The sequence below is a fragment of the Halomicrococcus pelagicus genome, from assembly GCF_050954125.1.
In genome coordinates, this window is sequence record NZ_JBPBWC010000018.1 from 1 (window position 1) to 57,671 (window position 57,671).

37 protein-coding genes and 6 pseudogenes are annotated in these 57,671 nt (G+C 55.4%); 28 read left to right on the top strand and 15 right to left on the bottom strand.

The window, feature by feature from the left end; translation table 11 throughout:
* Positions 1 to 339, top strand: a 339-nt coding sequence (locus ACRYA2_RS21630; protein WP_433632969.1) for a DUF7344 domain-containing protein, incomplete at its 5' end; no start/stop codon positions are given.
* A gap of 173 nt (positions 340 to 512) precedes the next feature.
* On the opposite strand, the gene ACRYA2_RS21635 is transcribed toward ACRYA2_RS21630, so the two are convergent.
* The gene (locus tag ACRYA2_RS21635; protein ID WP_433632971.1) at positions 513 to 887 is read right to left on the bottom strand and encodes a CBS domain-containing protein; all 375 of its coding nucleotides are present in this window, start codon (positions 885 to 887) and stop codon (positions 513 to 515) included.
* 257 nt (positions 888 to 1,144) lie between these two features.
* Between ACRYA2_RS21635 and ACRYA2_RS21640 the strand changes: the two genes are divergently transcribed.
* Positions 1,145 to 2,002, top strand: a complete 858-nt coding sequence (locus tag ACRYA2_RS21640) for a universal stress protein (protein WP_433632973.1) — start codon at positions 1,145 to 1,147, stop codon at positions 2,000 to 2,002.
* Positions 2,003 to 2,436: 434 nt separating this feature from the next.
* On the opposite strand, the gene ACRYA2_RS21645 is transcribed toward ACRYA2_RS21640, so the two are convergent.
* On the bottom strand, positions 2,437 to 2,901 hold the full coding sequence (locus tag ACRYA2_RS21645; protein ID WP_433632975.1) for an ester cyclase: 465 nt from the start codon (positions 2,899 to 2,901) through the stop codon (positions 2,437 to 2,439).
* A gap of 1,160 nt (positions 2,902 to 4,061) precedes the next feature.
* Here ACRYA2_RS21645 and ACRYA2_RS21650 point away from each other — a divergent pair.
* From ACRYA2_RS21650 to ACRYA2_RS21675, 6 genes are all read left to right on the top strand, one after another.
* Positions 4,062 to 7,805 (top strand): MMPL family transporter, encoded by a 3,744-nt coding sequence (locus ACRYA2_RS21650; RefSeq protein ID WP_433632977.1) that lies wholly within the window; start codon positions 4,062 to 4,064, stop codon positions 7,803 to 7,805.
* Positions 7,798 to 8,571, top strand: coding sequence for a TrmB family transcriptional regulator (locus tag ACRYA2_RS21655; protein ID WP_433632979.1), 774 nt, complete (start codon positions 7,798 to 7,800; stop codon positions 8,569 to 8,571). The genes ACRYA2_RS21650 and ACRYA2_RS21655 overlap by 8 nt, the downstream gene beginning before the upstream one ends.
* A 558-nt stretch (positions 8,572 to 9,129) precedes the next feature.
* Positions 9,130 to 9,369: an antitoxin VapB family protein gene (locus ACRYA2_RS21660; protein WP_433632981.1), complete on the top strand. Its 240-nt coding sequence runs from the start codon at positions 9,130 to 9,132 to the stop codon at positions 9,367 to 9,369.
* Complete coding sequence (locus ACRYA2_RS21665; protein ID WP_433632983.1) at positions 9,366 to 9,740, top strand: PIN domain-containing protein; 375 nt, start codon at positions 9,366 to 9,368, stop codon at positions 9,738 to 9,740. Before ACRYA2_RS21660 ends, ACRYA2_RS21665 begins: the two co-directional genes overlap by 4 nt.
* A 301-nt stretch (positions 9,741 to 10,041) precedes the next feature.
* Entirely contained in the window at positions 10,042 to 11,352 is a 1,311-nt protein-coding gene (locus ACRYA2_RS21670) for an RNA-guided endonuclease InsQ/TnpB family protein (protein ID WP_433632985.1), read from the top strand.
* Between the two features lie 928 nt (positions 11,353 to 12,280).
* Complete coding sequence (locus ACRYA2_RS21675; protein WP_433632987.1) at positions 12,281 to 13,351, top strand: ROK family protein; 1,071 nt, start codon at positions 12,281 to 12,283, stop codon at positions 13,349 to 13,351.
* A gap of 147 nt (positions 13,352 to 13,498) precedes the next feature.
* Here the strand turns inward: ACRYA2_RS21675 and ACRYA2_RS21680 are convergent.
* A pseudogene (locus tag ACRYA2_RS21680) lies at positions 13,499 to 13,730 on the bottom strand (antitoxin VapB family protein).
* 167 nt (positions 13,731 to 13,897) lie between these two features.
* On the opposite strand from ACRYA2_RS21680, the gene ACRYA2_RS21685 reads away from it, so the two are divergent.
* The 4 genes from ACRYA2_RS21685 to ACRYA2_RS21700 all read left to right on the top strand — a co-directional run bounded on the left by ACRYA2_RS21685 (position 13,898) and on the right by ACRYA2_RS21700 (position 19,126).
* On the top strand, positions 13,898 to 14,233 hold the full coding sequence (locus ACRYA2_RS21685; protein ID WP_433632989.1) for a hypothetical protein: 336 nt from the start codon (positions 13,898 to 13,900) through the stop codon (positions 14,231 to 14,233).
* 63 nt (positions 14,234 to 14,296) lie between these two features.
* Positions 14,297 to 16,135 carry a hypothetical protein gene (locus tag ACRYA2_RS21690; RefSeq protein WP_433632991.1) on the top strand — a complete coding sequence of 613 codons (1,839 nt, stop codon included), beginning with the start codon at positions 14,297 to 14,299 and terminating at the stop codon, positions 16,133 to 16,135.
* A gap of 25 nt (positions 16,136 to 16,160) precedes the next feature.
* Complete coding sequence (locus ACRYA2_RS21695) at positions 16,161 to 17,693, top strand: TrbL/VirB6 family protein (RefSeq protein ID WP_433632993.1); 1,533 nt, start codon at positions 16,161 to 16,163, stop codon at positions 17,691 to 17,693.
* A 188-nt stretch (positions 17,694 to 17,881) separates the two neighbouring features.
* A complete protein-coding gene (locus ACRYA2_RS21700) occupies positions 17,882 to 19,126 on the top strand; it encodes an ATP-binding protein (protein WP_433632995.1) in 1,245 nt (414 codons plus the stop codon).
* Positions 19,127 to 19,729: 603 nt separating this feature from the next.
* Here the strand turns inward: ACRYA2_RS21700 and ACRYA2_RS21705 are convergent.
* Both ACRYA2_RS21705 and ACRYA2_RS21710 read right to left on the bottom strand, forming a co-directional pair.
* On the bottom strand, positions 19,730 to 21,004 hold the full coding sequence (locus ACRYA2_RS21705; protein ID WP_433632997.1) for an LVIVD repeat-containing protein: 1,275 nt from the start codon (positions 21,002 to 21,004) through the stop codon (positions 19,730 to 19,732).
* 615 nt (positions 21,005 to 21,619) lie between these two features.
* The gene (locus ACRYA2_RS21710; RefSeq protein ID WP_433632999.1) at positions 21,620 to 23,344 is read right to left on the bottom strand and encodes a multicopper oxidase family protein; all 1,725 of its coding nucleotides are present in this window, start codon (positions 23,342 to 23,344) and stop codon (positions 21,620 to 21,622) included.
* Positions 23,345 to 23,890: 546 nt separating this feature from the next.
* Here ACRYA2_RS21710 and ACRYA2_RS21715 point away from each other — a divergent pair.
* Positions 23,891 to 25,225: an ABC transporter substrate-binding protein gene (locus ACRYA2_RS21715; RefSeq protein WP_433633001.1), complete on the top strand. Its 1,335-nt coding sequence runs from the start codon at positions 23,891 to 23,893 to the stop codon at positions 25,223 to 25,225.
* A gap of 224 nt (positions 25,226 to 25,449) precedes the next feature.
* On the opposite strand, the pseudogene ACRYA2_RS21720 reads toward ACRYA2_RS21715, so the two are convergent.
* The 5 genes and pseudogenes from ACRYA2_RS21720 to ACRYA2_RS21740 all read right to left on the bottom strand — a co-directional run.
* Positions 25,450 to 26,151, bottom strand: a pseudogene (locus ACRYA2_RS21720) (ABC transporter ATP-binding protein); the annotation flags it as partial.
* A gap of 2 nt (positions 26,152 to 26,153) precedes the next feature.
* On the bottom strand, positions 26,154 to 27,122 hold the full coding sequence (locus ACRYA2_RS21725) for an ABC transporter ATP-binding protein (RefSeq protein WP_433633003.1): 969 nt from the start codon (positions 27,120 to 27,122) through the stop codon (positions 26,154 to 26,156).
* Entirely contained in the window at positions 27,119 to 28,846 is a 1,728-nt protein-coding gene (locus ACRYA2_RS21730; RefSeq protein WP_433633005.1) for a branched-chain amino acid ABC transporter permease, read from the bottom strand. The genes ACRYA2_RS21725 and ACRYA2_RS21730 overlap by 4 nt, the downstream gene beginning before the upstream one ends.
* A 1-nt stretch (position 28,847) precedes the next feature.
* Entirely contained in the window at positions 28,848 to 30,293 is a 1,446-nt protein-coding gene (locus ACRYA2_RS21735) for a branched-chain amino acid ABC transporter permease (protein WP_433633007.1), read from the bottom strand.
* 417 nt (positions 30,294 to 30,710) lie between these two features.
* Positions 30,711 to 33,839 carry a hypothetical protein gene (locus ACRYA2_RS21740; protein ID WP_433633009.1) on the bottom strand — a complete coding sequence of 1,043 codons (3,129 nt, stop codon included), beginning with the start codon at positions 33,837 to 33,839 and terminating at the stop codon, positions 30,711 to 30,713.
* A 275-nt stretch (positions 33,840 to 34,114) separates the two neighbouring features.
* Here ACRYA2_RS21740 and ACRYA2_RS21745 point away from each other — a divergent pair, with 275 nt between their 5' ends.
* Complete coding sequence (locus ACRYA2_RS21745) at positions 34,115 to 35,776, top strand: outer membrane protein assembly factor BamB family protein (protein WP_433633011.1); 1,662 nt, start codon at positions 34,115 to 34,117, stop codon at positions 35,774 to 35,776.
* 501 nt (positions 35,777 to 36,277) lie between these two features.
* Here the strand turns inward: ACRYA2_RS21745 and ACRYA2_RS21750 are convergent.
* Positions 36,278 to 37,573 carry an LVIVD repeat-containing protein gene (locus tag ACRYA2_RS21750; RefSeq protein ID WP_433633013.1) on the bottom strand — a complete coding sequence of 432 codons (1,296 nt, stop codon included), beginning with the start codon at positions 37,571 to 37,573 and terminating at the stop codon, positions 36,278 to 36,280.
* Between the two features lie 278 nt (positions 37,574 to 37,851).
* On the opposite strand from ACRYA2_RS21750, the gene ACRYA2_RS21755 reads away from it, so the two are divergent.
* From ACRYA2_RS21755 to ACRYA2_RS21765, 3 genes are all read left to right on the top strand, one after another.
* Positions 37,852 to 38,238 (top strand): hypothetical protein, encoded by a 387-nt coding sequence (locus ACRYA2_RS21755; protein WP_433633015.1) that lies wholly within the window; start codon positions 37,852 to 37,854, stop codon positions 38,236 to 38,238.
* A 210-nt stretch (positions 38,239 to 38,448) separates the two neighbouring features.
* On the top strand, positions 38,449 to 39,300 hold the full coding sequence (locus ACRYA2_RS21760) for a TraC-like domain-containing protein (RefSeq protein WP_433633017.1): 852 nt from the start codon (positions 38,449 to 38,451) through the stop codon (positions 39,298 to 39,300).
* Positions 39,300 to 41,537, top strand: a complete 2,238-nt coding sequence (locus tag ACRYA2_RS21765) for a VirB4 family type IV secretion system protein (RefSeq protein ID WP_433633019.1) — start codon at positions 39,300 to 39,302, stop codon at positions 41,535 to 41,537. Before ACRYA2_RS21760 ends, ACRYA2_RS21765 begins: the two co-directional genes overlap by 1 nt.
* Before the next feature lie 67 nt (positions 41,538 to 41,604).
* Here the strand turns inward: ACRYA2_RS21765 and ACRYA2_RS21770 are convergent, their stop codons facing one another.
* Positions 41,605 to 41,850: a hypothetical protein gene (locus tag ACRYA2_RS21770; protein ID WP_433633021.1), complete on the bottom strand. Its 246-nt coding sequence runs from the start codon at positions 41,848 to 41,850 to the stop codon at positions 41,605 to 41,607.
* Positions 41,851 to 41,874: 24 nt separating this feature from the next.
* Between ACRYA2_RS21770 and ACRYA2_RS21775 the strand changes: the two genes are divergently transcribed.
* Genes ACRYA2_RS21775 through ACRYA2_RS21785 form a run of 3 tightly spaced genes read left to right on the top strand, consistent with a single transcriptional unit; the run spans position 41,875 to position 48,139 of the window.
* The gene (locus ACRYA2_RS21775; protein ID WP_433633023.1) at positions 41,875 to 45,750 is read left to right on the top strand and encodes an ATP-binding protein; all 3,876 of its coding nucleotides are present in this window, start codon (positions 41,875 to 41,877) and stop codon (positions 45,748 to 45,750) included.
* Positions 45,747 to 46,634 carry a bifunctional DNA primase/polymerase gene (locus ACRYA2_RS21780; protein WP_433633025.1) on the top strand — a complete coding sequence of 296 codons (888 nt, stop codon included), beginning with the start codon at positions 45,747 to 45,749 and terminating at the stop codon, positions 46,632 to 46,634. The genes ACRYA2_RS21775 and ACRYA2_RS21780 overlap by 4 nt, the downstream gene beginning before the upstream one ends.
* Positions 46,634 to 48,139 (top strand): primase-associated protein, encoded by a 1,506-nt coding sequence (locus ACRYA2_RS21785; RefSeq protein ID WP_433633027.1) that lies wholly within the window; start codon positions 46,634 to 46,636, stop codon positions 48,137 to 48,139. Before ACRYA2_RS21780 ends, ACRYA2_RS21785 begins: the two co-directional genes overlap by 1 nt.
* An 836-nt stretch (positions 48,140 to 48,975) precedes the next feature.
* On the opposite strand, the gene ACRYA2_RS26685 is transcribed toward ACRYA2_RS21785, so the two are convergent.
* Positions 48,976 to 49,338: a DUF8070 family membrane protein gene (locus ACRYA2_RS26685; RefSeq protein WP_472850135.1), complete on the bottom strand. Its 363-nt coding sequence runs from the start codon at positions 49,336 to 49,338 to the stop codon at positions 48,976 to 48,978.
* A gap of 307 nt (positions 49,339 to 49,645) precedes the next feature.
* Between ACRYA2_RS26685 and ACRYA2_RS21790 the strand changes: the two are divergent.
* The 3 genes and pseudogenes from ACRYA2_RS21790 to ACRYA2_RS21800 form a co-directional block, all read left to right on the top strand.
* A pseudogene (locus ACRYA2_RS21790) lies at positions 49,646 to 50,073 on the top strand (DoxX family protein).
* Between the two features lie 10 nt (positions 50,074 to 50,083).
* Positions 50,084 to 50,932, top strand: coding sequence for a VOC family protein (locus ACRYA2_RS21795; protein ID WP_433633029.1), 849 nt, complete (start codon positions 50,084 to 50,086; stop codon positions 50,930 to 50,932).
* 220 nt (positions 50,933 to 51,152) lie between these two features.
* Positions 51,153 to 51,500: pseudogene (locus ACRYA2_RS21800) on the top strand (DUF6735 family protein); the annotation flags it as partial.
* Here ACRYA2_RS21800 and ACRYA2_RS21805 read toward each other — a convergent pair.
* A complete protein-coding gene (locus tag ACRYA2_RS21805) occupies positions 51,497 to 52,657 on the bottom strand; it encodes a Fic family protein (RefSeq protein ID WP_433633031.1) in 1,161 nt (386 codons plus the stop codon). The pseudogene ACRYA2_RS21800 and the gene ACRYA2_RS21805 overlap by 4 nt on opposite strands.
* Before the next feature lie 316 nt (positions 52,658 to 52,973).
* Here ACRYA2_RS21805 and ACRYA2_RS21810 point away from each other — a divergent pair.
* Together ACRYA2_RS21810 and ACRYA2_RS21815 are read left to right on the top strand one after the other, a co-directional pair.
* A pseudogene (locus tag ACRYA2_RS21810) lies at positions 52,974 to 53,394 on the top strand (DUF8025 family protein).
* A 367-nt stretch (positions 53,395 to 53,761) separates the two neighbouring features.
* A complete protein-coding gene (locus ACRYA2_RS21815) occupies positions 53,762 to 54,052 on the top strand; it encodes a DUF8069 family protein (protein ID WP_433633033.1) in 291 nt (96 codons plus the stop codon).
* A gap of 11 nt (positions 54,053 to 54,063) precedes the next feature.
* Here the strand turns inward: ACRYA2_RS21815 and ACRYA2_RS21820 are convergent, their stop codons facing one another.
* On the bottom strand, positions 54,064 to 55,266 hold the full coding sequence (locus ACRYA2_RS21820) for an RNA-guided endonuclease InsQ/TnpB family protein (protein WP_433633035.1): 1,203 nt from the start codon (positions 55,264 to 55,266) through the stop codon (positions 54,064 to 54,066).
* Between the two features lie 403 nt (positions 55,267 to 55,669).
* Between ACRYA2_RS21820 and ACRYA2_RS21825 the strand changes: the two genes are divergently transcribed.
* From ACRYA2_RS21825 to ACRYA2_RS21835, 3 genes and pseudogenes are all read left to right on the top strand, one after another.
* The gene (locus ACRYA2_RS21825) at positions 55,670 to 56,197 is read left to right on the top strand and encodes a DUF7342 family protein (RefSeq protein ID WP_433633036.1); all 528 of its coding nucleotides are present in this window, start codon (positions 55,670 to 55,672) and stop codon (positions 56,195 to 56,197) included.
* Positions 56,198 to 56,647, top strand: a complete 450-nt coding sequence (locus ACRYA2_RS21830; RefSeq protein WP_433633038.1) for a toxin-antitoxin system TumE family protein — start codon at positions 56,198 to 56,200, stop codon at positions 56,645 to 56,647.
* Positions 56,648 to 57,079: 432 nt separating this feature from the next.
* A pseudogene (locus tag ACRYA2_RS21835) lies at positions 57,080 to 57,390 on the top strand (DUF8013 domain-containing protein); the annotation flags it as partial.
* Positions 57,391 to 57,671 lie beyond the last annotated feature (281 nt).

Below are 57,671 nucleotides of genomic sequence, written 5' to 3' on the forward strand. Positions count from 1 at the left end.
TTTGATTCGGTCCTCAGTCTGTGTCGAAACCAGCATCGTCGAATCGTGCTTGCGTTGCTCACAGAAGAACAGCGGTCATTGACGCTGACTGACCTCATAAAGACCATTCTCACGTACAATCATCAGACGCCAATTGCAGAGGCGTCTGAGGACGTGATAACAGAGGTTCGCCGCTCGCTTCATCACGTCCACCTCCCAAAGTTGGCCTCGGCAGGACTCATCAACTATGATCCAGAACGACAGCTCGTAGAACCAACCGAGCAACTCGACCAGGTGCAGCCAACCCTGTCTCCGATCTTCGATGCCGACCCCACACTCGAAGCGCCAATAGAACTATAGTGTCGATCACCGCTCTCCATTCTCGTCCAGCACGAGATCGTTCCATCGAGGAAACGAAGACGACGACCAATACACATCCGTACAACGCGGCTCATGGAATCCGGCCACCGGATTTCGAATAACGTAGGCATCAAGCTTCCCACTCGGGTGGGTACAGATGGCCTATTTTTTGGTCATGAGAGGTGGGCGGTGACGTCGGTCGAAGAGATCATGCCGACGTAGTCGTCGTCGACGACGGGGAGGTGTTTGATTCCATAAGTGGTCATCATGGCGGCGACTTCCTCCATGTAGAGGTCTGATGTGGCGGTCTCGACGCCGGTTGTCATGACGTCGGCAACCTGTAGTTCTGAGGTCTCGTGTCCGTCGGCGACGACTTCAATCACGTCTGTACTGCTGATGATTGCTCGGGGCGTGTGCGGAACGACCAGCGCACTGATGTCTTCGTCGCGCATCCGCTGGGCGGCTTCCATGAGTGTCGCGTCTTTTGAAATCGTCTTCAGCGGCGTTGACATTACGTCTTCGACGGTTGTTCTGTCATCAGAGCTCATACCCCCGTCCATGCATTCAGTCATTATAAAGAACAAGGAGAATTCCTGTGTCTTTGGGCGCGGAATAAATATAGAAACTTAATGATGTTTTGGCCTACCGTAAACGGCCGTGTGGACATAATTTTACAGTTTACCGAGCCATATTGAAAACAATGTACTATAGCAAGCGAATACGGTCACAAATTGTCCAGTAATTGGGGAAGATTCCCAGAATGATTGAAGCAGTAGCATGCCCAATCTCTACTTGGGGGAGTTCGATGTACGATACAATTCTTCTTCCAACGGATGGAAGGGATACGTCAAATCCGGTGATTGAACATGGAATCGAGCTTGCGCGTAAGTTTGGAGCAACTATCCATGTTCTCTATACTATTGAAATGCCATATTTAGAATATGTGGATGATGATGAATGGAATCGCTCGATCAAGAAGTCTTTAAGAAAGGACGGAATCAAAGCGACTGAGGACATTGCTAACCGGGCGCGTGAGTATAGCCTTGAAGTGGTTACGGCGATTGAGACTGGACTTCCGTTCCAAGTTATCAGTGAGTACACTACCACCCACGGTATCGATCTCATCACTTTGGGAACTGCTGGAACGAGCGCCAAGTCACGCGTAATAGGAAGTACGGCGAAGAAAGTCGTTCGATTGGCTGAAGAGCCTGTGCTAACAGTTCGGACATCAGAAACAGTGCCATCGACCGACTACAAAAAGATCATTCTTGCGACCGACGGCACCCCAGGGTCGCAGCGCGCAATTGGTGAGTGTGCAATCCTCGCCGAGAAATATGATGCATCGGTGCAGATTGTCTCTGTGATCGACATCGATAAAATCCAGTCCGAGTCATTTATCGATAGTCTGGAAGAAACTGGCCGGCGGATCTGTGAGGACGCGATGGAACAGCTTTCGGCGGCCGGCATCCACGCGACGAGTCACATTCTCTGGGGGAGACCAGCCGACCGAATACTGACGTATGCAGACGAGCAGGATGCCGACCTGATTGTTCTGGGGACGCATGGCCGCTCGGGCTGGGAGCTGTTTGTGTTAGGAAGTGTCGCTGAGGCAGTGCTAAGCCGGACAGCGATTCCGGTACTGACAGCACGCAATATGGGGTGAGACGGCCGTGTTACTATCTCAGGCAGTAAGGGCAGTTTCACTTGAGTGGTCCACGGCGGCAGCTCCGCCGTTGAATTTCATGAATTTATCTGGAGGAGCTGAAATGCAGGCGCTAAGCTCCTGTTCCCAATAGAGCAACCGATGCAGTCAGCAGTTTGTGCTGCCGCTTGTGCTGCCGGCGGACGCCGAGCTACTTAGGAGGCCACATCATGTGTCTCGTCGCTCACAGCTCCCGTCTCCTTTTCTCTCACGCAGTACCCAACAGCACTCCCCACCCGATTTGCACTCTCGGACGACTGCTCCATACTGTAGTAACGGCGAAATTACAGTAAACGAGTCGGCTTTCGACTCGCTACCGCTATAATTCGAGAAAATACCTTCGGTGGGGCTTGCTCCGTTCGTTTCTGGTTGTTGGTGTCGATGACTGCTATTGGTCAGTCGTCGGCCGACATCTCCGGGGCGAAGAGATCCTCCGGGAGTTCGCCGGCCTGCGTGAGCATGTCAAGCATGTTGATCTCCTGCCATGATTCGGCAAGCTTGCCGTCCTCAAATCGACTGATCTCAATTCCTGTCATCGTCACCTCCTCGTTCGAGGGTTGTACGTTCCCCATCTCGCCGACATGGGTGCCCGTCATCGACCAACGTCCGATGACGTAGTCGTCCGCCGAAATGGTCTGCTGGATATCGATTGTTGCGTCCTCGAAGACGTCGGTGCCCATCTCAACCATCTCTCGATAGCCTTCCCGGCCGCCTGACCACTCAGCATCGTCTGGCATCGATGGGTCGTGGAGGACGTAATCCTCAGCGATAAGATCGTCAACGGCGTCGAAGTTCCGCTTCTCCCAGATCTCTTCGTTGATTCGCCTGTAAACGCTCTCGTTGGTTTCGGCTGTTGTCATAATGGTTCTCCGTCCCCGTGCTGTGACGGGTGCTACATGGAAGACGCGCTACTCGATAGTAATGAGCCAGTTTGCCCAGTGCAACTCCGTCTTACCGCCGACAACGTGTCGGCACTGTTATGTTACCTGTTCGGTCATCACAAGCAAACCACCTAGCCTTACTATCGTGATTGCAACTGTTTCGACGAAACTTCCCAACCTCGCGTGCTACGAATAGCGGCTACCTCTTCTGTGAAGTACCTCGGGGACAAGCCCCGAGGCTTCACCGTTTTGTCACATTCCGGGGGTCTTCACAGACCTGTAGATGAATCCTGACAATGAACAATCAAGACGCCTCCTCTCGTCGTTGTGTAGGCCGGCAATGACCTGATGTTGGCTGACGATACGTCCGACCCAGAGAATTGCTTGCATCAGGCGCTTATCGATTCCGATCGGAATCGCTGCAAATCCCTGTTGCCACCATACTCTTATCACGGACTGTCGTACCCGATCTGAGGGCGGAGGGAATATGTATCGACGACAATCACGGCCAAAGTCAGCCCCGGAGACGAACAACCAACAGCGGCGAGGGCACCAGAGGATCACTGATATTGACATCACGAAGCCGACGCTCACGTGGCTACAATGCCCGCAGCCTCACCAGCCGATTTCCATTCAGGACGATGACCGCGTACTGAACAGCAGGTTTAATCCACAGTTAGACTGCTGGGAAATACTGCTTCTCGTAATGCCACAAGAGGAGCGCGAAACTGGCAAGTAATCCACTGGGGCTCGGGGAACTGATAGTTCCCGTTGATGATCGGCTCGCACGGCTGTAGAGCCGGGCGAAATAGTGTCCTCCCTCTGGAGTGTATAGGAAGTGCTTCTGGTCGGGTAGTGAGATTGGATGAATGAACGAGGCTTAATTCTCTCACGCTACCAGTGGTAGCAGTACAAACTCATGGGGTGCTAGAGGGACAGGATACTCACTAACGTTATAGCGCAGTTTTGTTCTCGAGATTATCGCTGGTGATTGGTGAATGGTGATGAACAAAGTATATACGTATTCTGTGTGTAGGCTTCTAACAACAGGATTGTGAGTATGATGCTACAGACAGAGTCAAGATACGACAGGAGGTGGCTCGAGAGTGTCATTATCGGATAGGCTTGGTGAGGGAATCATGAAGCATAGTCGGGTGCTGATTGCAGCGCTCCTGATCTTTTCAGCCGTCCTTGGATCAGGTGCGTCGATGGTTGGGCAATCATCGTCGCTAGACTCGTTCCAGAGTGATACTAGTGATGCAGCCCAGGCCCAAGAATATATTCGAGAGAATTTCTCAACAGGGTCAAATAATACAACAAGCGCTCAAGTGATTGTCCGCGGTGATAATGTTCTTTCTAAGCAGTCACTGAAGAACCAAATTAAACTACAGCAAGAGCTAAGAAATAATAAATCTGTTAATAGGACACTCGCAAACGAATCGCCAACAATCGGCGTTGCAAATATTCTTGCGACGACTCTCTACCGATTAGACAAGGCGGACGACCTCAAAGCCCGAGGGAAAAATCTCCAGCAACGGCGCGAGAATCTAACCGAATGGGGGCAAACGCTTCAAAACCGGTCCCAGGAGTTGAATGAAAGTAAGAAGGAGCTCCAACAGCGCAGCGAGCAGCTCAAAGAACGAGGGCAAGAAATCAAAGCACGAGGAGAAAAGCTCCAACAGCGGTCAAACGAGCTCAATCAAAGTAGACAAGAGCTCCAGCAACGAAGTGCAGAGCTCGAGCAGCGTGCACAGGAACTCAAGGAACGCAGTCAACAGTTACAGCAGCGATCGCAAGAGCTGAACGAGAGCAAAGCAACGCTTCAAAAACGGGCTCAGGACCTGCAAGAGCGCGGGCAGGCACTTAACGAAAGTCGAGCGGAACTTGAGCAACGCGCGCAACAACTGGAGCAGCGAGCCCAAGAACTCAATCAGAGCAGGGCAGAGCTTGCACAACGGCGGGCTGAGCTGCAAGAGCGTGCAGCGGAGCTGAATGAAACGAAACAGGAGCTTGCGGCGCGCGCTGAAAAGCTGGAACAGCGGCGGGCCACAGTTGAAGAGGCGCGCGAGAATGGGTCGCTGAGTGATTTTCAGTACATACAGCGTCTCGCCGTGCTTCGTGGGGAGCAGGCCCAGTTAGAGAATGCACGAGCGCAGCTCACAAACAACTCAACGAGGCTCAAGCAGGATCGGAAGGAACTAGCCCAGGATGCACAACAGCTGCAAGAGCGTGCAGCGGAGCTCAAAGCAGATCAAGCAGAGCTCGAACAGCAATCCGAGCAGCTCACGGAACGAGCCCAGCAGCTCAGAGCAGAGCGAGCGCAATTGGAGAACAAGTCGGCGGAACTAGAACAACGGGGTCAAGAGCTAGAGCAAGCCTTCCAGGAGCTTCGAGAGGATCGACAGGAGCTGCAGGAAGCTCAAGCAGCTCTCGAAAAGCGGTCACAGCGGCTTAAAGAACGGAGCGAAGAGCTGCAGAATGATTCCCAGCAGCTTCAAGAAGACAAAGCAGACCTCCAGGCTGCACAGACAGAGTTGCAGAATCGGTCGGAGCAGCTGCAAGAGCGAGGGCAGAAGCTTCAACAGCAGTTTGACGCGTTCAAAGAAGCGCAACAAGAGCTGAAAGCGGATGGAGAGAAATTAAAGGAGAGACAGCAGGCGCTTCGAAACGAGTCGGATCTTACGTTAGCAGAGCAGGTTGAGATTCTAGATTCGCATAATCAGACGGAGATCGACAACGCCACTAGCACTGTGCTTGGGGAGAATGCTAGTGTCGGTGGCTCCGGTAGTGGAGAGGGTGGGGCTGGTGCGTTCGCGTTCATGCCGACGAGTTACGAAGCAGGGAGCACTGACGCGAACGCGACGATGATTCTTATCTCGCAACGGACGAGTGGTAGCGGTGGCGGCGGGGGTCCACAGGGGTCGGCTAGCGACCGGCTCGTTAACTCTCAACTCGCCATGCAGACGATTGCTAATGAGCAGTTCAATGGCGAGAATTCGAGGGCCCTTGTCTTCGGGAGTGGGATCGTCGCCGACGAAACCCAACGGTCGATGACGGATAGTGTTCTCATTGTGGGACCGCTTGCAATTATCTTTGTTCTTGGTGTCTTGATCTTCGCGTACCGAGATCTCTTAGACATCGTTTTGGGGCTGTTTGGTATCGTGCTCGTCCTGATCTGGACGTTTGGCTTTATGGGCTGGGCAGGTATCAACTTCAACCAGATCTTTATCGCTGTCCCCGTTCTGTTGATCGGGCTATCAATTGACTATGCTATCCATGTCTTCATGCGTCATCGTGAGGAGCGACAGCGCACTGAAGGCGTCACGGAGTCGATGAAAGTCACGCTCTCGAGTCTTGGTATTGCGCTTATTCTTGTGACTGTCACTGCCGTCATCGGGTTCCTTTCGAATCTTGTCAGTGATGTTCCGCCGATTCGGCAGTTCGGCATCGTAAGTTCTGTCGGAATCACGGCGGCGTTGCTCATTTTCGGTATCTTGATTCCAGCGCTGAAAACGGAGCTAGACGGATTCCTGGAAGGTCGCGGCTGGGATCGTCAGAAGCGTGCCTTCGGAACTGGTGGTGGCCGGCTTGGCTCGCTTCTTGCAGGTGGTGCAACGGCGGCGCGGAAGGCACCGCGAGTGGTGTTAGTGATTGCTGTGGTGCTTACTCTGCTGGGTGGAGTGGGTGCAACGCAGGTTGATACGAGTTTCTCGCAAGAAGACTTCCTTGCAGATGATCCGTCCGGTGTCTGGGAGGACCTTCCGGAGCCGTTTGCGCCGGGAGATTATTCTGTGAAGGCTTCGATGACGTATCTGAATAATAACTTCCTCCGACAAGACTCGAACGCGGAGTTGCTGATCCGCGGCGATATCACTGACCCACAGACATTGGAGACTGTCGAGAGAGCAGAGCAAGTAGCAGCAAAGAAGGATTCGACGGTTGTTCTCTCGAGTGGTGAGGCGGATATTCAGAGTCCGCTGTCGGTGATGCAGTCGGTTGCAAGTGAGAATGCGTCGTTCAAACAGACGTTCGAGCAGGCAGATACGAATGGCGACAATGTCCCGGATCAGAATCTCGAAGCAGTCTATGAGAAACTGTTCACTGTTGCTCCGGAAGAAGCAAAGGGTGTGATTCATCGGACGGAAGACGGTGAATACAGGGCGATTCATATGACGGTCTCTGTAAAAGGAAGTGCGAGCGACGGCGCGATCACCACTCAGATGCGGTCCGTTGCTGATACGGTTGAGCAAAAGAGTGATCTCACTGCAGTTGCGACCGGGCAGTCGATTATCTTCAAGATTGTCCAAGATCAGCTGCTCAACTCTGTCATTCAGAGTCTTCTTATCACGCTTGGAGCGACCTTTGTTTTCTTGATGGTTGTCTACTACTTCCTTCACGGAAGTGCGACACTTGGGTTCGTTACCATGCTGCCAGTAGCGTTCAGTGTGACGTGGATTCTTGGAACGATGTTTGTGCTTGGAATTCCGTTCAACGTGATCACTGGGCTTATTACAAGTCTGACTGTTGGGCTGGGCATTGCCTACAGTATTCACTTGAGTGAGCGGTATATCCACGAACTGCAGGCGCAAGGGACGATCTGGGAAGCGATGCGGAAGAGTGTCACCGGTACTGGTGGGGCACTCCTTGGGAGTGCTGCAACTACTGTCGGCGGATTTGGTGTGCTTGTGTTCGCTATTCTTCCGCCATTGAAGCAATTCGGTATCATTACAGGGCTCACGATTATCTATTCGTTCCTGGCGAGTGTATTCGTCCTGCCGAGCCTCCTCGTACTCTGGACACGCTATCTTGGACCTGGCGGTGAAGTGAAAACGGGATCGGAAGCGCAGTCGACAATGGATGACGTGAGTACGACCGATGACTAAAGAGACTGAATCCGATGCGGTGGCCGCGCTCCAGCAGCTCGGCCTCTCTAAGTATGAGGCACAGGTTTTTAGCGCGCTGCAGCGGATTGGAAAAGGAACGGCAAGCGAGATCGGAGAGGTAAGTGATGTTCCTCGGTCACAGGTGTATGGAACGGCTGAAAGCCTGGAAAAACGAGGACTCGTAGATATTCAGCAAGCGAAGCCGAAACAGTTCCGTGCTGTTGGACTTGCTGAAGCCCGGTCTATTCTTCAGACGCAACTTGAGCGAGAACAAGATCGGGCATTTGAAGCCCTCAATGAACTCCAACAGGAATCGATTCGTGAAACTGAAACACAGGAAGATGTGTGGAGAATTGAGGGCCAAGAAACGATCACTAATCGGATGGTTCAGCTGGTCACTGATGCAGAGAACCGCCTGATCTTTGGCGCTCGTGATCCCTGGCTGATCGATAACGCACTGCGAGAATCACTCCAGGAAGCGAATGAAGCAGGCGTCGATGTCACGATCACAAGCGCTAACCCGGACGTTTGTGGTATATTTGAAGATATGGATGGTATCTCTGTCGCTGCTCTTCCCTCTGATTTAGATGAAGCAGAGCGAAGCGGACGGGTCCTTATTGTGGATTCAGATATTGTCCTGCTAAGCGTGCTTGAACCCGAAGATAACTCCGATGTCCATCACGAAGTGGCAATCTGGAGTGATGGAACCGGGTTTGCTAGTGTCTTTATTGGCTTACTCAAAAGTAGACTCTCCAATTCTTTCTGATCTCCTATAATAATCAATATGAAATCTCTCTGTCATATTTCAGTGGCGAGATGGCACTACCACCCTGGATATTAATATAATTTTAATTATATGACTGGCGTCGAGCAACGAGACGCCCAAAGAGGAGTCCGATCTGACCAGTAGTTAGTAGAATATACTAACAAGTGCAACTTCCAATGACGAATAGGATGGCAGTGCTAGTGACCTCCTCCCCGTTGTAAACGACGGGGCTTCCCACAAGCCGAAGCCCGCTGAGTTGGGAACTTACATTTGCACACCGACGGGGTGCTGGCGGGGCCACGCCGCCGTTATCCCTATCCGGCAGTGGGGTCGTGGTTCTGCCCTGCTGACTCAGGAGTATCTTGGTTGTTTTGCGTCGGTCAGCACCCAGTACGCCCACCGACCACGTAAATCCATCGTGCGGCGATTCACGCCCGCCGTGAACGGCGGGATTCTCTCGCCTCAAGAAGATAGAGTACGTAGCTGGTGAGGTGGCGAGCGTCGTTCGGTTTTGCGAGCAGCAGAAGATTGAGGCTTTCGGCTGTATACGCTGTATACATGGGGACAAAAACTGTTCGGATCGAGGATGACGTCTATGAGCTGATCCGATCGAAAAAACGCGAGGATGAAACGTTCTCGGAAGCAATTGAGCGCCTAGTTGGTGGTGGCTCACTGCTTGATCTCTACGGGGCGGGCAACGAGGAGGATGTCGAGAACATGCGAGAGGCGATCGATGAAACGAAGGAAGAGACTCGTGGGCAGGTTGACGAACTCCGTGACCGAGCCCAGACCGAATGATCGTCGATACGTCCTATATTCTTGACCTTTTAGACGGAGATCAATCAGCGTTCGAGAAGGGCCAGCAGCTTACCGAAGCAAACATCTCGTTGAAGGTGCCGACGATGACGATCGTGGAGTTGTTTGTCGGGTATGGAGCGACTGAGAATGAGGAAGAAGCGCGCCATGTTGAAAACGCTATTCTCGGCCATCCAATTCTCCCCTTAGACGAGACTATCGCTCAAAAAGCTGGCTGGATCGCCGGCCAGACAGGCCTTGATTACGGTGATGCCTCGATCGGTGCAACCGCAGTACACTTCGATGAGCCGGTGCTAACTGCGAACGTCGCGGATTTTGAGCAAATTGATGGCGTCAGTATTGAAACGTATTGAACCAGTTGACGCCTGCTGTTACCGAGTGAGGGGGACAAACGCCTGAACCCCGGACCGTGGACTCTCTATCTGTGCCGTACAGGCGACTGCAGGGGAGCGGCATCACGTGGCGGTTGCGGTGGCGATGTGGATGCGTGGCGTGTTATAAAAAGCAAGGAGAATACCTGCGCCTTGAGGCGCGGGATGAATCCGACAACCCATTCCACAGTCCACCGTCGATAGCAAGGCCGGATATTCCACCGCCTCTCAATCCGGATATTTACAAGAGAAGCGAGGATAAGTGGTTACACAGACGTTCAAAATGCTGGAAGTCCACCGCACCCATCGGGCGAAAATCCGCAACCATTCACAGGTAGCGGACTCGCTCGACAGGCACGGGTGGAGTGCCAGTAAGCTGTGGAATGTCGCCAACTATCATTCCCGGCAAGTCTGGGAGGAGACGGGCGAGATTCCCGACCATGAGGAATTGAAAGACGAGTTGAAGATCTATTCCAAGTACAAGGGACTGCACTCGCAGTCCAGTCAGCGGGTTCTGGAGGAACTCGCTGAAGCCTTCAATTCGTGGTACTCCTCAGACGATAATCGGGACAATTCGCCCGGCTACCGCAAAGAAAACTACTACGACTCAGAAGGCCGCCGCGTCCACGAAGAACACCCGCGTTCCACCGTGACGTGGAAGCAAAACGGTATCCACCACGACACCAAAAACAACCGCGTCAGACTCTCCAAGGGAGCAAACCACAAGGAACACCCGAAAGCGTGGGAATACATCCTTGTCGAGTACGAGACACGTCCCGGTATCGAGGTTGAGAATCTGCAACAGGCTCGCGCCGTCTACGACCAGCAGAAGGGGCGGTGGGAACTGCATCTCGTCTGCAAAGACGAGATCGAGACGCCCACCGCACCCGGCAACGAGACAGCAGGCATCGACCTCGGCATCAGCAACTTCGCCGCCGTCGCCTACAGCACCGAAGACGCCGACCTGTATCCCGGCAACCGACTCAAACAGGACGGCTACTACTTCCCGAAAGAAATCGCCAACTGCGATGACAGCGGTGAACGGGCCACTCGCCTCCACCACAAGTGGAGCGAACGACGCACACACTTCTTCCACTCGTTAGCGAAGCACATCGTCCAACGGTGGGTTGAGAAGGGTGTTGGCCGTATCAACGTCGGGGACTTGGAGGGAGTCCGCGAGGACAAGGACGGCAAGTCGAAGAACTGGGGCAAACACGGAAACCTTGACCTGCATGGATGGGCATTCGACCGTTTCACCAACATCCTCCAATACAAGGCGAAAGTCAAGGGTATCGAGGTTGTGGAAGTGTCCGAACGAGACACGAGCAAGACGTGTTGTGTCTGCGGTAAGGAGGACGACAATCAGCGTGTCGAACGCGGTCTGTACGTCTGCGCGGAGTGCGATGCGGCGTTCAACGCGGACGTGAATGGGGCGGAGAACATCCGTCTTGACCTGAACGAAAGTAACTCCGAGTCCTCCGGGCAGTTGTCCAGGGATAGGAGTACCGGCTGGTTGGCACAGCCCGGAGTCTACCTTCACGACTTGTCCTGCGGATTCCAACCGCAGGAACAAGTGGTAGGCTCCAAACCCTAATCTCCTAACCTCGGGATTCCTCCGCCTGAAGGCGGAGGAGGATGTCAATGGGAGCTGATGCTCGATGCTGGGCCAGCTCTGTCGGCCAGTATCCTTGCCGATTTGTCGAGGATACCGATTACGACCGGTGAGTCCTGCGGAAGAAATAGCGGGCCGTGGACGCCGCTAGTCCCGTGAAGCACGTGCTGGGTTCTTGAGGATGCGCCCGATAATTTCGTCTAGATTCGGCGCACTTCTGTCGCCGTCACGGTGGCTTTCTGGGAATGGTGGTTTCTTCGTCATCGATAATCTCTCCTCCGCTACTAGCTAGCGACTCACAAGGCAAAAATAATGGGTTTTCTTTCAGATCAGGAATGGTTGGAAAGTGCCATTAGTCGTGTTTGGGAGCTATAGGACCGGTGGGATTCGCAAATCCGTCGGAGGAGGCGGCCTTGATACACGCACCGAAAGAACGTGGCAGGCCGTCAACGCCAGCACGGACGAGAGGATGGCAGGTCCTATTTGAGTAGCCGTGAAGTACCACGGGGCGTGTCCCCGTGGCGTCGCCGTTTTGGCGGTCGGCCCAGAAACGGGCCGTCTGGCCGCAGGCGAATTGAATTGAATTGAATTCCTCTCGGACTTCTCGTACTGGATTGTCTGGAAGTCACACCCGAACACACGGTGTGTCCGTGAGGATCGGCCGCGCCACCACGGCCCGATGGCGTCCGTCGCACCACGCCGAAGACGTGGGTGTTGCGAGAGCTACAGTCTGTCGCAACTGTGCACAGGTGCGACGAATCATGGTCTGTAACTCGACCAACTGTCCGCCTCAGTACGATGGAATGGACGATAACGCTTCCGCGATTCACCCTCGGGGTCACACCCCGAGGCACTCTCGCTGTACTACTGTAGAGGGTGAAGACATACCGTGAATTGCTGACTTGGAACAATGCCGGTGGTCGAAATAGTACGTATGACTAATAGAAATCTCTCGGACTCGCCAATAACCATTATCGGTAGCATAATAATAATACTACCCAGTGAACGCTGTATTGTGAGCGCTGCACCTGCAGTCGCGGTCATCGATATTGGGAGCACTCGGATTCGGTATGGTCCAGCGACTCGTGAGGGACCCGTAGCGGTTGAGACCGAACGTACTGAACCGATGGCGTTGACGACACAAGTCGTCGATATTGTCGAGCGTCTTCGCACGCAATTCGCTGGTACAATCCGGCACGTTTCCGTCTCGACGACAGGGTTAGTTGATTCCGAGCAGGGTGTTATCAAAGAGTTTGATACAGTGGACGGCGAAACGATCCACGAAATTCCGATCGCGTTCGCTATGACAGATGCCTTGGGTCTCCCGACAACCGTCGAAAACGACTGCACTGCAGCCACTATCGGGGAAGACGTCTTCGGAGCAGGCCACCAATTCGATACTGTTGTCCACGTCACGTTTGGGACCGGAATCGGAGGCGGTGTTGTCACCGATGGCTCCCCAATTCGAGGTGAACAAGGGTACGCAGCAGAAGTCGGTCTCATTCCAATTGTCGCCGATGACGATGTATCGAGTACTGGTGTTCGTGGCGCTTGGGAAGCATACTGCTCTGGGCGTGGTATCCCACAGTTCACGCGTCACCGTCTCGCTACAGACGATCGGTCTTCGACGCTCCGCTCGACGGAGAACCTTTCTGCCGCCGATGTGTTCGCGGCCGCTGACGCAGGTGACGCATTTGCACAGTCCATATTGGAACGCCTTGCTCAGTACAACGCCGCTGGCATCGGTGCGATTGCAAATACGTACAATCCCGGAATCATCACGCTCGGTGGGTCGGTTGCACTCCAGAATCCTGACTGGATTCTGGACGGAATCCACCGCCACTTGGATGACTACGTTCTTGCTGATCCACCAACCGTTCAGCTCACGAGCTTGGGTGAGGACATCGAACTGTACGGTGGGGCAGCGGCTTTCTTTGGTGCAAAGCAGAGCGCACCTGTGATGGAGCAGCGTAATGACTGAAACAGCTTCGTCAGCGGCTCACCATGGCGAATGCCATGGCCTCGAGGCCGTGGTAGTGTCTTGAAACCTGAAACGGCCAGCAGGCCCGGGAATTCCCTGCCGGGATTCCACGAACTAAAGCCCGTGGAGGGGGTCAAGTATCCTTGATCATTCGTCACGATGTAAGTCCGAATCGAGGCGTTCACGGCGATTACGAGAGTGTTCCCGTCCCCTCTTCGAGTTTCTCGACTTCTTTGTCGGAGAGCGTGCTCGTCACCTCCTTCCATAAGCGTTCACCCGCAATCCGCATGCCGACCTCCGAGAATGCCTCTCCTTCCCGCTTGTGAGCCTTAAGGCGTTCGCAGGCCTCCTCATCGAGGGAGATTGTTTTCGTCGCCATCTCAACACGCAGCTGTGTAGGGTGATCTGATTGTCTCATTGCGCAACTCGAGACTCTAGAACTTATCTTCCTACTTCAATATATAGAAAAAGCTGTCTTTCACATAAAAAATATAGTTCAATCTCGTAATCTAAGGATTTTTGTGGCGGTCAATAGTAGGCACAAGCATGCGTCATCGTCACAAACTCACACAGGCCATGGCTGTCATGATTGCATTCTGTGCAAGTGCTGGCGTCGCGGCCGCTCAGCAAAGCGAAATCAATAACTCGCTCACTCAAATCGAGGAGTTCGTCGCAACCACACTCGGCCAGGTCGGCGTGATCGTCTTCCTCATCGGCGCCGCCGTCTGGTTCGTCTCCCGCCGGAGCGCCGATCGCGCCCAATGGGGCTGGCGTGGCATGTGGGGCGGCGCTGGCATGATCGTCCTCTCAGTCAGCTACAACGTATTCGTCAACCTCTTCGAGAACCTCGCCCCCGGACTGATCGTCCCCGCCCTCCCCTAACCAATACACTCGGAGTGACCCGCGCGTAATCCCCGCCCCACTCACTCCCCTCACATCGCCGCTATGAGAGTCAGTCGCCTCCCCGCCGGCCTGTTACTCATTGCCCTCCTCGCGCTCCCCCTCGGAAGCGCACTCACGCCACCCGTCACTGACGCGCCCGACGGGGCGACACGCCTCTTCGTCTCCGACGACCGTGACCCGAACGCTGGAGCGATACCGCCATTCGTGCTCTCAGAGATCGATGACGTTGTCCAGACAGAGGATTCCACCATGGCGAACGTCAGTCGGATGCGTGATTTCTACTATGCGACGACACAGCCGCCGTATCGCGTCGGCCCGGCAAACCAGACGCTCAGCGAGTATCGCCGCGCACAGCTCCGCTCGATCCACCGCAACGAGTCGACGAGCCTGTGGCTCCCGGATTCACAGCGCTCGAACGGCACCGTCGTTACAGACGCCCATATCACGCTGCTCGGAACACTGGAGGGAACGCACACTCGTCTCGGAACAGCCGGCGAAACTCGATCTGAAACTGGGAGTGAGCTGCTGTTGATTCCCCGTACCGGCACAGTCATAACGCATCTCGATTATTCGACGCGGCTCCCGAACCGCACGTGTACCGTCGCTGGCGACACCAAGACATGTCGCAACTACACGCTCCTCGACCAGCGCGTCAATCGAACAGTGCAAATCGGCTCGCAGACATGGTCCAGCAACTCGGAGACGCCGCAACAGCTCGAGTATGCCGGGGCGACCGCCACCGAACCAGCGACGATGCAGGTCCGCGCAACGATCAACACGACGGTCGCTGTCCAGACATCAACGTACGTCCGTGGGCGGGATGGCTGGCAGCTGTCGAATACAAGTACCAACGAGACGCTCACACTCTCGCATACAGTCCAAGACACGGCCCGCGTCGTCATTACGACGAATCAAAACCTCAGCGTCACTCAGACGGTCGTCCGCTCCGAGGATGGCATTGATCGGATTATCCTCCGGTTCGAGGGGCCGCAGACGCTGTCTGACCGGCGACTCTGGAGCTATGCGCGATTCCAGGATTCGACAGGCCGTGTCGAGAATATCTGGGGTGTCTATTCGCAGCGCCAGTACGCCAACGCGACACGCGGCTATCGCCTCCGTAATAGGCTGAACACCACACTCTCACCCTCTACTACTATCACGAACCGACCCAATCGAACGCGTACACGGCAGTCGACAGTCACAGGGACTCACGATCAGACCGTCTCATTCCCGAACGTTCTTGAACTGCAACTCGCCGCTCGGAGCCGCCAGCCCACGCTTCGATGGACAGGGAAGAGGGGTGTCGTATCCGCGCCTAAAATCAGTAGGACACGGGGCTTCAATCTGTCAGCGACTCCAGCGCCGCTCGACCGGCATGTGAATCTCACCTCCGTCCCGCCCCGTGGGTACAGGACGATCGTCGTTACCAACGTCGACCAGCCAATCACGGCGGTCCATGATATCCATAATGATTCGATTCCAGTGCGGACACAGACTGTTCGTGAGCGAAACGCGACGCTGTCCACCAAGACGCTCAACGAGACGCACGCGCGAATCCAGCTCACCGACACTGCCACTGGCCATCCACTCGCAGGTCGTACGCTCTGGCTCAGTGGCGCCGCAACGGGGCGGGTGACGACGAACGCTGACGGCGTTGCTATCGTCGAGCGGCGTGACCTCTACGTCACTGCCTCGTTCTCGGGCTCGACCAACGTCTCTGAGAGTGCCTACTACGGGTCGGCACAGACGCAAGTCGTGTTCCAGCCGGAACCGTTCAACATCTACCAGCTGCTCAGGAGTCTTGCTGGTGCCCTCGTCTCAATTGCAGCGTTTTTCGTCTTTTTCCTGCCGTTCGCGTACATGCGACGGCGGAAGAGTTAGAAATCGTGAAGAACTTACTTAGGGAATGCCAACAATACTCATACAACTCCCGCGCTCAGCAAGAATAATCGTCCAGCAAACGATGACTGGGATACGACTCCACATTCCGCTCGCCGCCGTCCAGGACAGCCTTGATGCCGTCCCACCAGCAACCAGACAGATGGGTGGCACAATACTGGCCGTCGACGGAACCACGACCCCGCTTGCCATCGTCTTCACCGACTGGATTGCGAACTTCTTCACCTACATCCTCACCGGGATCCTCAGCTTCATCGGCGAACTCATCGCCAACGGCCTCCGCACGTTCATCATCTTCGACAGCCCCTACACGGACCCGACGATGCAGTCCGCCTTCCAGCACAACCTCGACATCTTCCCACAGCTCCTCGTGATCATGGTCATGGCGGGCGTTGCAACGAAACCGTTCGCCGACCAGCGCGAGGTGACGACCTTCATGCTCGCCTGGAAAGCACTGAAAGCGATCATCTTTGTCGCCGTCGCCCGCCAAATCATGCATTTCGGCTTATTGTTGACCAACGCGATTATCCGCCACATCTTCACTGCCGAGTATGGAGCTGCGTTTGGACCCCGAGTACTCAAGTCCAGTCTCGACGGCGCGGCAGCCTCAGGTGCCGGCGTCACCATCGGTGCGCTCATCCTCAGTATGGTGTCTGTCGCTGGGATTCTGCTAGCACTCGGCGTATTCGTCCTACGGGAGTTCCTGTTTAACGCGACGTTCATTCTCTTACCCGTGCTTGGAGCGATGCTCTATCTGGACTTCGGACCGCTCCAGTACACGTCGGAGATCGCAAAGACAGCGCTCCGTGCGACCGCCTATATGCTGCTCGCAGGCATCGTGATGGCTGGTCTCCTCCAGACTGGTGCAGCGACCGCCGGCGCGTATACAGATATGACCGGCCAAGCAGCGACCGCCGCTCAGGGCCAGCAAGCCGCCGGTGATCCCGGATTCGGAGAAGTCCTCGAAGCGTACCTCTTCTGGCTCATCGGCCTGGTCGCGCCCGCTCTCGTCGGGATTAAATCAGCAGCGATGGCCGGGCTATCGCCTCGGCGGCTCTCCGGTCGACAGGGAGCGAAAAGCAAATCGAGTTCACAGAGTTCCTCGACCGGGCAGTCGAGCCAGAAGTCGACGCGTACTGCCCTGATGGAACAGGCAAGGCACGGGGGAGCAGGTGTTGACAGATGGGTGACCGGCGGAAGAGGCGGTGCCGCTGCTAAAAAAGCCGGGATTACCGCGACGAAAACGAAAGGCGCGGTTGGAAGTGCAGCTACGAACCTCCTTTCGGAAAAGAGAGTACAAGATGCCAAAAAAGGGGGTGAAGCATTCAAGAAAGGCGGGAAGCGAGCCGTCAAGGATGCAAAGTCTGGCACAGACTATGCTACGCGAAATCTTCACCAATCACCTGTAGATTGGGCTGAGGCAAGTCTCGAACGCTACCGTGAGAATCCCGTTGTCGATACCAGTGGGGAAACCAGTTCAAAACAAGGCGAGCTGAGTGATTGGACAGATAGTTCGGAGAGTAAAGACCAATCCAAATGAGTGTCAGCTTAACCAAACGCATGTACACGGAGAAATCTTGATCTGAGATGACCATGGATGGTCAAGAACACGCTACGTCCAATACTGCCGAACGAGGTAGAAACATCTTCCAAGCGGGGATTATTTTGTCCGTCTCAACGGCTGTATCTTCTGCATGTTACCTACTCGTCCCGCTAGGCGTGGTTCTAGTGGCTGGCGAACTGATGTCTTATATTGGTATGCTTGTTCCCGCACTTCTCAGCGTAGTTGCTATACCTCTCTCCCCACTAGCTATTGCTGTTATAATATTCACAGTCATTGACGCGGTATTCGGCGAAGATAACGAGGGGATTGACAAAGGATGGTCACTAGGAATTGTCATTGGAACCGTTATGCTGACTCTCGTTTGGTTTCTCCCTCTTTGGGAACACAACTGGCCCGTTCTTGCGAAGAAACTACGCCCATTTCGACTGTCTGCTCTGTTTGATGACTTCTGGCTAATGGGCTTCACTTGGCTCGTGTCTATCCCTATGATGGCATATGCTAATCTCAAAGCTGTAACCACTGATGACACCCGTTCCTCAATGGCGCAAGACAAACGACCTGTAAAGCCAAACCCACTTGAGGAATCAGAGGAACTAAACCAATCTACTAACAAGACAACCAACCATCGCGAGGAACCGACCTTTGAGAATACAGAATTTACCTATGAGTGGAGCCTGGCACCTGATACGCGGTTTGCAGATATCGGAGGGATGGGAGCACTGAAAACGGAGATTGAACGTTCCATCTTGAGACCACTTACCCGGATTGACGATGCGTACGAGCGGTTCGATGTCTCACCGCCGAATGGGATTCTCCTGTACGGTCCACCTGGGACCGGTAAGACCCTGTTTGCTCGTGCGATTGCTGGTGAACTCGGCCATCCGTATCTCGAACTGAGTGCTGGCGATATCAAATCTCGCTGGATCAACGAGTCGACCGAGCAGGTCAACCAGCTGTTCAACGAAGCCGCGCAGTTCGACCGCTGTGTCATCTTTATTGACGAAATCGACGCGTTACTTGCTGGGCGCGGGAATGACCTCCATCGTGAACACGCCCAAGTCGTTAACGAGTTCCTCGCCCACCTGGACGATGAGGACCCGAATTTCCTCGTGATTGCGGCGACGAACCGCCCCGATCTTCTCGATGAGGCCGCGACTCGTCGCGGACGGTTCGATCAGCAGTACGAACTCGGTCTTCCCGACAAGGACGCACGGAAGGCCATCTTCCGCGTACGACTCCGCGACCGCCCGACGGCGCTCGACGAAGCGGAATACCGGGAGTTGGCCGACCGCTCGGAGGGGCTCAGTAGCGCTGATATCGTGGGTATCGTCGACGACGCGGCAGTGTCTGCGGCCGAACGCAATGCAGAGGCGATTACAGCAGCGGATCTTTTCGAATCGTTTCCGTGAGTGTGTTTGCCGCGACTGTATGCTTCGCTACCATCTTTAGCTATGGCTATTGACATTTTCCGTTACTGCCGTGTTGTATGAGTTAAATGAGGTCCTTTGGATTCAAGACTAGGTCGGATAGTATAGTATACTAACCCAGGCGGTTATCATTCCTCGTTTCCGGGTGCGTATCCGTACCTCGGACTCGGTAGCCTGTGAAGCAGTATTACAGTTAACCAATCTTATGGGATCATCCCATGGCTAAAGCTGTGGGCGTTCTCCCTGCGCTACTGTGGTCATCTAGTGGGAGAGAAAAATACGTTTGGACGGTTTTGCTGCTTTGTATAGTTTTGCTAGTTTTTAGTGTTTGGAGATTTTTTATATCTTTTATGGTTCAGGTGGATTCATACTGTTCCTTAGGAATAAGAGTTTGAAACAAACTGTTATGACAAAAATACAGCAGGTACACTAAACCCACTTTAGACACCAGCTTGATCTCCGAAACTGCTCGGTGGTGTAGGGTTTTTACAACAATCCCTATCGCTGTGTGTTATTTTCGGCGGTACAGGGCGCTAATACCCCGTCGTTTACGGCGGGGATACAGCGCCCGTCATCGTCTTGTATCTATTTTTCGTCAATTCTTCTGAGGCCTGGATTTTCTGGACGGCCCGTTCCTGTGAACGAAGGCCCACGCTGTTCTCCGCTATCCGCGTGTAGGAAGACGAGGCCGCCACCGATGTCGCTGCCAATCGTGAATCCACGTTCGCGCACTGCCGTCCAGAACGACGTATCGTCGGTGGCATAGTGGCCGAGCTCCGCGGGATTCGCCGGGTCAGTGACATCGATAATCTGGACGCCGCCGTTGTACCATGACGCGTGAAGCCGGTTCTCTGTGACGTCGAAGTTGTGGGACGTCCGGAAGACGTCCAGATTCGGTGGTGAGATACGTGTGACCTGGCGCGGATTCTCGTAGTCTGACACGTCGAAGACTTTGATGCCGCCATAGTCGTCGTTGTCTGGGTTGTCGACGATATCGCCCGGGAACGTTTCTGCGCCCTGATAGACGTACTGACCGTCCGGCGAGGGCTGCACATAGTGCGCGTTTCCGGGGAGGGTCAGGTACCGCTCTATCGGGAATTCACCTGGATACGGCATGTCAGCGTTCGGTGCTGCCCCGAACTGCGAGACGGTTGTCGGGCTGCTCGGATCACTCACATCAGCAATAATCGTCCCTGCGTCCCAGAACGCCTGGTACAGGAGGTCGTCCTGGACGTAGATGTCATGACACGGGTTAACGCCCGCCATCGCGAACTCAGGGAAGTGATCCTTGAGCCGGTATTCGCCAACTTTCGCCGGATTTGCTGGATTCCTTACGTCGATGATCTCACAGCGCGCCTTGCTAAACGGTACCTCGCCGGATTCGTTGACGGTGAGATAGGCGTGATTTTCGGTGAGGAAGTTATTGTGGATCCCGTGGCCGACGTTGTAAAACCCGATTTCGCTGGGGTTGTGGGGATCGCTGATATCGACGAGTGTGATTCCTGGTCCACCGTTGCTAGCAAGACTGGCAAGGTCGCCGCTTACTTTGACATCCATGATGCCGCCGGCTGGATCATTGGCCTCGAGTCGTGCGACTTCCTCGGGTTGGCGTGGGTCTCGCCAGTCGACAACGGCCATCCCTGTGTAGGTGGCGACGTAGGCGTATCCGCCTTGGGCGACGGCTTCGTGTGCGCCATCAACGGCCGCTTCACTGAAGAGTCGCATCCTGCCGGTCGTTGTATTTGTGCCACCGTCGCTCCCATTTTTTGGGTGGGCGCTGGCGATGGACGACAGGCCAGTGATTGCTAGTGAGGACGATCCGAGAACTTTCAGTGTGCTTCGTCGGGTAAATTTACTCATTCTCTCGCTCCATACTATTCAATAACGTATAACCATTAAGTATTAACTAAATAATATTTTTATAATAATTTCTATACTAGGTTTTTGATGATGATGTTCGGACCTGGGCCCTGAGGAGCGGTCCGCTCACCATCAATGGTAGGAGCACTCCTACGGCCACGATCTTCGTGGAGGAACGATAGCCCAGCACCAATATCGCTGACAACAATGAACCACCGTGCCTGTACCGCCGTCCAGTACAACGACCCATCCGGATTATCAGACTCGCCTACGAAGAGTCTCCTCTTCCGGTCTCGCCGTAGGAATCGCTTTTACGGAAGTGCAAGGAGAAAGGCCCGCCGTTTACGGCGAGGATGAATCCGACAACCCCACCACAGACCACGTTCGATGTGCAGAACGGCTGTTTTAAGTCACCCAATCCCGTACTATTAGTCAACCGAGGCGGCCTGCCCGCCCACTTAATCGGACAATATCGGGATTCCCTGATTCCACTCAGAAAGCACCCTCTTTCTGTGGTGGGACTTCGGGGTGCAGTCAGCAAAAGTACCTCCGAATCCCCTGCCGGGATAGGAGTAACGGCTGGTTGGCACAGCCAGTAGCCGTCCAACGCGGTGGCTACAAACCGTAAACATCCCACCCCAGCGGTGCGGTGCCGTGGGAATCCTCGCCCTTCAGGGCGGGGAGGATGTCAACATTGTTCTCCTCTGAGTTGTCATCGCTCCCGGTTACAACTTCGAACGGACGCATCATTTCATGATCCTCGTGTTCTAGAATGTGACAATGAAAGGGGAATTTGCCGGTGAAATCACCGAATTTAACGAGAATTCTCACTGTCTCACCGGGATTCACCCGAACTACGTCCTTACCAACTTGTTCGTTCGGCGCCGGCTCTTTCGTACCATTTGGGCCACGCCCAATGACACTGAAGTCGACTAAATGCAGATGAATGGGATGGGTATGATGGGTCGTGTTTTCAAGTTCCCAAATCTCGGTTGTGTCGAGCTGCGGTTTGACAGTTGTCTCCTCGAAGAACCGTGAGTGATTAATTAAATGGAGCGGAAGCCCGTATTTGTCCATCGTCATACTGAGAACCATATGCCGCGTCGTGCGTGCGGCATTTTTGTTGATATCGGAGTTCGAAGGAAGGGCTAAGTCTACCGGATCGGCACTGGTGTCCGTAGGCTTCGTACTCGGATCTGCGACACGGATCTGGAACACTTCAGGGAGATCAATTCCCTCATTTTTGCCTCTGAAGGGGAATTCAGCGGTGTTAGTGACTGTGAATGTCTCGCCGGCATACTCCGAGAAATCAACAACGATGTCTGCACGTTCGAATGGGGAGAGAAGAAGTGACTTCAGGGTATGTTCCGGACCAAGGGGGACGACTGATTCTAAGAACCCATGGTCGGCCGCGAATTGGTACATTGTCGGGACAGCAGTCCCGGATTCATTCTTGAGGTGAAGATTGAATGTCCGGCCGTTCGCCTGATTGATACATCGGAAGCGGTAACGGCGAGGTTCGACCTCGAGATACGGCCAGACGGCTCCATTGACAACAGCCGTGTCGCCTGCGAAGTTCGCGACGAATGAATCAGGGTAGTAGAGTGACCCGTCTTCATTAAACGACCGATCCTGGAGCATAAGCGGGATTTCGTATTCGCCGCTGGGCAAGTTGAGATTCTCTTCTGTCTGACTTCGAATGAAGTAGAAACCTGCAAGTCCGGCGTAGACGTTGAGTCGACTAATCCCCAGTGCATGATCGTGGTATGTCGTTGTGCATCTGGACTGCCGGTTCGGGATATCGTGGACATGTGTGACGAATTCAGGGCCAGTAATCCCGTCGGGAGATTTCCACATCGTCGCTTGTCCATCACTGGCGTGCTCGATGTTGAGTCCATGAAAATGAGTGACTGTTCGAGCTTCTGGAACAGGACCATCGTATTGGGGATAGTCCTCGGGCTTTGTTCCCCGAATCCGTTCATCAACGTCGAAAAGGTGGTCTGAGGGCAGCTGACTATTATCATATCGTACTTTGAGTTGCTGGTTTCGACGCCCCTCGATTATCGGCCCGGGGAAGCTTCCGTCGAAGCCCCAAACTGTCGTGTCTGGTAGGTCTGGATGGAGATTTTGTGTGAACTCTGTTACTGATACCTCGTGGTATTCTGCTCCCTTTCGTTTTCCGTCTGGGTCTCGTACTGCTGGGATCGGTAAGGATTGTACGTATTTCTCAAGAACAGGAGATGATTGTGCGGTTGTCTTCCCGATACTGTGTGGGATGCTCCCTGCTACTCCTAGTGCCGTACCTGCTTTTAGCAGCCGTCGTCTTGTTATTTTACTCATTGTCCAGAAAAAATTTGTTATAAAATTTTATGAATAATTCTCTCTTGACTGGAGGTGCTGCCTTTGTTTCTGGCCAAATTCAGTCCGATCATTGTATCTATAATGGTTCTGCACCTAGCTATCCTGTTAGGATATAGTCTATTAATATTTTCGACCATACAAACAGATGTTAGATTCAGGCTACTTCAAATAGCGAATTTTTTCCTGAACAATCTCTGAACCTGGATAGCTAAAGAGAAATTGCTATAAATAACTAGATAACTTAGCGATAGGTTCCTCCATTCAGTGATATCGACTCTCCGCTTGAGGCTGCTAGTTTTTCGATGGAGATGAGTTTCAACCTATCTCTTTTATTGGTATATTATCAAATACTCCGATACTAATTGGCTAGTAGGAGACAGACTGAACAGGCATCTCTAGATAAACTTGGCGCTTACTTCCCGAACTATTATTACATTTCTTTAATTTTGAACCGTGATTTATGTGTTTGTCAAAATATTAATCCATCGAAAGAATTTACTACTGGACAACGTACCACGTTATCGTATGACAGACAAACAACTGTCGTCACGGCGTCGGTATCTCAAACTAGCCGGCTCGGCCAGCATCGTCAGCCTCGCCGGCTGCATGGGCAACAATGCCTCGAATAGTGGCGGCCAACAAACCACAACGACTGACACCAGTAGCAACAATCAATCCAACAACTCCAGCGGACAGGCGATTTCAATGGGTTCCATCATACCCATCACTGGATCACTGTCGGCATATGGAAGTGGCATGCAGAAAGCCGTCAACCTCGCAGCAAAGAACATCAACGACGCCGGCGGTCCACTCGGACGCAACATCAACGTTGTTAACAAGGACAGCCAGACGCAGCCATCCAAAGCAATCCAGAAGTACAGCTCGCTAGTGAACGAGAACAATATCGTCGGATTCGTCGGCGCAGCCTCGTCAGGCGTGTCAGTTCCAATTGCCCAGCGAGTTGCCAAAGATAAGGTGATGCAGGTCAGCCACGCCAGTACTACCCCTGCGCTGGCAGAGATCGGCTTCGGACAAGACGGACAGAAGCCCAAATACTTCGGCCGAACGGCCCCAAACGACGCCCAGCAGGGCATTGTCATGGGCCGCATCCTTAGTGACAAAAAGTACATCGGTGCAGACAAAGCCGCTTTCCTCTACGTCGACAATCCCTATGGCGAGGGGCTAGCACAAAAGGCGAAAAAGGCATTCAAGGGGCAGACCACTAACATGGTCGCTTATTCAAAGAAGGCGACCGACTACTCGTCAACGCTTGATAAGCTGTTCCAAGGGAATCCCGATGGTGTCGGCTTTGTCGGCTATCCAGGAAACGGGAAGACCATCTTGAAGCAGTGGGCGGAAGGTGGGTACGGCGGTAACTGGGTCCTCAGTGAGGGCCTTAACAGCAAGAAATTCTTGACAAATAACCGCAACATCACTGCAAATATGTACCTTGCCTCACCCTCTCCTGAATCCACAAAAGGCGCCAAAGAATTCGAGAAGATGATGGGTGAGAAGAACACGCTGTTTGCTCCACACGCCTACGACGCATTGTTCCTCCAGGCATTAGCTATCCAGAAAGCCGGGGAGGCCTCCGGAACAGCGATCGCGAAAAACATCCGTGACGTAAGTCGCCCTGACAGCGATGCCGACGTGACCGTGTCTGTCGGCCAGTTCAAGAAGGCCAAACAAGCATTGAAAAACGGCAAGACCATCAACTACGCCGGCGCATCCAGCCCCGTAAACCTCAACAAAGCGCTTGAACCGATCAACCGCTTCGCTATCTTGCGGGTTCCAGAGCAAGGCAAAGCCACCAAGACCTTAGAAGAGATCCCCCGCTCGTATTTCGAAGGGAAACTCTAGCGCTTTGGTGCTTGAGTACTGGACCAGCATTCAGTCGATATCCCTTTTGCACTCACCAACACGCCATCTCTAGAGCCCTCGACTAGTTCACATTCTATCGCTGAAACAAGACGTCTTAGTCTCAAAGGCGCGGTATACGTTACTGACCACTGTGGAGTGGGTTAGCCGGCTTCTTCGCTCTCGTCGGCAACTTCGACTTCACTCCCGGACGAGGTTCCGCCACCACCTCCAAGATAGAGGTCTGTAACTTCCTCGTTGTCTAACAACGCGTCGCCGGAGTCTTCGAAACGGTTCTCGCCCATATCGAGTACGTACCCACGATCCGAGTTCCGAAGCGCCTTTTTGGCGTTCTGTTCGACCATGAGGATAGCTGTGCCGGCAGCATTGATCTCCTTGATTTTCTCGAACACCTCATCAACTAAATCGGGCGCAAGCCCCGCTGAGGGTTCGTCGACAAGCATTAGATCCGGATCAACCATGAGTCCACGACCCATCGCAAGCATCTGTTGTTGGCCACCGGACATTGTTCCGGCCTTCTGTCCTTGTCGCTCCTCGAGAATCGGGAAGTGACTGAACACTTCTTGGAGTGCCGCCTGCGGCACCTCCTCAAGAATGTATGCGCCCATCCGCAGGTTCTCTCGAACCGTCAAGCTTGGGAAGACATTGTCAGTTTGAGGAACATAACACATTCCAGTGCGAGTAATCTCGTCGGGTTCGTACTCCGTGATCTCCTCGTCGGCGAATGTGACCGCGCCATTCCAGCACGGGATGAGTCCGAACACTGCTTTCATGAATGTCGACTTGCCGGCCCCGTTCGGACCGATAATGCAGACGACCTCCTCCTCGTGGACATCCATCGAGACTCCGTGGAGAATCTCTGCGTCACCATACCCGCTGACGATGTCGCGAGCTTCTAATAACGCCATTGTTACCCTCCGAGATATGCTTCGACAACACGGTCATCGGCCTGTACTTCCTCGGGTGTACCTTGCATGAGCTTCTTGCCTTGATCCATGACGATGATCGTATCGCTAAGATTCATAATTACTTCCATGTCGTGTTCGACGATACAGAACGTGTATCCCTGGTCACGCAGCTCTTCAATGCGGGACAAGAGATTCTGGGTCAGTGATGGATTGACGCCTGCAACTGGTTCGTCAAGCAGGATGAGATCAGGATCGGTCATCAGCACTCGACCAAGCTCAAGCAACTTCCGTTGACCGCCACTAAGGTTACCTGCATATTCGTCTCGGAGATGGTCGAGTTCAAGCAAGTCAAGCATCTCGTCGGCACGCTCTCTGATCTCCCGTTCCTCCGACGCAACAGTATCCTGCCGGAACCACGCATTCAGCAAGTTTTCACCGGACTGCTCTTGGGGCGCAAGCAAGAGATTCTCCAGCACCGTCAGCCCCTGCAGTTCGCGTGTCAGCTGGAACGTCCGTGACAGCCCAGCACGAGCAACCTGGAAAGGACGATTGCGCTTGTAGTCAAGATACTCCGTTTTGACTTGCTCCTGTCCATAGTACGTGCCGGCGCCTACCACAGCGCCGGCCGCGGCTGCGGCGCCAAGCCCCATCATGCCCGCTAAGCCAGCAGTCGATGCAAGACCGGCGCCAAGCCCGGCAAAACTAATGCTCGACGACGAGGTCCAGATCGCCTTCTCGGAGCGACTTGGGGCCATGATTTCTTGGAGGTCACGCCCCCGATACCGAACCTCTCCGCTGTCGGGTTCATAGAATCCCGAGATAAGATTGAACGTCGTCGTTTTGCCAGCACCATTCGGGCCGATAAGTCCAGTAACCGTTCCTTCTTCGACTTCGAAGGTCGCTCCATCAACGGCTGTAATACCGCCGAACGTCTTGCGGAGCTCCTCAACTTCCAAAATTGCGTTCGTCATTCGTCCTCACCTCCAGTAGCGGCCACCATTCGTCGTTCTCCCCAGATGCCTTCGGGGCGATAATACAGAATCACGATGAGCAGCGCGCCGATGAACGCAAGGCGCAGCGCCTGTACCGATGACCGGGCCGCGGTTGGGAAGAACGCGGCAATATCGGACGTTCCTTGCTCGAACGCCCAGTAGATGACCGATCCAAGGATGACGCCGCGATTGTTGGCAGTCCCGCCGATGATGACCATCAGGAACGCGAAGAACGTCACTCGTGGTGCGAACATCGTGAACACAAGTGAGGTCGCGTAGATCGCCCAGAGAGCTCCGGCAAGTCCAGCAATTGCGCTGCCGAGGATCATCGTCTGGATTTTGTAGGCGAACGTGTTCTTCCCGAGCGCAATAGCCACGTCCTCATCCTCGCGGATCGACTTGAGTACGCGTCCGAACGGCGACGCAACCGTCCGCTCGAGCATGAGGTAGACGATGGCAAGAATGCCGAAAATCAGCGCTAGCAGAAATCGGTTGTAATCGAAGATAACGACTGTTTCCGAGAGGAATCGTGCGAGGTTCGGTGTGGTCGTTTGGAATTTCATCAGCCAGAGGATGTTCTGCAGCAGTTGCGTGCTTGCAGCGCCAATGCCGCCTCGCTTGAATGGCATCACCAGCGCAAAGAGGAAGTACCGGAGGGCGAAGAGGAGGACAGCTGCGACGCCGAGAAGATGGACAAACTTGGAGTTAGTGCCGATGCGCGTCCAGTTGCTGCCTGCGTAGTAGAGTCCGTAGAGGTACAGCGCGAGGAGAACGATAGTGCCGAGCAGGCCAATGCTGCTGGAGATGTCTCCTGTTTGTTTGCCTCCGAGGAGAATGAGGGGGAGGAACGCAACGACGAATGCTACGGCGAGTCCAGCCGCGACAACGACATCACGGGCAGTTAAATTGGCATAATAGAGTGCTAGTGCGGCGGTGCCGAGAATCCAGGTGAACAGTGATGGGACGCCAAAGAAGACGAATACTGTACTCGTTCCGTTACCGGCGCTAGTAGCGATTCCGGCAATTGTGCCGGCGATGACTCCGACGGCGATCGAGAGCCAGACGCTCGATGTTTTCGACCGCAGACCGCTAAAGAGCTCAAGGTTGCCGACACCAAGCACTGCTGTTATTGGTAAGAGAGACGCAATACTCGTGCCATCCGATCGAGTCTGGCGGCGTGCCAGCAGTCGAATCGTGAAGTATGCCATGGCAGCCCAGAAGATTCCGACGACAACTCCGAGGATAGCGGCCGCTTGGGGTGAGGTTCCGGGGAGCGGGAAATGGCTCCGCAGTGGGACACCGTACCCTCGTAGTGTCCCGGGTCCGTTCGCCAGCCATTTTTCTACTTGAATAACTCGCTGGGCGATGACAGAGACACCTAGCAGCGTTATTGCGAGGTAGTCTTCCCGCAGCCGGATTGCTGGGAGGGCAACGAGCATACCAAATATGCCGGCAACTATCACACCGGCGGGAATTGCAGCGAACCACGGCCAGTTCCAGCCGAGCACATACTCAATGAACTGTTGGGACTCCGGCGATGGTGCCACCAAGAGTGCTGTGGTGTATGCGCCGATGAGGTAGAATGCGACGTGTCCGATATCGAGCAGTCCGTTATAGCCGAACTTGAGGTTCAGACCGAGAGCGAGAAGCCCGTAGATCCCGACAAAGATACCGAACGTAACGAGTGAACTGGAAAGCGCCATGTTATTTGCCCCCCATGATCCCTTCAGGTTTCACTAGTAACACGATGAAGAGAATGATGAACGCGATTGGGATGCGATAGGTCGCCTCAACGTTGAGAACGGTGGTTCCCATTTCCATTGAAAGGCCGACGACATAGCTTCCGAGAATAGCGCCGTACACGGAGCCAATTCCGCCGAGAATAACGCCGGCGAACATGGGGAGCAGCAAGAAAAAGCCCATATTTGGCGTGATAGATGAAAAGAGGACGCCGAGCATGACACCGCCAATCGCTGCATATGCGCCAGCGATAACCCATGTTGCCATCATCACCGTATCAGTGTCAATGCCGGTCACCTGTGCGAGATCGAGATTGTCGCTTGACGCGCGCATCGCCGTTCCGAGTTTCGTCTGCTGGAGCAACACGTGGAGCAGCGTCATCATCCCGACTGCAATGACGATCACCAATGCTCGCATTATCGAGAGACTGATGCGTGTCGTGTTGCCCGCAGTGTCCGGAACGTTTGCCGATCCGCCAAGACCGAATAGAAGCACAAGCGCGGTGAAAGAGATCAGACCGGTTACAAATCCTACAGCGCGGGGGCCGAAGGTTTGTTCGGCGCCGAAGCCACTGTCAGTTGTTCGCCATCGGTAGGCGGCTATGGCAGCGCCGACCGACACGAGACCAATAGCGGCAAGGATTGGCCAACTAAAAGAGATTACTGCGACGGTGAAGGGGTCTTGTCCGATGGCACCGCTGTTTTTCCAGTCGACGGTGATACCTGCTCCAGTTGCATAGAAATCGAAAAACTGTGCAGCCGAGAGGGGGATGTCAGTCCCGAATACATTAGCGATACTCGGAACCGTGTAGTCGCGTACTTTGCCGCCGAATAGCGCCTGTGTGCCGAACCGGAGAACGAATGAGAGGCCGAGGGCAACAATCAGCATCGTCGCGAGTTCGACTCCCTTGTTACGGAATTTCTGAAAAATTACTTTTTCTTGAACTGGTGCGAGTGCAGCCATGACGACGACCGAAAATAGCATCCCACCTGCAATGGAGGGCGTGCCGAGTAAGACGAGTCCACCGACGACGGCTGCGAGTGCGAGATGCCCGGCATAGCCAACAGTCGAGGGCGGTTCGACTGGCCACCATGAGCCGGCCAGGGCTTCGCGGCCACCCAAGTGGTAAATCAGTGCTAGTACTGCGCCAACTGTCGCTAGGAACATTACGATGAATCCAGCTGTTGTGGGTGCCTGTGGGTTCGTGGCCAGTAGTTCGTAGACTGGAACGTTTCCAGGCTGGTTAACGAGTAGTGCCATGTAGGCCCCAACCATCAGCAGTTCTCCGTGTGCGAAGTTCGGTACCTCAGCGATACTGTACACCAAGGAGAGACCGATTGCACCGAGTGCAACGACGCTTCCTGTTACAATTCCTGTTACAGCCGCGTTCAGAATTCCTGTCTGTACCATGATTACTCCCGCCCATGGTTAATGAGGCCATTTAGCATGATTCCACCGTCTACTGACACCGTTTATACGGTTTAACATAAATAAATTTCCTATATTTTCATTTAGAACTTGTTAGGCAGTACAAGAGAGGAGAGTCATTACAGAATATCCGCTGCTACAGGCCTTTCTCTGTAGATATCTCTATCCAAGAAATGCTGAGAAAATAATTGAGACGCAAAAATATCGGCTATTAATGAAAGGTCCGTAGGAAGAGCACACGGCATTATTTTAATAATAGTATATTTATATTTGTATTCTGGAAACACAGCTAATATAGGAGAGTGCTATGACTAGTGTGTCCGCTGGGCTTGTTGTGAGGATATAACTACCACACATGATATAGTAAATATATGTATAAAATACGTTTTCCAATGCTCACTACGCAGCGTCTATATTAGCAGCCTCCATAACTAGGTAGCCAACACGCTCCGGGACACGATGCGCCGTCTCCTCGTCAGCACTCTGCTCTTCTTCAACCTTGATCTCAACACCAGTGCTGGTCAGATTCCGATAGCGCAGCTCGGCTGTGTCAATGCCATTAAATGTCTGCATACCAGCCACAAACTGCGGTTGGGTATATTGCTGGTCGAACGTGATCTGCGTCCACGTATCGTCGACTGTTGCCTGCGTTTGCTGAACCTCGAATCGGTTTCCGTTGAGGGTGCCCGACGCTTGCTGGAGTGCAACATAGCCAACCCTTTCGTTCGCATGCCAGCCCTCGCTAGCTTCCGCTTCCTGGAGGCGGACATCGAACGAATCAGCTGAGACGTTCTGTATTCGGGTGACGATCGGTTCAGTCCCATTGACGGTTTGTGATTGGGCCAACACAACCGGCGTTTCCGATCCGAAGAATCCTCCCAGTGAAACGGCTTCGAACATATGGTTCACACTTGCTGTTCCTGCTTTCACTCGATACGAATCCCCATTGTTTAACTCCAAAATCTGCTCAGTTGGCTCAACAGCGAGGCTATGTATTGTTTCATTTGCATGACTTCCGTCGAGATACCTCCACTCTTCCAGCTGATACTCGAAATCGCCATTCGCCACATTTCGGAGACGGACATGCGTCGGTTGACTACCGTTAAATGATACTGGCTTCGAGATAACGACACGATCCTGCTGTGCAATAGTATCAACGTCATTCCAAGTCTCTCTGTCCGGCTGATTGTTCGTACGAGTGGTTGTCAGCAGAGCCGGATCACGCTCAGTGACGACATACCCAACACGCTCTGGGACACGATGCACTGTCTCCTCATCCGCACTTTGTTCTTCTTCAACTCTGATCTCGACGCCTGTACCCGTAAGATTTCGATAGCGAAGACTTGCCGTATCGGCACCGTTGAACGTCTGCATACCGGCCGTGAACTGTGGTTGGTTGTACTGCTGATCGAACGTAATCCGGGTCCACGTATCATCGATGGTCGCATCGGCCTGCTGGACCTCGAACCGTCGACCATTGAGGATGCCAGACCCTTGCTGGAGTGCAATGTAGCCGACTGTTTCATCTATATGTCCGCCCTTCGCTTCCTCTTCTTGCAGGCGGACATCGAACGAATCAGCTGAGACGTTCTGTATCCGGGTGACGATCGGATCAGTCCCATTGACGGTTTGTGATTGGGCCAGCACCACGGGTGTCTCTGCGCCGAAGAACTCGCCGAGCGACACAGACTCGAACGTATGATTCACATCCAACGTCTCGGCTTTCACACGGTACGACGTGCCACTGTTCGTCTGTAACACCTGTTCCATCGGCTGCACAGCAAGACTGTGGAACGTCTCAGTGACGTGACGGCCGTCAAGATACGCCCATTCCTCAAACTGATACTCGAAATCACCGTCAGCCACGTTCTGAAGACGGACGTGCGTCGGTTGGCCGCCATTAGACGACAGCGGCTTCCCAATGACGACACGATCCTGTTGTGCGATTGTATCAACCGCAGTCCACGATTCTCTGTTCGGTTGATCACCAGTGAGTGTGTCTGTGAGCAGTTGTTGCGATGGCGTGTATAACTGCCCGTCAACAGTCACCGTCGCTGATCCACTCGCGGTCGCTGAGACAATACCGCCAGTCACGTAGAAAGCGTAGACCTCGCCCACTGGAACTGTTCCTATTGCCTGCTGGGAGTTCGGCGGCCGTAGTGGTTCGCCGTCTGTTCCCCATTCCATCGTGACTGTCGCCCCATCGTTGCCCGCCGGAAGAATAGTGTCGCCGGCTTCAACTTCATAGGAGGCTGCTGAATTGTTCCCGGTGTTGTCGATGCGGACGAGCTGTGCCGGCTGCAGTGGAATTTCTCCAAGTGGTGGTGGACTAGGTAATGGCGGGGTCGTATCCGGCGCTGGTGGGTCGCCATTAGTCGTCATGCGCGAACTGACGAATGACGAGTTCGTCTGCGGGCCGCTTCCGCCTAGTATTCCCGATACTGTCCCCCATGTGTCTGGGGCTTGGCCAATCCAGACGGCATACTCTGAATCATGGTCGTTGCGGACGTAGACGTCCTCAAACTGGAGGAATGCAAGATTTCTCGAACTCTCATAGGTGTAGATGGCGTCGTGGTTCTTTGTCGAATTATAGCTAATACGGACGTCTTGTACGTTGATGCGTTCGCAGGGCTGGGGCGCCGTAATTGCGCCGCCACAGCTCGACGCGAGATACCGGTGATAGAAGTCACTATCAGCGACAGTGAGGGTGCCGTTGTAGCTGTCGATGCCACGGCTCAGATCCGTTGGAGCCGTAGCTTCGGCGTTCACACCTCGCTGGAGCGACCCCCCTGACCATGCTTGGACGGGATGCTCTCCATCTTTGATCGAGACACAGTTCCGGACTGCTGTCTCACCGCCAAGCCGCATGCCATTCTGCGTATTGCGGAAGAAACAGTTGAATATGCTCAGTGCTCCCGCAGGCTTCTTCGCATAGATCGTGTTTTCACCCCACGACTCGAACCAACAGCGATTAAAGACAAGGTCTCCGTTCGCCGATTCAACTAAGATGGCCCGGCGATTGCTGGCTTCGGTTGGTTCACACGACCCTTCGTGGAAGTAACAATCCTGCAAAAGCCCGCGTGTGCCGGCCGCCGCAGACAACCGGAAGTACGTCCGTGCATCACCGGAGTCGTTTGAGCCGACGTTCGTATCAGTTGCTGCCCGCACTTTGCCACGCGTGACGAGCCGTCGCAGCTCCCAGTCGCCCGATTCGGAATTCATCCGCACGAACGGCGGCACGGGCGTGTCCCGCATGTCGAGCTCGAAGCCGTCGAGGACGAAGTCGTTCGAGTACACGTCGATCCAGCGCACGTTATCTCCCGAACGGCCAGGAACAAGGCGTGCGCCCTCAGGCGCGATCAATTCAAGGTTAGTCGTGCCGGACTCTACGACGAGTTCGTTGAGTTTGTACGTGCCTGGTGGAAAGATAATCGTCGTGTCACTCCCAACTAGCCCTCCAAGGACGGAGTCGATGGCGGTTCCGCCGGTGTTGTCCCCGCCCTCGTTGACGATGTTGTAGGTCGGCATTCAGCAACCCCTCCTTGGGACGAGGGTCGTTTGGGGTTGGGAAATGCCAATCATCGTGATTGGGTGTACTCGTCGGCTCTCTGGCTCGACCCTGATGTTGTTTTGCTCTATTTCTTTTTTAATAGAACTCTGTACTACGGTTTCTGTTATTCTATTGCCGAACATAGCTTTTCTAAACACATCCTGGAGTATTGTTATGCACAGCCTGATGTAGAAATATCTCAGTAAGGGGTGGATAACGAAGTAATATTGGATAATTTTAAGACTTACAATTCATGAGTGATCGAGACTACTCCGAGAAACGACGGACATTTCTCAAAACAGTCGGCGTCACGCTAGGCACGGTGACCGGCAGTAAGACCCGCGTTGCTGCCGAGACGAATGCGACCCCTAGTGCTGAACCTGACGTCTGGAGGGGTGTCCGGTCAGGGCCGAGTCGACGAGGGACGACCCATGGTCGGGGACCAGCTCCATTCCCTGAGATTGACTGGAAAATGGACTTAGCGGGCAGTATGTATGATGTCGAGCCGCTTGTTGCCGACGAAACAGTGTATCTCGCGGCGACGACAGAGAACGATCCCAGCAATCATGAAGGATACGTCGGCGCGTACGACAGCCAGACTGGTGACCGCCAGTGGAAACGATCGGACCTTCCGGCTCCAAAGACGCCATCACTCGAGGACGGGACACTCTACGTAGCTACGGAGGAGGCTGAAACTGCCAGCACCGGAAAGGCAGGAATGTATGCGATCGATGCCGACACTGGCACAACGGAATGGCAAGTCTCCAGCCATACCTGTGCCACACCGGTTACTGCGAATGGGATTGTGTACACAGCAACCAAATCCGGCGCAGTTGCAGTTGACGCTGAGACTGGAGAGCCTGTTTGGCAGGTGGACGACGTCGGCGGAGTTGCCGAAAGAGCCGAGGGTGCATTGAGTTATACCGATGGGATGGTTTTCTTCAGTGACGGCACTGCGCTTGATGCTGATACTGGCTCGGTCGAGTGGGAGGTAGATGGCAATTCCATTATCGGCAACAACGTGGCCGGCGACGACTTTGTATACTATATTCGAACCGACTATATCGACGGTGAGGACGACGACGTTGTTGTCGAAGCACGGTCGATGGCGACTGGCCAACTCGAGTGGAGGCACGACGTCGTTGACCCCAACCGGTGGGATGGACGACTGGCACTTGCCGATGGCCACCTCTTCCTTCTCGACTCCAGCAACGACAGTTCCATCGTAAAAGCGCTTGATGCTAACACGGGGACGGTAGCGTGGACGCAAACGACGCATGGAGAACTCAGGAGTGATCCGACAGTTGCCGATGGTAGGGTCTATGTCGGTGGTTGGTACGTCCCAAAGTCGACTATGCAAGCTGCCCGAGCGCTCGTCTATGCGTTTGATGTTTCGACTGGCCGCCGAGAATGGACATACCTTCTTGATGATGATGGTCTCGAAACATCGCCTGAAAATCCGCCCGCTGCCGGCACACCGGTCGTCGTTGATGACAAGTTATATGTCGCTACTTACCCTGGTGAATCGACGCTCGACTACCGGTATGTCGACTATTCCAATTTTTACGCCCTCTGCTCGACGAACCGCCAGCCGGATAGTAACCGTCGGCTCCCGACGGACCCACCAGACGATAGCGACCAGTGTCCTGCACTACAGGCAAGCATCGATGCAGTACCAGCGCTCGATTCAGCAGAACTTTCCGCCGGCGACACTCTCACGCTTGACGCGTCTAATTCGACAGGACAACAACTTGCTTACAAGTGGGATACCAACGACGATGGCCGATACGATCGATTCGGCAGTTCAGTGTTTGTGGCGCTTCCTCACACTGGCTCGGTGACGATTCAACTGCAAGTTTCGGACCGGCATGACCAGAGAGATACGACGACAATAGAGCTCTCACCCCCTGAATAGCTCTCTGGCGAACTCGGCAGTATCTACGACAGTAAGGACTTATTTATGACTTTTATAATTTAATTAAACTCGTTAGGAATATATGAAATAAGAGTCACTACAGAATATCCGCCGCTACAGGCCTTTCTCTGTAGATATCTCTATCCAAGAAATGCTGAGAAAATAATTGAGACGCAAAAATATAAGATATTAATGGAAGGTCCGTAGGAAGAGCACTACGGCATTATTTTAATTATAAAATATTATATATGTCCTTTGAGAACACAGCTAATATAGGAGGGTGCTGTGACTAGTGTGTCCTCTGGACTTGTTGTACTGCTGTATGCTTGCAACAGTGTTCGCTGAGCGTTCGCTGGTGCTGTGACGCCTGGATAATGGAGGATACAGATCGCGGTACGTTCTAACATTGCACACCCTCTCTTGAGATGGTGGAGTATGCCGAATTATAAATAGCTAATCCCTAAAATCTGATTGCTATAATAATACAAGTGAAGTAGAATATTATATTTCTTTACTGGCAGTAGGCGTGACTTCGAGTGTGTAGATACCGGTCGTCATGTCGCTCACGACAACGAGATCGCGTGCTGCATTGTAGTCTGCACCCCACGCATTTGGAGCAGATCCTAACCAAGGAGCCCCGTTCGCTTCATCAGCTTTATCATCGGTTTCGTACTCGTCGGTTGGCACGGGGTCTGTTGGATCGCTCATGTCGTAGACGACAGCGCCTTCGTGATATCCCCCATCGATAAGCAGCGTGTTGTTCCCCTTTGGGATGATGTCGTGATTGTGTGTCGTCCAATCGTAGGTTTCGAGCGGATCATCACCCTGATATTCCGCATCTGGCGAGTAGGTGAACCCGATGTGTTGGGGATCGGATGGCGATCCATCACCCCAGCCGATATCGAAGATATGCTTGCCACCGGGCCAGCCCTGACCGATTTCGTCGCCGACGACGGCAAGGCCGCGTTCAGGGTCGTAGTTAGCGTAATGGCAGCTCTCAAACCCGGGTTCACCGTTTTCAAGCCGTTTTTCGCTGTAGTCCGGCCGGCCTTCGTAGTCAAATCGCCCAACTTCAGACGGCTCTGTGGGATTGCTAACGTCCATGATGACGTAGCCATCGAGCGCCCCACCGATGTATGCACAATGCATAAAGTTCGAATCCGGGTCGATGACGATGTCGTGGAGTGCACCTGCTGGCCCTGCTTCACCGAGCTTTTGTGGGTTCCACGGGTCGCTCACGTCGAAGATGTCGAAGCCAGTGTTCTCTTCATCCTCGTGGGATCCATGAGCATTCACCGTATAGACGATGTCAGCGTGCGGGTGTTTGAAGAGGTTATGCGTCTCGCCTGCCTCGAGCCGGCTGATCACCGCTGGGTTTTGTGGTGTGGCATCACCGTATCCGTAGTCGATTACTTCGACGCCGCCAACTCCTTGCTCGTCGTTTGGTTCTTGCGACCGGTAATACAGTCCGGGCCGGGTATCGAATTTAACGTCCGCATTTCGTGTGTGTGATGATGAGGGAATTCGGTGGACCTCCGTCGGGTTTGTGGGGTTCTGGATGTCCACGAGGAAGCTTCCGCCTTCGCCAAGGTAACTCCCGAGAACGGCGTAGTGTCCATCGTTGCGAACATCTACTTCGGCGTAACTACCCGGCGGATCAGAAAGCAACGAATGTCCGAATTTCTGGATCTGTCCCTTCCTCTTTTTTCCTTTCTGAGCGCTCCCTGTGCTGATGCCGCCGACCGCCGTTGTGGCACCCAATAGTTTGAGTACCGTTCGTCGTGTCTTTTGGGTCATTACAGACCACATTTAACATAGTATTACTAATCAATGAGCATTTCTAAATATATGTGAGGGTATAACTACCACACATGCTATCGTAAATAAATAGCCCGATAGAATTAGAGATAGATTGAGAAAATAGCTGGAACAGCGATTCCTGGTTCGCCCGCTGATTCATTTCTGAAACAGAATTAACTAACTATCGTTAATACACCCTATTTATCCAGAATAAAAGTCAAAAATCAACCGACAGGGGGAACTATTAACTAGTATTCCGGGCAAAAGAGTGGTGTATGGAAACATTCCCCATGGCCGGCCGAATCATCAACACGAAGCTCGTCTTCGGCCTCACCGCCCGCGAAGCCGGCGAAGTCCTCATCCTCCCATTCCTCGCCCTCGGCATCGCCCAGAGCCTCGGCTTCACCGGTACGCTCTTTCTCATCGCCGGCGGCATCGGCCTTGCACTCGGCATCCTCATCCTGCTCGTCGCACCTGCCGGCCAGCGACCAATCAGCTACGCCCGTGCCGCCACCGAGTACTACCTCTCGTCGAACTCATACTACAATCGTCGTACTCGACCAGGCGACGAGACGCCCGTCGTCCAGGACGTCGTCGGCGTCCGGCAGGACGGTCTCGACATCGAGACGATCGAAGCCGAACAGGAGACCGAATCGAGGTGACCGCATATGGGCTCGGCATCCTCCGACGAGGCGACCGATGGGACGGCACCCGACACAGATGGGGAATCAAACGCAAAGGAAGTCGAGAACGGGGAGTCTCCATCCACTGACGGTGCAGCACAATCAGTAGCAAGCTCGCCAGCCGATGACTCGACATCGACAGAGACAGAGCCACCAGCGGGAGTACATCTTGGACCTGTCCAGAACGGCATGCCTGAAGAGACGCCCGAGTCCGACCTGGACGTCCTGCGCGCGCTCGATCACTTTCTCGACGATATCGACACCGATCTCCCGACCGCTCGTGAACGAGCGCGGGCCCGCGACCACCTCAATCTTGAGACCCGACTTGGCGAATCCACAACTACCCAAGACAAACTCGGGTTCGACTACGTCCGTGAGGACGGCATCGCCGTCGATGACGACAGCTACATCGGCCTCCTGAAAGTCCAGCCCCAGAACTGGCTCTCGCTTAGTGACGAAGCCAAACACGAGACGATGAGCGCATACATGTCGTTCCTCATGGCGCTCGAATTCAGCGTTGCCGTCCCCTGTTATCCGAAAACGTTCGATCTCACGGGTCATCTTGAACGCTTCTATACGGCGGGTGCGAGCATGGCTTCACGCGGCCAGACCCCCATCCTGCAGTACGGACGGAAATTCTACATCCAGTGGGCCACCACGAACATCGAGGACGAGGACCTCAAACAGCGCGACTTCTACGTCGTCACGCGCGTCGACGCCGACCACGTCCACAAGGACCTCGACACGGGGAGCGTGTTAAGCCAGCTCAGCACCCTGCCGGTCATCGGGACCGTCTGTTCGCGACTCGTCGACCAGACACCACTTGGCGACTCCCACGAGGACGCCCGGACGGAACTCTGCATTCGGGAAGTCCGGCAGCGCCAGCGCCGTATCACAAACAAACTCGGCCGGACAGACGTCTCCATCGAGCGCGTCACCGACCGCCAGGAGACGATGGAGATCCTCTATCACTACTACAACCACGTCGACCCCGAGTTCAAACAGTTCTCTCATGCGACCTACACGGTGGGTGACGGCTGATGGGTGACCGCCTTGACCGCCTCCGGTCGAAACTTCCCGTCGGGAGTAGCAAGCAGAGTATCGCTAACATCGACGACGAGACGTTCGATCGGGCTACGAAGATCCTTGAAGCGAACGGCGACGACCTCACGAAGGAGAACATCCGCGAGCAGGCCGAATGTCTGCTTGAAGTCGAGGACGTCGACGAGGGTGAACTCCGACTTGGCGTGGTGCAGGATACGATGGAACAGTCGTTCGCTGATCGGGACGTCATCGCGCCCCGACAGCTGCAGGAAGTGTCGAATCTCTTCGAGTCAGGGTACATGGTCCGCAACGACCAGTTCGTCCGTACCCTCACCATTCATGGCTATCCCGAGCGCGTCCCCCTGGGCTGGCTTGAGGACCTGTACACGACGAATGACCACGTCCGCGTCACCCAGCACATCGAACCCCGCGACACAGGGTCGGTGCTCCGGAAACTCCAGAAGCGCCTTACACAGCTCCGAGCGCGTCTCCACAAGAAAGACCAGAAGAACCAGACTGATACTCACGAGGTCGAAGCCGACCGCGACATGGTGAAAGACCTCATCTGGGACATCATCCTTGGGAAGACGAAGCTGTTCGATTTCGCGATCTACATCGAGATTATCGCCGACACCGAGCAGGAGCTCGACGATGCCACCGAGCGGGTGGTCGAAACACTCGGCGCCGCGAATGCCGAGGCAGTCACACTCGACAAGCGCCAGGTCGAATCCCAGGACGCTCTCGCCCCGCTGGGCAACGACCCGATCAAAGCGACACAGCTCATGCAAGAAACCGCGGTCGGGACGATGTTTCCGTTCATCGAGCCGGCTGTCGCCGATCCCGAGGGTGTCTTCTACGGGTTCGACGGGACGAACACGCCCGTTCTGCTCGACCGCTACGAGCTCTCGTCGTACTCGAAGGCGATTGCGGGAAAGATGGGGTCAGGGAAGACATTCGCCGAGAAGCACGAGATGTACCATCGCCTGATGATGGACCCCGAGATCGAGATGCTCGTCCTCGATCCGCTCGGAGACTTCGTCGACTTCGCAAACGATCTTGGGGGGCAGGTCATCCGGTTCGGCGGCCAAAACACGGTGAACCCGCTGGAGATTCGACGCGGCATCGACGACGTCGCGGATGACCCATTCAAGAAGAAGTTCCGGTCGGTGATGGAGCTATTCCGCACCCACTTCTCGGCCGTCGCCGACCAGTCACTGAGCAAGGAACAGGAGGGCATCCTTCGCCGCGCCGTCCGCCTTGCCTATCTCAAATACGGCATTACGGCTGATCCGGCGACCCACGAGAACACGAGCCCGACGATGCAGGACGTCCTCGACATCCTGCACGCACTCACCGACGGAAAGGAGCCGTCGGAATTCATCGAGCTGCACGAGGACGCAGATGAAGAGCGGGTCCGGCCGGAGATCGAGCAGCTGGAGGTGCGATTCAAGGAGGCCGACGAGAAGTACGCCTACCAGCTCCTCCTCGGGCTGGAAGCGTTCCAACAGGGCGGCGAGAACGACAATCTGAACGGCCGCACGAACGTCGAGCTCGACAATTGCCTCGTCGTCATCGATATGTCGATGTTCGCCGATACGGGCCAGGCGCCGCTGTTCATGCACGTCATGTTCGACTGGATCTACCAGCGCGCCCAGAGCAGCGACCGCCGTACGCAGGTTACCATCGACGAGGCGCACTACCTCCTGCGGCGGGCGGCGACGACGGACATGATCGACCTGTTCATCCGGCATAGCCGCCACTTCAACACGGCAATCACGCTCATCTCACAGACAGTCGACGAATTCATCGCCAAATCCGATAAGAAATCCGAGGAGGCCGTCGAGAAGGCGCGGAACGTCTACAACCTCTGCGACATCAAGCAAATCTTCCACCACGAGTCGGTCAGCGACGCCATGATCGACTTCCACGATCTCACTCCCTCCGAACAGAACTTCATCGCGACCGCCCAGACCGGCGAGGACGGCGGCTACTCGGAGTGTCTACTCGCCGTCAACGACTGGACGAAATCGCTTGCCCTCCACGTCAACGACTACGAAATCCACGTGTTGGACGACGACTTAGACCCGTGGGAGTATCTCGTCGACCAGCGCTACATCGATGCCGGTGACGTCGAGTATCTTGCCGAGGAGGGCCGCGTCGATGACTACGCCATCCCGGACTCGCTGCTCGAGGAGGTTGGTGTCCCGACAGCGCCGCAAGAGGCCGATGATTGAAACTCGTCGCTATATACGAATCAAGCCATCGCGGGAACGCGTCGACCCGTCAGATATTGTCTCCCGCCTAGCTGGTTTGCGGAAGCTTCGAACAGGGTGGAAAATCAAATACGATCCGCGAAAGAGTCCGCCCACATTCGAGTTCTTCGTACTCACGCAGGGCGACGGCGCTCCGGTTCGGTTCTACCTCGGCGTCGACGATGAAGCGCTGCTCCCAACGATCGAATCCGAGTTGCAGACTGCCTATCCAGCGAGCTACGAGATCCACGAGGAAACTGTTGGCCTCCGAGCCGAACTCGCCAGTCACGGTCATCGCGGTGACGAGTCCGACTCGGACATGACTGTGGCGGGAGACGAGAAGGCAATGGGCGATGGAGACGACGTCTCACTCTTCGACCGGACGCCGCTCGCTGCCCGCTGGAGTGGCGTCGGCGAGCGGAGTCGTGATTGGATGACGCCGATCAAGCAGTACTCGCACGTCCAGGAGGAGGATACTCGTTCGGGAAATCCAGCGCGAGCACCACTTGCGGCGGCCGTTGAACGACTGACAGAGGCCACAGCACCCACCGCATTGCAGGTGTTGTTCACGCGATACAGCAACTGGCAGAAAGCCGCCGAAGGCCGGAAAAAGCAGATCGAGACCAAACATGACGGTGCCCTCCAGTCCGCACGAACCAGTTTGGCGGATATGCTCCATGGGGCCGACCAAGAACGCATTCGGGACAGGCGACGTGGTCGTGACCCACCTCATGTCGGCGAGAGTACCCGACAGACGTCGAGTGCAGCCAGTGGGGAGGTCGCATCTAGACAGGCACTCATCGACCAGAAAGGGCCTTCACAGACGTTTCTCGTGAACGTCCGGACGGTCGCCGTCCTTCCTGAGGATCCGGAGGACGCAACGAGGGCACAGGCAGCAAACAATATCGAAACCCTCGCAAATGCGTTCAACCACCTCGATGGCTATTTCTATCATCTCGACGGCAGTCGCGTCTCGAAAAGCCTGACCACCATTCGGGACCCTGCCAAGAAAGAGCTAAACCGACTAGTCAATCGTTCGTTCAACCAGTCCTCGATGGGGAAGCGTCGACCCCAGCTCATCCTGAACGCAGATGAGCTTGCGAACTTCGTGGCGGTGCCGAGCGCACAGACACTGACCACTGAGGGCTCGCGTGGCGCTCGTGGGAAGGAACGACTCCGCCAGCCACTGCCGCTGCCGGATCCGGATCTGCTCGATGCGTTCTCTGGAGCCGGCATGACGGTAGGGACGCCCCTTCGGAACCGGAACGAGTTCGTGGACGAGCCGATTCGGGTCCCACCGGACCTCCTGACCACAAGCTACATTCGGGCTGCGTCGACCGGGAGTGGGAAGTCAACAGCCGTGCAGACCGAGATGCTCTCACTCCACGAGCACGTTGACGGCCCGACCGTCTTGCTTGACGGAAAGGGTGACGGGATGGCCGAGAACTATCTCCACGCCCACTACGCCAAGAACGGAAGTCTAGACGACATCTACTATTTCAACGCGCCAGAGATGCTGCCGGCGGTCTCGTTTTTCGATATTCGCCCTGCACTCGCAATGGGCCGTTCTCGTGAGGATGCCGTCCAAGACAAGGTCGAGCATTTCCACGAAATCATGCGGCTCATCTTGGGCGAGGAGCGCCACGAGCAGGCGTATGTCGCCAATGAGATCCTCACCTTCCTCATCAAGGCACTCTTTGACCGAGAGTACGGCCAGGACGCGTTCAGTCTCGAGGATTTGATTCAGGCAGTCTTCCGGATGAGCCGGGAGAAGACACTACCTGAACTCTGTGAGGCGAACTCGCATATCGAGCAGTCGCTGGTTCAGAAATGCCAGGTCGACGACCGCCAGTTCCAGCAGACGATGGGCGCGGCGGCGAATCGCCTCGATAAGCTGGTTGAACACGAACACCTCTACCAGATGTTCACCCACGTCCCCGAGTGGGACACGGAGGCCGAGGAATACGTCGGGAACGCCTTCGACTTCCGCGAGTTCGTCACTGACGACGCCGTCATCCTGTTCGATCTCGGTGAGTTCAGGGCGGAATCACAGCACGCCCTGACGATGATCCTCTTGAGCAATCTCTGGGACGCCGTGCAGGGCCGTCGTGGCGGCGGCGAGTCGTTGACCGGAGGTAGCCGTCAGAACGGGAGTGACGCCGACGATACGATCGTGAATATGATCATCGAGGAGGCAGCCGCAGTCGCGACATCCTCGCTAGTCTACGAGCAGTTCATCCCCCAGGGACGGGCATTCGGCGTGAGTCTCGGTCTCATTATGCAGTACCCCGAGCAGGTCGCACAGTACAGCATGTCCGACCGGGCGTATACGGAGATTCTGAACAACGTCAAGACGAAGCTCATCGGGAATATCGCGACGGACGCGAAGCTCGCCGAGTCGATGGCCCACGAGAATCTGAGTACGACCGAGTTCCGGAACCGTGTGAGTCGCCTCCCGGCCGGTGAGTGGATTGCCCAGTTACCGAGTCCGCACTTTGGGGAGACGGGCCCGGCGCCGTTCTCACTTGCATCACTACCGATTCCCGACGGCCACCCAGAGAGTGAGGCGCCGCTTTCAGGCGACGACCAGTATCTCTTCGAGGAACAGCAGATCCCCCGAGTGATGCGGCGAACGCAAGACGAGTGCAGTTTGCCGGGTCGGACGAATCAACTTGCCCGCAAGAAGGTTCGGGAGACGCTCGACGAGGTCGGCGACGACGCCGATGGCGAGCCTGCAACGGTGAGCGGGAGCACAGCGGCCGCTGGAGCGGCCAACGGCGGCACCACATCTGATTCCCCTTTCTTCGGCGTGGATGGCGCCAGCGGCGACACAGACGCCTCTACGGAGGACGAGACAGTGACCGCGACGGCCGACCCTCCATCCAATACTTCATCGAGTGAGGAGCGGGATATCGGGAGCGCGCCCATGTTCGGCGCTACTGGGGACGACCTGCAGAACCCCGAGGAAAGAACACAATCCGCGTCTGCCGAACAGGCACCGACAGCAACACACGAGGACCATAACAACGATTCAGACGCCCAGACAACGGACTCGGGAGACACACCAGCATCATCGAGTGAGGAGTCCCTGCCCCGGCACGTGAGTTACGACACGGATGCAGAGGGCTACGTCTGTGACCTCTGCGGATCCGAATATCTCACGTCTGAGGAGCGAAAGGCCAGTGCATGCTGCCAGTTCACGTCGAAAGACGACGTTTTCGTCGCCGCTCGCCGAGCGCGGAACACAGCCGAAACCTCTAGTGAATTTTTCACTCGTCTCGGGAACATCACCGAGCATGCTGAGGAGTACGGCATCGAAGTGACGATTCAGGACTTCGCCTCCCTCGATGCGTCCGCCGATGAGTCCGGCGTCGCTCCCAACGGTGGGTCAACGGAACTATCTGAGTCGGAGCATACCCAGCACGCAGAGCCGTCAGACCCGCCTCGCTTCAGGGAGGCCACGACAGACATCCCGGATGACACACTCCGGGCCGAAGGTGTGACACGCGACGAGGCGGCGTTTCTCGGTCTCGTGCTGGATGCGATGAACCACCAGCTAGAGGAGTATTCGCTCCTGGAGAGCATGACCGACTTCGAGAAGTCCTTTTCCAATCTGGATATTGAGACGCTCAAAGACAAGGAGTTCCTCGAACAGCACCGCTCGTTCCGCCAGAAGTACTACACCGTGCTACCGGCCGGGCGAACGTTCCTCGATCGCACGCTCAATTGCAGTCCCGGTGTCGGAGATCTCGGCGAGAAAACGCCACACAAAGCAGGCGTTGCATTCCTCGAGGCTTGGCTTGTTCAGCAGCAAGATGACGTCGAGTCGACTGAGCGATACTTCGAGTATGACTCAGAAACCGTCTTTGACGTCGCGGGATTCGACGCGACGGACGACCTCTGCTGGGTCGGCGAAGTGGAAACGAAGAGCCATAATCTCAATGCCGCGGTTTCGGACTATGAGAAGCTTGCGAGCGTTGACGCGAAGGCGGCCTGGGCGTTCGAGGATCGAGAGTTGAGCCTCGACGTGATCGACGCGCTCAGTGACGCTGGTCGAATCGACATCTCGCTGAATGCAACTCAGCGACGGACCGTCAGCGCGCTTCGGGCAGCCATCAGCGACTACGACCTCCCCGGGTTGACGGCTCTGAACACGTTCCGGAGTCTCAAAACGGAGGTTGATCACGAGCCGTGACTGAGAAGTGGCGAGAAGCAACTCGTGCGGAGCTCCACACCTACTACACAGAGACGTTTCCGGACCAACTCGACGCACTCCCATCATTCATCACAGCTAGTGGACCGAAGCAGTACGCTATCGCCTTCCGCGAAGCATACCCGATCCGGACGCAGAACGCTCCCCATCGAACGTTCATCCGCCGCGATACCTGGCAGACCAGTAACTCCAGTGATCGCACGGTCCAACAGTTCGATTCAACGGAGGACCTCATCAAATTCATTCAGCACCCTGCACGCTACGACCCAGCCCAGGGGAGCGACTACGCGCTCGCCGATCCAGATGTACTCGACCGTCCGGAGCCACGCCCCGACGCCGTCTACTATGCACTCGATCACTGGGAGCGACCCTGGGTACTCGCGGTCGATATCGACGCGAAAGATATTGCGGCACACCGCGCTTCCAGTGAAACCACTGGTGAGACCGACGATGGTGAAACAGCACAGCTTCGAGCCGCGGGTATCCTCGATAGCCCACCCAAGGGGTATCCCTACGCGTTCGAGGATATCGAGCAAGCGCTTGCGTACGGATTTGCGGTTCAGGAGATCTTCGAGGACGACTTCGCGGCCGAGGAGACGATGGTCGTCTACTCAGGGCAGGGCTGTCACGTCTACCTGCTCGATACGGATCGCAAGCACCGCTACGACGAGCAAAGTCGCGAAGTGATCAACGACCTGCTCCTCGATGAGTATGAGATACCTATTGATCCAGTGGTTACTGCGGACCGCCGCCGGGTAATGCGGCTGCCGTACTCGCTACATGCTGACGTCTCGCGTGTCGTCCAGCCCATCGACGATCCGGGATTCGACTTCCGAACCGAGGCGACGCCCGACTTCCTTGACTAATGAGCCGAGACACGCCTACAGACGATGAGTACACGGCGTATCGAGTCGCAGCACTCCCACGAGACAAGGGGAAATTCCAGCTCACACAGTTGTTCGAGCGTGGGTATCAACGGTGGACGGTCGATGATGAGCAACAGACGGAGAAGATGCTCGCAGACATCGAGCGGTTCACTACCGACGCGTTCGCCCCGAGCACACGAAAGCAGGCCGCCGAACGCCCCTATGCCGATGATCCGGGAGCGCTTGCAGTTCTCACGACGCTCGGGGCGGTCTGCATCATGGATCATCCGAAACTCGCGGATACGCCACCCCGGCATCTCGCTCCCCTCGGTGATCTTCGCGAACTCTACGTCAACAATATCGCCTCCCTCGTCCGAGAGTACGAGGACTGGTCGCTCCACCAAGAGATCGCCGAAACCCTCTACGCAAAAGAGCCCGAGGAGGACGGCGTCCATCCGGGCCGTGTCTGTACGGCCATCACGACAAAGCCCGAGCTCGGCGAGGGGTACTATCTCGAGATCCCGCTTGTCGCCGCCTCACGGAAATGTCTGGCCCGTGCAGATGGCGACGAAGAGAAGCAGGGCGAGATTCAAGCCCACGTCGCAGACAACCACCTGTACGTTCCCGTCTCGGATTTTATGGAAAAGTACCGCGAGTACGCCGAAGACGCTTTTGGACGCCTGCTCGCTGTCCAAGAAGAGGCGCTAACTCCAGAACAGCGGAGCTGGCTCACTGCGAACGAATCCGCAATCACCGACCGTATTGACCGGTTTTTCCAGGCCGGGCAGACTCACCGCGTGTGGGAGAACTGGAGCCGGCAGAAGCGCGATCTGCTGACGATCATCAACGCTATCTCCACCGCAGACGATGACATCGCCCAGCTCGGTGAGACGCAGACTGCACGTGATCTCTACAAGGCGGTTGACATGTACGACCCGGACCGAACGTGGGAACAGCAGGTGTGTGAGTCTATCTCTTCACCGCGAAGTCTCGGCACAGTTCTCTCGCAGAACCGTGATCATGCGAGCGTCACCGTCGAGAACGCCCGCTTGAATCGGTACACGCTCACCGAATACAGCGACGGTGCCCAACCGCTTCACATTGACGAGCTCGAAGATTTGTTCGAGTTGCCCTGTATGGCGGCGATGGACGACCGCCTCCAGGAGAAGAAACCCGTCCGAAAGGACCTCTTCAATCTGGTACGGATGGCGTGGTGGCTTCCCCAGTACCGGGACGCGAGTATGGTAGAATTCATTAGTGACGTGAAAGACCTGTTTTCGCGGTGGCCCTGGTACGACGAGGAGGTGACTGAGTACCAGATCCGGTACGAACTCACCAACGACATTGGCGGTGAGATCCCCCTTCCGATGAATTGTGCGAACGATGATATGCAGCGGTACTGCATCGGGCGCAACCAGTGCCCGTACTCGATCTATGGTAGTCTCCCCTTCCCTGACGAGATGTATGAGCAACTCGATGACCAATCTATATCGACGACCGACTGAATGCAGATTTCCCTGGCTATATAAGGAATCGTATATGAATCCAAGAACCTCACTAGGCAGTGTGGATTCGTCGAATCTGAGGCTGGGTATAACTGCTCTACGTCCTCATATCCGTCGTCTTAGCGATTTCCGCTCCTCGATCCTGAGGTTGGATTAGTAACATAAAGTCACAGTGCCTCAGGTTGGATTAGTAACACTATCGTTCAGAGCACGACTAAGCTCCGTATTGCCGTGTTTGAGGCCCTCTAAGGCTGTATTTGTACTTCTGCCCCTCCGATTTCAGTCTTGAGGCTGGATTCAACGGTCTCAATCCAGCCCTCAGCTACTATCTGCACTTCTGCATCCGTCAAATCGGTATTCGTACCTCGGAAATCGTCCAAAGGAAGGGTGGGGTACGAAGTGTGAGTCCGGTGTGTTGCAAGGAGGGGATTCAGGGAGGGCTGGAGTACAGGCGGAAGTTAGAAAACTATCAGCTGCGTATAACACAGTGGGCGCCGTAGTCGAGTAGTGAGATGGAGGGAAACAGGGGGAGGATACGAGTCGAGGATGCGTAGACAGATGTGGATCGCATAGATGTAAATTGAGGTGCCCCATTCAGCGCGAGACAGTTTTCAGACTGCGTATAAATTCGGAAGGGGAGCTAATTCGTCCCCGTCAAGTAGCCGGTGTGTTGACCGTCGGTGAGACAGTACCCTCGCTGTATCCAGCACGGTATTTCTGACAGCGACTGGGGAAGTCATCGCACTCATGCTCAATAGAAAGCGCGTATTCAGCAAACAGTCACTGTTCGCTCCGGTCTGTCAGTGACAAAATAGCTGGTCGGTCGTGTCCGTCTCTTACTGTAATCCCGAGCGAAAGAAGGTGAGGACAAGAACTGACCAGAGGACCAGTCCTAGCCCATAGAAAAGCAGTACCGTACGAGTGTCAAAGTCCGCCGGGGACGGATGGAATTGGTTCTCCTCGGTCATCGTCCCGCTAATCGCTGCTTCGTCTGCACCCTCAACGAAGGTCGGTCCCGTCGTGATGCTCGCTGCGCCTCCGAGTATTACTAACAGTAAACCTACACCTGCGGCAACGACTGTATAGAGTCCCGAGTAAGTCAGGAAATATACGCAGCCGACCGTGATAGCTCCCGCAATAATAGTATAGAACGCCAATCCTCGAGTGATCGGTCGAATGTCCATAGACGAACTTATCATTTGCTTCCTATTACTTTTGGGTTGTTGTAACTTGAGCCGCCAGTGGGTGCTATCCCATCTCGAATAAAGCGTGTTGAACCTATCCTCTGTATCTCGCACGCCGGATCTGTCATCGACTGAGGGTTATAACAGAGCCGTATCAGTCTCCATATGGACCTGAGATAGAGGAGTGTGTCCACAGCGCTGTTGTTCGCGCCGACGAAGGGTGACGGCGCTCAGCAGTCACGATCTTTCGGATTGACCCCTGGCGTGCGAGGGGCTCCGGTCAGCTGAGTGCAGTCAGTGAGTACTTCCATGTCGACGTTCAGTGACTCCGAGCCCGCGACAGCATCGTCTTGGCGGTCTCGCCTTCCTGGTGGGCCGACTCGTCTTCGGCGTCTTACTCGGATTCATGGGGCTCAATCACTTCACGGGCCTCGACGGGATGAGCGGCTAAGCCAAGGCCAAAGGTATCCCAGCCCCCGGTTCGCCGTCATCACATCTGGCCTCATGCTCATCGCAGGCGGGCTTTCCATCGCACTCGGTGTCTACCCACTCGTCGGTGCGGCAGCGATCGCGCTGTTCTTCCTCGGCGTGACGCCAGTCATGCACGACTTCTGGACGGTGGACGACCCCGAACAGCGCCAGTCCGAGATGACGGACTTCCTGAAGAACGCCAGGCTCTTCGGCGCAGCGCTTGTACTGGTTGCAGTTAGTGGAACCGCCTGGCCGTACGCGCTCAACATCGGTCTCTAAGATGTCCACCATGACCACGCCATCGGATACAGACACGCTCCCGCAGGGGACACGCATCGGTCGAACTGCACTCCGCGTCAACGACCTCGACGAGCTGACCGGGTTCTATCGGGATGTCGTTGGCCTCAGTGTGCTCAACGAATCCGAGACCCGTTCGGTGCTCGGTGTTGCTGACACCCCGCTACTCGTCTTGGAGGGCGATGCAGACGCACCCACACGGCATCGGTCAGGCGCCGGACTCTACCACACTGCCTTCAGAGTGCCTTCGCGAGCGGCGCTCGGTGACGCGCTGGCTCGGATACGGGACCACTGGCAACTTGGCGGTGCATCCGACCACTGGGTGAGCGAAGCCCTGTACCTCACGGATCCGGAAGGGAATGGCATCGAGATCTATCGCGACTTCCCACGCGACGAGTGGCCGCGCAGCGACGACGGCCGGGTTCGGATCAGCACGGAGCCGCTCGATCTCGATACTATCGAAGCCGCGGCCACAGGGAACACCCAGGCCCCTCCCGGAACGGATATCGGACACATCCATCTCGAGGTCTCGTCGCTGGACGCGTTCAGGGACTTCTACGTGGACACTCTCGGGTTCGAGGTGCAAACGACCGTGCCCGCCGCGTCATTCGTGTCCGCCGGTGGCTATCACCATCACATCGGGGCGAACACGTGGCATCATCGGACGAGCCCAGTGAGCGGGCGTGGGCTGTCGTGGTTCGAGGTAGTCGTCCCGGATCAGGCTATGCTCACCGATGTTCAATCGCGACTGGAAAGCAGCGCGATTCCAGTGACCGAGACAGATGGCGGTCTCATCGTTCACGGTCCTGACGAGATCGAAGTCCGAATTCAGGTCGAATAATCCGCCCTGTAGTCTAGATAGAGACGGCATTATTGTCGTAGTAGGAGGGGCCTCACTTTCGTGAACCGCATTAGAGGAAGCGTCGTAGCCGCAGTTTTCGGGCCTCTATTCAATCCAGCCACGTCGGAAGAGATGGCTGCCCGTCCTGCCAGCGAATCGATCCCAATGCTGCAGGCAGTTGCTGGAGTCGGTCGTCGAGGACGGCGAGTGGGTGCGTATCTACCTCCACCACGAGGCGTTCTTCGTCGTGTCGCCGACGTTCGAGGTGACCGCGTATCGAACAATCTGGTTCGGCCTGCAGTACGACTCTGAGACGATTGAGCAGGGCGAAGCTGCCGGGAACGGCGCGCTCGCGACCGTAGGCTGGTACGACGGTGAGCCGGTCGGCGACGGCCACCTGACGGGCCAGTTCTAGGTGCTCAAAGATGTCGTCGGCGACATGATCGACAAGGGTGTCTTCACGCCGTCGACTGCGAGACAGTATCTAAAGCAGAAGCTTGCTGAACGGGTCGGGGGTCGACAGGAGTTGTTCACCCCTACGTCGACAGATAACTCACGTAGCTGCTAGTGATTGTACGGTTCGACGATTGCAAGCACGTCAGCCGCTTCGTACCGGCGGTTCCGTTGTTGGCCGGTCGTCTCACGCAGAATATTGTCGTCCCATAAGTGCCGGATTGCTTGGTTGACAGCTGGCTGTGACCGATTAAGTGCCTCTACCGCCTGGGGCTCCGTGAGATACGGGTGTTCGATGATGAAATCGATGAGCTCGTAGATGACGACGCCCTGCCCTTGGTACTGCTCTCGATATTCGTCATGCAGCGCTAACAGGTCGCGAGCGACCGTGTAGGCCTCGTGACCCTGTTCGGCAATGGCTTGCACGAAGAACGATATCCAGTCTGTCCAGGCCCCGTCACGGCTCACAGCGAGGAGTCTGTCGAGGTAGGCATCACGGTTCGCGTTGAAATACGACGACGGGTAGAGGTAGGGGCCGGGCAGCAGATCCCACTTGTAGAGAGCCAACATCACGAGGAGGCGACCAAGCCGCCCATTTCCGTCCTGAAAGGGGTGGATCGTCTCGAATTGATAGTGAATCAACGCCAAGTCAACGAGCGGCGCGTACGTCGGCCCCGATCGGATGTACTGAAGCAGACTCCGCAGAGCGTACGGAATACTCGCCGGTGGTGTCGGGACGAATCGTGCCTCACTGAGCGGCGTGCCCGGTTCGTCGATGCCTACGAGATCTGTGCGAAACTCCCCTGGATTCTTCTGCTCCCCACGAGCACCCTGCAACAGAATCTCGTGTAGCCGGCACAGTAAGTCGCGATCCAGCTCCGCACCGTCACGGAGGGTTTCGATCCCAGTCGTAATCGCCTCAACGTAGTTTTGTGCCTCCGTGATATCAGCCCGTTCCGTCTCGGTTTGACCCGGCTCTTCACCGGCTTCTCGCCGGTAGATATCCGAGAGCGTCAGCCGCGTCGTCGTCTCGATGTTCGAGGAATCGACAGCCTCGCGGTGGATGAGCGGGCTCAAAATGACTTCTGGCGAGTCAAGCCACGTATCCAGATCAGAAAGCTGGCCCACGGCGTACATCGCATTCCCGTTCTCGGTAAGGAGGTCATGGGTCGCGTCAAAATCCGGCGGGAGCGGATCTGGACTAAAGGCGAAGATCCCATCAACCATCTCAACCTCGCCAGGAGGGCTCTCAGTAAAGTCCTCAGGCTTCATTATTATCTAATATCCACCCCTACCCCAATATAGATAACGGGATGTGAGTTCCCCTATCCAAACGACTTCTTCGGCCGGTTTAAGATAGATTCGAGCTGTGATGGCTGTTCTACGCACCAAGTTCTTTGTCAGTAGATTTCTGTGGAGTGGCTTGTCTCTGTAGTCAGGACCGAGATTATCAAGCGTTTCGCGTCCCAATTGGTGAATCACCGTTCGAGAAAGCGAGCCGGAACCATTCCTAGATCGAACTGCCTCGAGGCAGCTACTGTTTTTCAGAGGCAGGAACGGGTGAGCCCCGCCGTAGGTTCGTGATTTGATGACTATACACGTAGACGGCGATCCGTTTCACGACTGTGAGTTTGACTCCGAGGCGATCCTCGGGACACACGTTCGAAGACGTCCTGTTCACCGACGGCATGGAGACGCCGGTGAACGTGTTGACTGGCAAGACACCGGCGCATTCGCAAGGGACCGTCGAGGAGGCGAGGGAATTCGCTGCGAGTATCGACACGGACACGCCCCAAATCCCGCTACCGGCCTCCGTCGAGATGCAGATCGAGACCCAAAGCGAACCCTACACCGCGGCTGCATTCTTCCACTTCGGGGCGACTGGCTCGCTCGAACGCCACCGCGCCTACCACGCCGCCTACGAAGCGGACGCGTTCGCTGTCGACTTCGAGGCCGACTACGAGTCTGCTGACCTGACCATCACTGTCGAACGAGTAGACGAGTCCTGAGAATTGCCTGCTGTGAGAAGGGATTTTTCGAGCGCCGGCGATGGGTGCTGGCGCAGCAGGGACAAGCGAGCAACGGTGCCGGTGCGTCGACGCGTTCGCTACCCTGGTCCATGAGATGGGCGACGGCGTCCTCGCGCGTGAGCGTCATCGTCAGTCCCCGCTCTGTCGAAGTACTGCTTGAGATGATCGAGCGCAGCTTCCTCGCTGGAGTTGACCGGCGTCCGAGAGCTCTCCATTACGAAGAGCATGGAGATCTCCGGATTTGACGATTGTGACGTAGCAGTATCGTGACGATCCAGCAACAGGAGGGTTTGTCTGCGCCAAGAGGCGCGAGGCGCGCTCACAACTGTGCCTCACGTAAGTTCCCATGACCGATCTAGACATACTCGACGACTCTGTAGACGATCACGAGCGGCTCGAAGCCGAACTCGTTGCCCAAGACCGGGATGCACCCCGGGTTTCGATGGCGGACATCGACGAGACGCTGGCGCGAAAGCTCGTCAGTGACCTCGTCGACGACGGTGTGGTGATGGCGGTCGCCGGGCAGCGAGTGCTGGTTCACGAGCCAAGTGGCGAAGCTTTCGACTCGATTCGACAGCTAGCTGTCTTTCATCGTGGCTGGTCGGCTGGCCGCGACGCTGGTATGGAGGACGAGTAAGCTACCACGGCCTAAAGGCCGTGGCATTCACCATGGACTCCCGCTCTAACCAACGTTGGTACGGCTTTAACGCCGTTCGCGTTCATCATCCCAGTGTTCAAGCGCACGCCTACGGGTGCGCCTCCTTCGCCAGCGGTTTGCTTGCCAAGGAGTCTGTAACCGATGTTCTTCGCCGCGTTGTAGTCTGCATGGTTCGCATAGCTGCACTTCAAACACTCAAACGTATCCTGCGACGGACGGTTGTCCTCGTGAGTGAAGCCACACGACGAGCATCGACGCGAGGTATTGGCTGGATTCACCTGTTGAACCGAAATACCGCGTTCTTCGGCCTTGTACTCGACGTAGGAAAACAGACGCCGAAACGCCCACGCGTGAAGCCGTTTCGCGCCGGGCATCCGGTCACGGATGTCGGTCAATTCTTCAAAGGCGATATGCGAACAGCCGTTTTCGTCGGCTTCTTCGACCAGTTCATTCGACACGCGGTGCAAGAGCTGTTCGAATCGGCCTGTCTCTTTCAGACCGACCGCTTGCATGTTCTCGTGAGCGTCTCGCGAGCCACACTGTTGGAGCGATGCACGACGCTTTTCGTATTCGCGGTGCCAGTGGTCAAATTCAGACGCCGACCAAAACACGCCGGTGGAAGTGACGGCAATGTTTTCGACCCCGAGGTCCACCCCGAGAACCGTTCCGTTCTCGCGTGGTTCGGGAGCGTCCACGTCAGCCTTTGTTCTGACGTGAAGGTAGAACTCGTCCGTGGCATCGCGGTAGTGAAGCGTCGCGCCGGTCGTCTCGTAGTCGTCGGAAAAGAGGTACTCCGAATGTGGAGTCTTGCGTTCGTCGTCAGGCAACACGTAGTCGGCGGTGATTCGACCGTCAACAGTCGAAAGGGACGCGTGGTCGTCGTGGAACGTCGCGCTCCGTTGGTCGTATTCGAGGAACGGTGACGAGAAGTACGGAAGGCTCGCGTTCTTTCCGCGTTTCCACTTTGCCACGACGGATTTCAACGCGTCTGCCGCGCGGCTTCGTGCCGCTTGAACGAGATTCGAGTGAAGCTCTGTTTCACTACGAACGTTGTCATAGGTTTGGCTGTTGAGTTTGCCTTTTCTCGTTTCGACGTAGCCGTCGTCGTTTCGAGCGTTCAGAACGACGTAGTTAGCGGCCCATCGGAACTGTCGAATCGTCTCGTGAAGAAGGTCGGCGTCGCTTTCGCTCACAGAAAGCTTGACTTGAATAGTTTACTTAACCCTAATACATCATATATAACGACTATGATTATAAAGGTTAATATACAACCGGGAGTCGTCCCGGCAGAAAACGGTAGTACAGTAGTCAAGCGTACGCGCTTCCTCCCGTGCCTAAAGTCGCGGGTATCCGCGCTGTGGTATCTATGATGCAGTAGACACTGTCCGGTTGTGCCTTCTGTGAAGCAATGCCCGGGTCGATTATCTTGCTGAGGAGTTAGATTTGGAGCGGAGTGAACACGTCCGGCAGGTCGGAAGGCAGTTGCAATGTTGAGTGATTTACAAGACTGATTCCGCCTATCTAGTGGCCAACACAGCACTCACATATATTTGAAGAATCCGAAGATATATTGAGAGCAGCCACCTACAGATAGGTATGACCGAGTTCGATCCGGCCCCAGAGTCCGACGATACCCAGCGACGGTGGCAGACGGGAACGGACACGTTTGGTCGTGTCTACGATGTCGTCCTCGGGGTTACGTCTCCGACTGCATACACCGAGATCGCTGAGCTTGCGGACTGCTCTCCAAACGCCGCGAAAAAGCATCTCGACCGCTTGGCGGAGATGGGTATCGCCCTCGCCGATCGAGAGAGCCGCCCGGCGACATACGAACGAAATGAAGGGTATCTCGAATGGCAGGACGCCAGTCGAATCGCAACCGAGCTCTCTGCCGAGGAGATCATCGACCGCGTGGAGGCACTTGAATCCCAGCGGACGGAATACGAAGCGCAATTCGAGACGACCGACCCCACGACTGTCAGCGTGTTCGACCACGGTGATCACGAAACCATCCACGAGCGGATGACCGCAGTCAGCGAGTGGCAGGGCGTAATTCGAGATATCAGGCTGTACGAACTTGCTCGCCAGCTCTCCCAGAACGACGGGCATCTGATTCCGGCGTAAATGAGCCAGCCACCGGAGGATCCGGTGCCACACTCGACAGGCCCATCGGATCGACAGACGCTGCGCCTGCTGGAGCGGCACCTTTCGTCGGATTCGCTCGTCGCTGAGACTGCGTTTGACCCGGATTCATACGAACCTCGACTACTTCATGGACTGTTCGACGCTGGACGATACCCGGACTCAGTGACAGCAACCCGTCTCGACATTCGGTGGTTCACGACTGGTGATTTCTCGGTCCACTACGTCGAAGAGCACGAGGCTGGGGAACTCTGGGAGTGTCGCTGGGACCGGCATCCGAACACGCACAACACCCGGTTGTACTTCCATGAGCCACCGTCTGCCACCGAAATCACTGACCTCGAACTCCCGTCGCTCCATCCACTCGAAGTATACTCCACCGTCCTCACGGCGATAGAGCAACGCATAGAGACACTGTGGTCGTCACAGTAATCTCGTAAAGAGAGGGCATGAGTTCAAATACTATTACGAAGGAAGCCATCCACAAGAGATGACTGACCACTACTCTAATTTTGAGGGACTACGACCCCTTGGCGAAGCGACCCGCGTTCCCGACGACGAGCTTTCTGGACGGAAAAACGCTGGGCAAGTAGAGGGACAGCGAAGGGGAACGCTCGAATCGTATCCAGATCGAGCGAGATCGACATAAAGCAAGTGTTCCTCGTGCAGTGCTTCGATTCCTGCGAACCGTACCAAGTGCCGGTTCTGCCTCTCAAACCATCTCGATGGAACTAGCGACGATAGTTGCACCCCGGATACTGAGTGGGCACTACTCCATGTCGTCCATCTGCTCGTCGAGGCGTCGACGTTCTACGCCGCCGTCGCGAAGGGATCTGCTGCGGCCACGCTCCTCACCAAGGCTGACCGCTCGTCGCGCTGAAGGCCGCCCGCTGGTGGTATCTCCACGGAAAGGGTGGCACCGATCTCGCTTCCAGTGAGCCATCGAGTGGACGCGGCACCTCGCGACCGACGTACCGAGCGACGTTAAGCTGTTCGACGAATTTCTCGACTATCTCACCACACTCGGCTTCGCAGATGGCGGCGGGGACATCGACGACCCTGCGCCGACTCCCGAATCAGCAGACGAATCGCCGGAGAACTGTGACTGCGCCGACCTCGGCGGCTTCCCGTGCTGGGAGTGCGTCCGGACCGGGCGGCGCGACCTCCCTAACTAACACCAGATTCGAAACGACGGTTGCCCGCTGGTCGTCCGCCAGAATCGTTTTTCATCCTCTGGAGGGATGCGGGGTGCACAGAGAGCGCCTCGCGGTTCGACCAATGGCAACAACCCTAGTCTACAGGCGGGACAAGGCGAGTGTCTCGGGGTCGTTCGAGAGAGCGTCGCTCTCTCGTGATGACGAGACGCCGACGGCGTCTCGAACCACGTGACCCCGAGGGTGAAGCCGACACGTATAGTACATAAGCCACCGTCTCTCATGGGACAGTTGCGAGGTGG

Bases quoted from the DNA above. Each gene is read 5' to 3' on its own strand.
- ACRYA2_RS21760 (WP_433633017.1), top strand. From the start codon at position 38,449: ATGCCTGAAGAGACGCCCGAGTCCGACCTGGACGTCCTGCGCGCGCTC.
- ACRYA2_RS21750 (WP_433633013.1), bottom strand. From the start codon at position 37,573: ATGACCCAAAAGACACGACGAACGGTACTCAAACTATTGGGTGCCACA.
- ACRYA2_RS21670 (WP_433632985.1), top strand. From the start codon at position 10,042: ATGCTGGAAGTCCACCGCACCCATCGGGCGAAAATCCGCAACCATTCA.
- ACRYA2_RS21735 (WP_433633007.1), bottom strand. From the start codon at position 30,293: ATGGTACAGACAGGAATTCTGAACGCGGCTGTAACAGGAATTGTAACA.
- ACRYA2_RS21805 (WP_433633031.1), bottom strand. From the start codon at position 52,657: ATGAAGCCTGAGGACTTTACTGAGAGCCCTCCTGGCGAGGTTGAGATG.
- ACRYA2_RS21825 (WP_433633036.1), top strand. From the start codon at position 55,670: ATGACCGAGTTCGATCCGGCCCCAGAGTCCGACGATACCCAGCGACGG.
- ACRYA2_RS21675 (WP_433632987.1), top strand. From the start codon at position 12,281: ATGCCGGTGGTCGAAATAGTACGTATGACTAATAGAAATCTCTCGGAC.
- ACRYA2_RS21775 (WP_433633023.1), top strand. From the start codon at position 41,875: ATGACTGTGGCGGGAGACGAGAAGGCAATGGGCGATGGAGACGACGTC.
- ACRYA2_RS21655 (WP_433632979.1), top strand. From the start codon at position 7,798: ATGACTAAAGAGACTGAATCCGATGCGGTGGCCGCGCTCCAGCAGCTC.
- ACRYA2_RS21730 (WP_433633005.1), bottom strand. From the start codon at position 28,846: ATGGCGCTTTCCAGTTCACTCGTTACGTTCGGTATCTTTGTCGGGATC.
- ACRYA2_RS21645 (WP_433632975.1), bottom strand. From the start codon at position 2,901: ATGACAACAGCCGAAACCAACGAGAGCGTTTACAGGCGAATCAACGAA.
- ACRYA2_RS21660 (WP_433632981.1), top strand. From the start codon at position 9,130: ATGGGGACAAAAACTGTTCGGATCGAGGATGACGTCTATGAGCTGATC.
- ACRYA2_RS21770 (WP_433633021.1), bottom strand. From the start codon at position 41,850: ATGACCGTGACTGGCGAGTTCGGCTCGGAGGCCAACAGTTTCCTCGTG.
- ACRYA2_RS21830 (WP_433633038.1), top strand. From the start codon at position 56,198: ATGAGCCAGCCACCGGAGGATCCGGTGCCACACTCGACAGGCCCATCG.
- ACRYA2_RS26685 (WP_472850135.1), bottom strand. From the start codon at position 49,338: ATGATAAGTTCGTCTATGGACATTCGACCGATCACTCGAGGATTGGCG.
- ACRYA2_RS21755 (WP_433633015.1), top strand. From the start codon at position 37,852: ATGGAAACATTCCCCATGGCCGGCCGAATCATCAACACGAAGCTCGTC.
- ACRYA2_RS21745 (WP_433633011.1), top strand. From the start codon at position 34,115: ATGAGTGATCGAGACTACTCCGAGAAACGACGGACATTTCTCAAAACA.
- ACRYA2_RS21635 (WP_433632971.1), bottom strand. From the start codon at position 887: ATGAGCTCTGATGACAGAACAACCGTCGAAGACGTAATGTCAACGCCG.
- ACRYA2_RS21705 (WP_433632997.1), bottom strand. From the start codon at position 21,004: ATGAGTAAATTTACCCGACGAAGCACACTGAAAGTTCTCGGATCGTCC.
- ACRYA2_RS21690 (WP_433632991.1), top strand. From the start codon at position 14,297: ATGAGAGTCAGTCGCCTCCCCGCCGGCCTGTTACTCATTGCCCTCCTC.
- ACRYA2_RS21640 (WP_433632973.1), top strand. From the start codon at position 1,145: ATGTACGATACAATTCTTCTTCCAACGGATGGAAGGGATACGTCAAAT.
- ACRYA2_RS21715 (WP_433633001.1), top strand. From the start codon at position 23,891: ATGACAGACAAACAACTGTCGTCACGGCGTCGGTATCTCAAACTAGCC.
- ACRYA2_RS21815 (WP_433633033.1), top strand. From the start codon at position 53,762: ATGACCGATCTAGACATACTCGACGACTCTGTAGACGATCACGAGCGG.
- ACRYA2_RS21740 (WP_433633009.1), bottom strand. From the start codon at position 33,839: ATGCCGACCTACAACATCGTCAACGAGGGCGGGGACAACACCGGCGGA.
- ACRYA2_RS21665 (WP_433632983.1), top strand. From the start codon at position 9,366: ATGATCGTCGATACGTCCTATATTCTTGACCTTTTAGACGGAGATCAA.
- ACRYA2_RS21795 (WP_433633029.1), top strand. From the start codon at position 50,084: ATGACCACGCCATCGGATACAGACACGCTCCCGCAGGGGACACGCATC.
- ACRYA2_RS21685 (WP_433632989.1), top strand. From the start codon at position 13,898: ATGCGTCATCGTCACAAACTCACACAGGCCATGGCTGTCATGATTGCA.
- ACRYA2_RS21710 (WP_433632999.1), bottom strand. From the start codon at position 23,344: ATGAGTAAAATAACAAGACGACGGCTGCTAAAAGCAGGTACGGCACTA.
- ACRYA2_RS21765 (WP_433633019.1), top strand. From the start codon at position 39,300: ATGGGTGACCGCCTTGACCGCCTCCGGTCGAAACTTCCCGTCGGGAGT.
- ACRYA2_RS21650 (WP_433632977.1), top strand. From the start codon at position 4,062: ATGAAGCATAGTCGGGTGCTGATTGCAGCGCTCCTGATCTTTTCAGCC.
- ACRYA2_RS21695 (WP_433632993.1), top strand. From the start codon at position 16,161: ATGCCAACAATACTCATACAACTCCCGCGCTCAGCAAGAATAATCGTC.
- ACRYA2_RS21725 (WP_433633003.1), bottom strand. From the start codon at position 27,122: ATGACGAACGCAATTTTGGAAGTTGAGGAGCTCCGCAAGACGTTCGGC.
- ACRYA2_RS21785 (WP_433633027.1), top strand. From the start codon at position 46,634: ATGAGCCGAGACACGCCTACAGACGATGAGTACACGGCGTATCGAGTC.